General features: G+C 73.7%; 39 protein-coding genes and 1 rRNA gene. 28 read left to right on the plus strand and 12 right to left on the minus strand.

The window, feature by feature from the left end; translation table 11 throughout:
* Nucleotides 1-92, plus strand: a 5S ribosomal RNA gene (rrf, locus tag AB0P35_RS17245); the annotation flags it as partial.
* A gap of 62 nt (nucleotides 93-154) precedes the next feature.
* Nucleotides 155-1,012, plus strand: a complete 858-nt coding sequence (locus AB0P35_RS17250) for a phosphatase PAP2 family protein (protein WP_363511455.1) — start codon at nucleotides 155-157, stop codon at nucleotides 1,010-1,012.
* A 139-nt stretch (nucleotides 1,013-1,151) separates the two neighbouring features.
* On the opposite strand, the gene AB0P35_RS17255 is transcribed toward AB0P35_RS17250, so the two are convergent.
* Together AB0P35_RS17255 and AB0P35_RS17260 are read right to left on the minus strand one after the other, a co-directional pair.
* Nucleotides 1,152-1,715, minus strand: coding sequence for an acetate uptake transporter (locus tag AB0P35_RS17255; protein WP_363511457.1), 564 nt, complete (start codon nucleotides 1,713-1,715; stop codon nucleotides 1,152-1,154).
* 380 nt (nucleotides 1,716-2,095) lie between these two features.
* A complete protein-coding gene (locus tag AB0P35_RS17260; RefSeq protein WP_363511459.1) occupies nucleotides 2,096-4,657 on the minus strand; it encodes a SpoIIE family protein phosphatase in 2,562 nt (853 codons plus the stop codon).
* Between the two features lie 413 nt (nucleotides 4,658-5,070).
* Between AB0P35_RS17260 and AB0P35_RS17265 the strand changes: the two genes are divergently transcribed.
* The 8 genes from AB0P35_RS17265 to AB0P35_RS17300 all read left to right on the plus strand — a co-directional run bounded on the left by AB0P35_RS17265 (nucleotide 5,071) and on the right by AB0P35_RS17300 (nucleotide 17,807).
* Nucleotides 5,071-9,711, plus strand: coding sequence for a HAMP domain-containing protein (locus tag AB0P35_RS17265; protein WP_363511605.1), 4,641 nt, complete (start codon nucleotides 5,071-5,073; stop codon nucleotides 9,709-9,711).
* Nucleotides 9,712-9,947: 236 nt separating this feature from the next.
* Nucleotides 9,948-10,583, plus strand: coding sequence for a response regulator (locus AB0P35_RS17270; RefSeq protein WP_363511607.1), 636 nt, complete (start codon nucleotides 9,948-9,950; stop codon nucleotides 10,581-10,583).
* Nucleotides 10,584-10,716: 133 nt separating this feature from the next.
* Nucleotides 10,717-13,371: a DNA translocase FtsK gene (locus AB0P35_RS17275; protein ID WP_363511461.1), complete on the plus strand. Its 2,655-nt coding sequence runs from the start codon at nucleotides 10,717-10,719 to the stop codon at nucleotides 13,369-13,371.
* A gap of 355 nt (nucleotides 13,372-13,726) precedes the next feature.
* Nucleotides 13,727-14,479 (plus strand): helix-turn-helix domain-containing protein, encoded by a 753-nt coding sequence (locus tag AB0P35_RS17280; RefSeq protein WP_257019025.1) that lies wholly within the window; start codon nucleotides 13,727-13,729, stop codon nucleotides 14,477-14,479.
* A gap of 73 nt (nucleotides 14,480-14,552) precedes the next feature.
* Nucleotides 14,553-16,013 (plus strand): 30S ribosomal protein S12 methylthiotransferase RimO, encoded by a 1,461-nt coding sequence (rimO, locus tag AB0P35_RS17285; RefSeq protein ID WP_363511463.1) that lies wholly within the window; start codon nucleotides 14,553-14,555, stop codon nucleotides 16,011-16,013.
* Nucleotides 16,010-16,669 (plus strand): CDP-diacylglycerol--glycerol-3-phosphate 3-phosphatidyltransferase, encoded by a 660-nt coding sequence (gene pgsA, locus AB0P35_RS17290; protein ID WP_095872939.1) that lies wholly within the window; start codon nucleotides 16,010-16,012, stop codon nucleotides 16,667-16,669. The genes rimO and pgsA overlap by 4 nt, the downstream gene beginning before the upstream one ends.
* Nucleotides 16,666-17,163: a CinA family protein gene (locus AB0P35_RS17295; protein ID WP_363511465.1), complete on the plus strand. Its 498-nt coding sequence runs from the start codon at nucleotides 16,666-16,668 to the stop codon at nucleotides 17,161-17,163. The genes pgsA and AB0P35_RS17295 overlap by 4 nt, the downstream gene beginning before the upstream one ends.
* Before the next feature lie 272 nt (nucleotides 17,164-17,435).
* Nucleotides 17,436-17,807 (plus strand): helix-turn-helix transcriptional regulator, encoded by a 372-nt coding sequence (locus AB0P35_RS17300; RefSeq protein WP_030272544.1) that lies wholly within the window; start codon nucleotides 17,436-17,438, stop codon nucleotides 17,805-17,807.
* Between the two features lie 352 nt (nucleotides 17,808-18,159).
* Here the strand turns inward: AB0P35_RS17300 and AB0P35_RS17305 are convergent, their stop codons facing one another.
* The gene (locus AB0P35_RS17305; protein WP_363511467.1) at nucleotides 18,160-22,821 is read right to left on the minus strand and encodes an ATP-dependent helicase; all 4,662 of its coding nucleotides are present in this window, start codon (nucleotides 22,819-22,821) and stop codon (nucleotides 18,160-18,162) included.
* A gap of 207 nt (nucleotides 22,822-23,028) precedes the next feature.
* Between AB0P35_RS17305 and AB0P35_RS17310 the strand changes: the two genes are divergently transcribed.
* The 6 genes from AB0P35_RS17310 to rny all read left to right on the plus strand — a co-directional run bounded on the left by AB0P35_RS17310 (nucleotide 23,029) and on the right by rny (nucleotide 30,014).
* Nucleotides 23,029-24,531 (plus strand): S8 family serine peptidase, encoded by a 1,503-nt coding sequence (locus AB0P35_RS17310; RefSeq protein ID WP_363511469.1) that lies wholly within the window; start codon nucleotides 23,029-23,031, stop codon nucleotides 24,529-24,531.
* Nucleotides 24,532-24,610: 79 nt separating this feature from the next.
* Complete coding sequence (locus tag AB0P35_RS17315; protein ID WP_095872934.1) at nucleotides 24,611-24,805, plus strand: DUF3046 domain-containing protein; 195 nt, start codon at nucleotides 24,611-24,613, stop codon at nucleotides 24,803-24,805.
* 112 nt (nucleotides 24,806-24,917) lie between these two features.
* Complete coding sequence (locus tag AB0P35_RS17320) at nucleotides 24,918-26,195, plus strand: AI-2E family transporter (protein ID WP_363511471.1); 1,278 nt, start codon at nucleotides 24,918-24,920, stop codon at nucleotides 26,193-26,195.
* A 148-nt stretch (nucleotides 26,196-26,343) separates the two neighbouring features.
* Nucleotides 26,344-27,444 carry a recombinase RecA gene (gene recA / locus AB0P35_RS17325; protein WP_363511473.1) on the plus strand — a complete coding sequence of 367 codons (1,101 nt, stop codon included), beginning with the start codon at nucleotides 26,344-26,346 and terminating at the stop codon, nucleotides 27,442-27,444.
* A gap of 7 nt (nucleotides 27,445-27,451) precedes the next feature.
* Nucleotides 27,452-28,345, plus strand: coding sequence for a RecX family transcriptional regulator (locus tag AB0P35_RS17330; protein ID WP_363511475.1), 894 nt, complete (start codon nucleotides 27,452-27,454; stop codon nucleotides 28,343-28,345).
* A 214-nt stretch (nucleotides 28,346-28,559) separates the two neighbouring features.
* Nucleotides 28,560-30,014, plus strand: a complete 1,455-nt coding sequence (rny, locus tag AB0P35_RS17335) for a ribonuclease Y (RefSeq protein WP_363511477.1) — start codon at nucleotides 28,560-28,562, stop codon at nucleotides 30,012-30,014.
* 55 nt (nucleotides 30,015-30,069) lie between these two features.
* Here rny and AB0P35_RS17340 read toward each other — a convergent pair whose 3' ends face one another.
* From AB0P35_RS17340 to AB0P35_RS17360, 5 genes are all read right to left on the minus strand, one after another.
* Nucleotides 30,070-31,839: an FAD-dependent monooxygenase gene (locus tag AB0P35_RS17340; RefSeq protein WP_363511479.1), complete on the minus strand. Its 1,770-nt coding sequence runs from the start codon at nucleotides 31,837-31,839 to the stop codon at nucleotides 30,070-30,072.
* A 95-nt stretch (nucleotides 31,840-31,934) separates the two neighbouring features.
* On the minus strand, nucleotides 31,935-32,768 hold the full coding sequence (locus AB0P35_RS17345; RefSeq protein WP_095872928.1) for an amino acid ABC transporter permease: 834 nt from the start codon (nucleotides 32,766-32,768) through the stop codon (nucleotides 31,935-31,937).
* On the minus strand, nucleotides 32,765-33,415 hold the full coding sequence (locus AB0P35_RS17350) for an amino acid ABC transporter permease (protein ID WP_095872927.1): 651 nt from the start codon (nucleotides 33,413-33,415) through the stop codon (nucleotides 32,765-32,767). Before AB0P35_RS17350 ends, AB0P35_RS17345 begins: the two co-directional genes overlap by 4 nt.
* 47 nt (nucleotides 33,416-33,462) lie before the next feature.
* Nucleotides 33,463-34,368: a glutamate ABC transporter substrate-binding protein gene (locus AB0P35_RS17355; protein ID WP_363511481.1), complete on the minus strand. Its 906-nt coding sequence runs from the start codon at nucleotides 34,366-34,368 to the stop codon at nucleotides 33,463-33,465.
* 128 nt (nucleotides 34,369-34,496) lie between these two features.
* Complete coding sequence (locus AB0P35_RS17360) at nucleotides 34,497-35,270, minus strand: amino acid ABC transporter ATP-binding protein (RefSeq protein WP_095872925.1); 774 nt, start codon at nucleotides 35,268-35,270, stop codon at nucleotides 34,497-34,499.
* A gap of 477 nt (nucleotides 35,271-35,747) precedes the next feature.
* Here AB0P35_RS17360 and AB0P35_RS17365 point away from each other — a divergent pair, with 477 nt between their 5' ends.
* Nucleotides 35,748-36,515: a response regulator transcription factor gene (locus AB0P35_RS17365; RefSeq protein WP_095872924.1), complete on the plus strand. Its 768-nt coding sequence runs from the start codon at nucleotides 35,748-35,750 to the stop codon at nucleotides 36,513-36,515.
* Nucleotides 36,516-36,522: 7 nt separating this feature from the next.
* Nucleotides 36,523-37,953 carry a HAMP domain-containing sensor histidine kinase gene (locus tag AB0P35_RS17370; protein WP_363511484.1) on the plus strand — a complete coding sequence of 477 codons (1,431 nt, stop codon included), beginning with the start codon at nucleotides 36,523-36,525 and terminating at the stop codon, nucleotides 37,951-37,953.
* A gap of 27 nt (nucleotides 37,954-37,980) precedes the next feature.
* Here AB0P35_RS17370 and AB0P35_RS17375 read toward each other — a convergent pair whose 3' ends face one another.
* Complete coding sequence (locus tag AB0P35_RS17375; RefSeq protein ID WP_363511486.1) at nucleotides 37,981-39,006, minus strand: TAXI family TRAP transporter solute-binding subunit; 1,026 nt, start codon at nucleotides 39,004-39,006, stop codon at nucleotides 37,981-37,983.
* A 73-nt stretch (nucleotides 39,007-39,079) separates the two neighbouring features.
* Here AB0P35_RS17375 and miaB point away from each other — a divergent pair, with 73 nt between their 5' ends.
* Nucleotides 39,080-40,567, plus strand: a complete 1,488-nt coding sequence (gene miaB / locus AB0P35_RS17380; RefSeq protein WP_363511488.1) for a tRNA (N6-isopentenyl adenosine(37)-C2)-methylthiotransferase MiaB — start codon at nucleotides 39,080-39,082, stop codon at nucleotides 40,565-40,567.
* Between the two features lie 123 nt (nucleotides 40,568-40,690).
* Complete coding sequence (locus AB0P35_RS17385) at nucleotides 40,691-41,389, plus strand: class III extradiol dioxygenase subunit B-like domain-containing protein (RefSeq protein ID WP_363511490.1); 699 nt, start codon at nucleotides 40,691-40,693, stop codon at nucleotides 41,387-41,389.
* Nucleotides 41,390-41,423: 34 nt separating this feature from the next.
* Here AB0P35_RS17385 and AB0P35_RS17390 read toward each other — a convergent pair whose 3' ends face one another.
* Nucleotides 41,424-41,654 (minus strand): antitoxin, encoded by a 231-nt coding sequence (locus AB0P35_RS17390; protein ID WP_095872920.1) that lies wholly within the window; start codon nucleotides 41,652-41,654, stop codon nucleotides 41,424-41,426.
* Nucleotides 41,655-41,817: 163 nt separating this feature from the next.
* Here AB0P35_RS17390 and miaA point away from each other — a divergent pair, with 163 nt between their 5' ends.
* From miaA to hflX, 5 genes are all read left to right on the plus strand, one after another.
* A complete protein-coding gene (gene miaA / locus AB0P35_RS17395) occupies nucleotides 41,818-42,750 on the plus strand; it encodes a tRNA (adenosine(37)-N6)-dimethylallyltransferase MiaA (RefSeq protein WP_363511493.1) in 933 nt (310 codons plus the stop codon).
* Between the two features lie 321 nt (nucleotides 42,751-43,071).
* Nucleotides 43,072-43,542: a hypothetical protein gene (locus AB0P35_RS17400; RefSeq protein ID WP_095872918.1), complete on the plus strand. Its 471-nt coding sequence runs from the start codon at nucleotides 43,072-43,074 to the stop codon at nucleotides 43,540-43,542.
* Nucleotides 43,543-43,559: 17 nt separating this feature from the next.
* Nucleotides 43,560-44,489, plus strand: a complete 930-nt coding sequence (gene dapF / locus AB0P35_RS17405; RefSeq protein WP_363511495.1) for a diaminopimelate epimerase — start codon at nucleotides 43,560-43,562, stop codon at nucleotides 44,487-44,489.
* Nucleotides 44,490-44,853: 364 nt separating this feature from the next.
* A complete protein-coding gene (locus AB0P35_RS17410) occupies nucleotides 44,854-47,097 on the plus strand; it encodes an HD domain-containing protein (protein ID WP_363511608.1) in 2,244 nt (747 codons plus the stop codon).
* Nucleotides 47,098-47,189: 92 nt separating this feature from the next.
* Entirely contained in the window at nucleotides 47,190-48,692 is a 1,503-nt protein-coding gene (gene hflX / locus AB0P35_RS17415) for a GTPase HflX (protein ID WP_095872915.1), read from the plus strand.
* 84 nt (nucleotides 48,693-48,776) lie between these two features.
* Here hflX and AB0P35_RS17420 read toward each other — a convergent pair whose 3' ends face one another.
* A complete protein-coding gene (locus tag AB0P35_RS17420; protein ID WP_363511498.1) occupies nucleotides 48,777-49,919 on the minus strand; it encodes a hypothetical protein in 1,143 nt (380 codons plus the stop codon).
* Nucleotides 49,920-49,947: 28 nt separating this feature from the next.
* The gene (locus AB0P35_RS17425) at nucleotides 49,948-51,093 is read right to left on the minus strand and encodes a hypothetical protein (RefSeq protein ID WP_363511500.1); all 1,146 of its coding nucleotides are present in this window, start codon (nucleotides 51,091-51,093) and stop codon (nucleotides 49,948-49,950) included.
* A gap of 309 nt (nucleotides 51,094-51,402) precedes the next feature.
* Between AB0P35_RS17425 and AB0P35_RS17430 the strand changes: the two genes are divergently transcribed.
* The 3 genes from AB0P35_RS17430 to AB0P35_RS17440 all read left to right on the plus strand — a co-directional run bounded on the left by AB0P35_RS17430 (nucleotide 51,403) and on the right by AB0P35_RS17440 (nucleotide 57,608).
* Nucleotides 51,403-53,253 carry an IucA/IucC family protein gene (locus tag AB0P35_RS17430; protein ID WP_363511502.1) on the plus strand — a complete coding sequence of 617 codons (1,851 nt, stop codon included), beginning with the start codon at nucleotides 51,403-51,405 and terminating at the stop codon, nucleotides 53,251-53,253.
* Nucleotides 53,250-55,244 (plus strand): GNAT family N-acetyltransferase, encoded by a 1,995-nt coding sequence (locus tag AB0P35_RS17435; protein WP_363511504.1) that lies wholly within the window; start codon nucleotides 53,250-53,252, stop codon nucleotides 55,242-55,244. The genes AB0P35_RS17430 and AB0P35_RS17435 overlap by 4 nt, the downstream gene beginning before the upstream one ends.
* Before the next feature lie 279 nt (nucleotides 55,245-55,523).
* Nucleotides 55,524-57,608, plus strand: a complete 2,085-nt coding sequence (locus AB0P35_RS17440) for an ATP-dependent DNA helicase (protein WP_363511506.1) — start codon at nucleotides 55,524-55,526, stop codon at nucleotides 57,606-57,608.
* Nucleotides 57,609-57,671 lie beyond the last annotated feature (63 nt).

Here is a 57,671-nt window from a genome sequence, read left to right on the forward strand (position 1 = left end):
CGCCCGGTTACATTCCGAACCCGGAAGCTAAGCCTCGTAGCGCCGATGGTACTGCAGGGGGGACCCTGTGGGAGAGTAGGACGCCGCCGAACAATCTTTCAAAGAGAAGCCCCCTCCCCTTCGGGAGGGGGCTTCTCTGCGTTAATCTTCGCCAATGCAGAACCTGACGCTCACCTGGCAGGCCTCGGCCGGCGCGTCCGCGGCGCTGTACGCCTCGGCCTTCGCCGCCGGGCGGGCCCGTCGCCGGACACCGGCCGCGCTGCTGCGGGAGGCCGGGACACTGCTTGCGCTGTTCACGCTGTGGCAGGTGGTCGGGCATCTGTCGGTGATGAGTACGGACCACGCGCTGGACCGGGCGGAGTGGATCCATCGCACCGAGCTGGCGTTCGGTCTGCCCGACGAGGCGGCCTGGCAGCGGGCGGTGGTGCCGCACCCGTGGCTCGTCCAGGGGGCGAACTACTACTACGCCACCATGCATTTCGGGGTGATGCTGGTCCTGCTGCTGTGGCTGTTCCTGAAGCACCGGGAGAACTACGCCTGGGTGCGGACGACGGTCGTGGCGACGACCGCGGCCTGCCTGCTGATCCAGTTCATCCCGGTCGCCCCGCCGCGGATGCTGCCCGGGAACGGGTTCGTCGATCTCGCCGTCCAGTACGGGCAGTCGGTGTACGGCGGCGCGGTCGCCGGCGTGGTCCCGGACCAGTTGTCGGCGATGCCCTCGGTCCATGTGGCCTGGTGCGTGATCGTGGCGGTGGCCGTGGTCGTGGTGGGGCGGAGCCGGTGGCGCTGGCTGGTGGTGCTGCACCCGGTGCTGACGGTGGTGGTGGTCGTGGTGACCGCGAACCACTTCTGGGCGGACGGCCTGGTCGCGGTGGCGCTGCTGCTGGTGGTCTACCTGGTGCAGCACGCGACGGCGGGCTGGCGGGGCCAGTCGGGGGTGCCGGGTGTGGTGCGGGTGCCGGTGGAGGGCGAGCGCCCGGAGCCGGAACGGCAGAGCCCCGCCGTCCGCTGAGGGACGGCAGGGCCGCGTCGTGCGAGGTCCGGACGGTGCCGAACGGTGCCGAACGGTGTCGGGGCTGCCGGACGGTGTCCGGACACGGCGGTGGGCCGGGCCCCGTGGGGGAGAGGTCCGGCCCACCCGTTCCGGGGGGTTACTTGACCGGCAGGGCGGCGCGGCCCCAGCCACTGTTGGTCAGCGCCGCGGTCGCCCAGTACCAGGCCGCGAGGCCGGAGACGGCGGCGACCCAGCCGGCGAGCTTGCCGAGACCGGAGCTGCTGCCGAACGAGGCGATCGCGCTGAGCAGCAGGGAGACGGTGAGCAGGCCGTAGACGGCGCGTCCGAGCCAGCCCCCGCTGTTCCAGCTGGCGAGGGTGAGGGTGAGCGCCAGCAGCGCCCAGAGCAGCAGGAAGAGCCCTGCGGCGTTCTTGCCGGCGCCCTCCGCCGTCGACCAGGTCGCCCAGAAGGCGCCGAGGCCGGTGAAGGCGGTGCCGGTGAAGCCCTCACCGACGTGGAGCTGCCACAGGCCTGCGACGAACAGCGCGATGCCGCCGACCAGGTGGGTGAGCGACACGGCGTCCTTGACCCCGGCACCGCTGAGGATGCCGGTGGAGAGCAGGCCGTATGCCAGAAGGGTCAGTCCGAGGGCCAGGTATCCGAGAGGACCCGCGTCGGCTCCTGCGGGTCGGGCGTCCGCCCCGGTAGCGACGTTGCTCACCGGAGGCTCCTTTCACTGCGTGCCGGGATGGCGGCGTGTTCTGTGGGGGCGCACCACGGCATGGGGGAGCGCGGTGCGTGACGGTGCACGGAGGTGCACGAAGAGGTGCGGTGCGGTGCACGGAAAGGTGCGTGAGGTGCTGCGCGATGCCGGACCGCGGGCGCACGGACGTGTGCGTGCGGGCGGTTCCCGGCTGATGAGGACCGGCGGTGCGGCCGTCGGTCGATGCCCCTCCGGGGTGATCCCCCGGTGATGACTGTGTACCCGGTCCTGGCGCCTTGTACCCTTGTGAATCGCACAATTTGTGCAGTCGTCAGCTGTGTGGTGGGGCTTGCCGACCGTGCGGTGAACGGGTTTGAACTCGCCGGTGCCCCGCGGAGTCAGGCGTGGCGCTGTTCGGGCACCCTCAGGGTGAGGATCGCCATGTCGTCCGAGGGCGGCTCCGGCGCGAACCGTTCGACGGCGCGCTGGACGCGGGCCGCGACCGCTCCGGCGGTCAACCCGGTGCAGCCGGTGAGGACTTCGGCGAGGCCGTCGTCGCCGAGCATCCGCCGGCCCTCGCGGCGTTCGGTGACGCCGTCCGTGACGCAGAGCAGCACCTCGCCGGGGGCGAGGATCAACTCCTCGGCGGTGAGGTCGAGTTCGTCCATGACGCCGAGCAGGGGCTGCGGCGAGGCGGCCTGGTCGACCTGCCCGTCGGTGCGCAGCCGCAGCGGCAGCGGGTGGCCGGCGCAGACCAGGGAGAGCGCGGTGGAGCCGTCCGGGCGGGGCGTCAACTCCCCGTACAGCAGGGTGAGGAAGCGGCTGCGGGTGCCCTCGCCGAGGATCGCGGAGTTGAGCCGGGCGAGGACCTGGGGTGCGTCGAGGCCCTCACGGGCGAGCAGGCGCAGCGAGTTGCGGGCGAGGCCGGTGACGGACGCGGCCTCCGGCCCGGTGCCGCAGACGTCGCCGATGGCGAAGCCGTAGGTGCCCTCGCGGATCGGGAAGATGTCGTAGAAGTCGCCGCCGACCTCGTTGCCCTCGCCGGCGGCCTGGTAGAAGACCTCGACCTCGACGCCGGGGATCTTCGGGAGCTCGGGCGGCAGCAGGGCGCGCTGGAAGGCCTGGCTGGTGGCCGTGCGCTCGGAGTAGAGACGGGAGTTGTCGAGGGCGAGCGCGGCGCGGCGGGAGAGGTCCTCGGCGAGTTCGAGGATCTCCTGGCGGAAGCGCACCCCGGTGCCGACGCCGAGGACGAGCAGGCCGATGACCCGGTTGCGGGCGGCGAGCGGTAGGACGACGGTCTCGCCGAGCAGGCCGGCGAGGGCGGGAGCGTCGGAGAGGCCGAGGCCGCGGGCGGTGTCGGCCGGGGCCTTCCAGAAGCGGGCGCCGGCGGCGGGCACGGCCTCCGGGGGCGGGGTCTTGTCGAGGATGTCGCGCAGCGGGTCGATGCGGTCCTCGTCCTCGTGCAGGAGGAAGGCGAGGTCGGCGCCGCCGTTCTGCTCGCCGGTGGTGTAGACGGCGCACCAGGCGGCGAGCTTGGGGACGGCCATCTGGGCCATCAGGGCGAGGGTCTGCTCGTGCTCCAGGGTGCCGGCGAGCAGGTCGGAGGCCTCGACGAGGAAGGAGAGCGAGCCGCGGCGCAGCTGTTCGAGTTCGGTGAGGCGGGCGCTCTCCAGGGCGAGCGCGATCCGGTCGGCGGCGAACTGGAGGCGCAGCGCGTCCTCGTTGTCGTAGCGGGCGGGGGCGCCGGCGGCGACGCCGAGCGAGCCGGTGAGGCGGCCCTCGACCTTGAGCGGCACGGTGATGAGGGAGCGCAGGCCGCTGCCGTTTAGGAGGGGCGCGGCGGAGGGCCGGACGGAGAGGTCCTCGTGGACGGCGGGGAGCCTGGCGGAGTCGAAGCGGCCGGCGCCGCCCTCGATCGGCAGCCGGGCGTAGCGGCGGCCGGAGCCGGGCAGGCCGGTCGCGGCGCGGACCTCGAACTCGGTGTCGTCGTCGGTGGTGAGCAGCAGGTAGGCGGCGTCGGCGTCGAGGAGGTCGCGGGCGCGGTCGACGATCCGCTGGAGGAGTCCGTCCAGGTCGCCGAGGTCGCCGGCGGTGAGCGGGCCGACGAGCAGGTCGAGGGGTTCGATCACGGCGGGCGTCTCGGCGGTGGTGCCGGGGCTGCGCAGGACGGCGCGGTCGCCCTCCTGGACGAGCAGGCAGAGGGTGGACGGCACGCCCTGGGCGTCGCGGAGTCGGACCTGGACGCCGTAGACCTCGACGATCCGGCCGTCGCCGGCGCGGACCCCGAAGCTGCCCTCCCAGCGGGCGAGCCGGAGGGTCTCGGCGAGGCCGAGGCCGATGCCGGGGGACTGCGGCCAGGCGGCGAGGTCGGCCCAGGGGCGGCCGAGGGTCTGGTCGGCGCCGCACCGGAAGAGCGCCTCGGCGTCCGGGTTCCAGCCGCGGACGGTGCCCTCGTCGTCGAGTTGGACGACGGCGACGCGTACCGGCCCGTCGGTGCCCGGGAGTTCGCCGCCGGGCAGGCTCGGCACCGCGTACCGGGTGCCGTGGACGTGCTCGGGCAGGGCGAGGCGGAACCAGACGGTCTTGCGGCCGGCCGCGTACTCGACGCCCCAACAGGACGAGAGGGCGGAGCACATGAGCAGGCCCCGGCCGCCCTCGCCGTCCGGGTCGGCGTACCGGTCGGAGGCGGTGGGGACGTTGGCGAAGGCGGGCAGACCGCGTTCGGGGTGCTGGTCGGTGACCTCGATGCGGACGGTGGCGTCCTCGCGGACGCAGCCGACCTCGGCGGCGGTGCCGGCGTGCACCACGGCGTTGGTGACGAGTTCGCTGACGAGGACGACGGCGTCGTCGACGACCTCGGGCAGGCCCCAACCGAGCAGCGCATCGCGGACGAAGCCGCGTGCGGCGGCGGCCGATCGGCCGGCCGGTTCGAAGGTGGCGGCTGCGCGCGCGGTGACCACGTGCCCACGTCTCCTCTGCTCTGGTGTCCGACTGTTCGGGATACCGGGAGGTTCGCCACGGGGCCCGGTGCAGCGTTCCACCCTACTTTCCGCTTCGTTCCCCGCGGGGCCCGGGCGCCGAAACAGGTCCCTGAGGGTGATTCTGCCCACGGATTCGGTGCGGGTGCGGTGAACCCTGTGCAACCGGACGGACACCGGGCGCAGGTGCTGACAGACTGGGGGGTCCGCAGCACGGGGCCGGCGAGTACGGTCGGGAGGGGTGCCGGTGGCCTGGTCGGCTGCCGGATCCGCCCGAGCGGTACTGGAACGGTACCGGACAGTCACGATGTTGGAGGGCCCCGTTGAGTTCGGCCACCAAGGACGCCATCGCCACGACCGGGGACACGGACCGCGCCGGCCACCGGGCCCGCGGTGTGCCCGGTCGGCGGTCGGGGCACGCCCGCGGCGCCGAGCCGGCCGATCTGCGCAAGCTGCTGGCGGCGTTGACCGCGATGCGCGACGGCAACTTCCGGCGGCGGCTCACCTTCCCGGGGGACGGGCCGCTGGCGGAGATCGCCGCGGTGTTCAACGAGGTCGCGGAGCGCAATCAGCACCTCACGGGTGAACTGGCGCGGGTGCGGCGGGCGGTCGGCCGGGAGGGCCGGCTCTCCGAACGGCTGGAGACGGGTGTCGGCGAGGGCGCCTGGATGGCCGCCATCGACAACTGCAACGCGCTGATCGACGACCTGGCCCGGCCGATGGCCGAGGTCGGCCGGGTGCTGACGTCCATCGCGGAGGGCGACCTCGACCAGCGGATGGAGCTGCGCTCGGTGCACACCAGCGGGGCGAGCTACCCGCTGCGCGGCGAGTTCCTGAAGGTGGGCCGCACCGTCAACGGGCTGGTGGACCAGCTGTCGGAGTTCACCGACGAGGTGACCCGGGTGGCGATCGAGGTGGGCACCGACGGCAAGCTGGGCGGCCAGGCCCGGGTGCGCAGCGTCTCGGGCAGCTGGAAGGACCTGGCCGACTCGGTCAACACCATGGCCGGCCGGCTGACGGCCCAGGTGCGCAACATCGCCGAGGTGACGACGGCGGTGGCCAAGGGCGACCTGTCGCGGAAGGTCACGGTGGACGTGGCCGGCGAGATGCTGGAGCTGAAGAACACCGTCAACACGATGGTGGACCAGCTGAACTCGTTCGCCGCCCAGGTGACGACGGTGGCGCGCGACGTGGGCACCGAGGGTCGGCTCGGCGGTCAGGCGCAGGTGCCGGGTGTGGCCGGCGTGTGGCGCGACCTCACCGACTCGGTGAACTTCATGGCGAACAACCTGACGGCCCAGGTGCGCAACATCGCCGAGGTGACGACGGCGGTCGCCAAGGGCGACCTGTCGCGCAAGATCGAGGTCGATGCGCGGGGCGAGATCCTGGAGCTGAAGAACACCATCAACACGATGGTCGACCAGCTGTCCGGGTTCGCCGAGCAGGTGACCCGGGTGGCCCGCGCGGTGGGCACCGAGGGCCTCCTCGGCGGCCAGGCGCAGGTGCCGGGTGTGGCCGGGGTCTGGAAGGACCTGACCGAGAACGTCAACTCGATGGCGAACAACCTGACCAGTCAGGTGCGCAACATCGCCCAGGTGACGACCGCGGTCGCCAGGGGCGACCTCTCGCAGAAGATCCAGGTGGACGCGCGGGGCGAGATCCTCGAGCTGAAGAACACCATCAACACCATGGTCGACCAGCTCGGCGCGTTCGCCGACGAGGTCACCCGGGTCGCCAGGGACGTGGGCACCGAGGGCATCCTCGGCGGCCAGGCGAGCGTGCCGGGGGTGTCCGGCACCTGGAAGGACCTGACCAACAGCGTCAACCTGATGGCCAACAACCTGACCAGCCAGGTGCGCAACATCGCCGAGGTGACCACGGCGGTGGCCCGCGGCGACGTCTCCAAGAAGATCACCGTCGACGCGAAGGGCGAGATCCGCGAGCTGGTGACGACCGTCAACACGATGGTCGACCAGCTGTCCGCCTTCGCCGACGAGGTGACCCGCGTCGCCCGCGAGGTGGGCACCGAGGGCATCCTCGGCGGCCAGGCCCGGGTGCGCGGGGTGTCCGGCATCTGGCGGGACCTCACCGACAACGTCAACTTCATGGCGTCCAACCTGACCAGCCAGGTGCGCACGATCGCCGAGGTCGCCTCCGCGGTGGCCCGCGGCGACCTCTCCAAGAAGATCACCATCGAGGCGCAGGGCGAGGTCAAGGCGCTCGCCAGCACCCTCAACACGATGGTCGACCAGCTGTCGGCGTTCGCCGTCGAGGTGACCCGGGTGGCCCGCGAGGTGGGCACCGACGGCACCCTGGGCGGCCAGGCCTCGGTACCGGGCGTGGCCGGCATCTGGAAGGACCTCACCGACAACGTCAACCTGATGGCCAACAACCTCACCGGCCAGGTGCGCAACATCGCCCTGGTCATCACGGCGGTGGCCCGCGGCGACCTGTCGCAGAAGATCGACGTCGACGTGCGCGGCGAGATCCTGGAGCTCAAGACCAGCATCAACACGATGGTCGACCAGCTCGGCGCGTTCGCCGACGAGGTCACCCGCGTCGCCCGCGAGGTGGGCACCGACGGCCGGCTCGGCGGCCAGGCCCGGGTGCCGGGCGTCGCCGGCCGCTGGCAGGACCTCACCGAGTCGGTGAACGAGCTGGCGAACAACCTGACCAGGCAGGTGCGCGCGATCGCCCAGGTCGCCACCGCGGTGACCCGCGGCGACCTCTCCCCGCGGATCGACGTGGACGCGTCCGGCGAGCTCGACGAGCTCAAGGACAACATCAACCAGATGATCGCCAACCTGCGCGAGACCACCCGGACCAACAAGGACCAGGACTGGCTGAAGACCAACCTGGCCCGGATGTCCGGTCTGCTGCAGGGCCGCCGCGACCTGGAGGCGGTCGCCTCGCTCATCATGACGGAGCTCACCCCGGTCGTCTCCGCCCAGCACGGCGCCTTCTTCCTCGCCCAGCCGTCCGGCCGGACGGCCGAGCTGGTCACCGAGGACGACGACGAGAACGACACCGTGCTGCGCCTGATCGGCAGCTACGGCTACCAGCGCCGCACCATGCCGACCACCTTCCGGCCCGGCGAGGGCCTGGTCGGGCAGGTCGCGGTCGAGCGCCGCTCGATCGTGATCAGCCACACCCCGCCCGGCTACCTGAAGATCGCCTCCGGTCTCGGCGAGGCCTCCCCGGCGCACGTCGTCGTCCTGCCGGTGCTGTTCGAGGGCAGGCTGCTCGGTGTCATCGAGCTGGCCTCGTTCAGCGCGTTCACCTCCGTCGCCCTGGACTTCCTCAACCAGATCGCCGACCTGATCGGCGTCACCGTCAACACCATCAGCGTCAACACCAAGACCGAGGGCCTGCTCCTGGAGTCGCAGCGGCTCACCGCGGAACTCTCCATGCGGTCCGCCGAGTTGGAGGCCCGCCAGGAGGAGCTGGAGCGCACCAACGAAGAGCTCCAGGAGAAGGCCGAGCAGCTCGCCCAGCAGAACCGCGACATCGAGATCAAGAACAGCGAGATCGAGGAGGCCCGGCAGATCCTGGAGGAGCGCGCCGAACAGCTCGCCCTCGCCTCCCGCTACAAGAGCGAGTTCCTCGCCAACATGTCGCACGAGCTGCGCACCCCGCTCAACTCACTGCTGATCCTCGCCAAGCTGCTCTCCGACAACAACGAGGGCAACCTGTCGCCCAAGCAGGTCGAGTTTGCCGAAACGATCCACGGCGCAGGATCCGACCTCCTGCAGCTGATCAACGACATCCTCGACCTGTCCAAGGTCGAGGCCGGCAAGATGGACGTCCGCCCGGCCCGGATCGCCCTCGTCCAGCTGGTCGACTACGTCGAGGCGGCCTTCCGCCCGCTCGCCGAGGACAAGAGCCTGGACTTCGCCGTCCGGGTCTCCGACGACCTGCCGGTCACCCTGCACACCGACGAGCAGCGCCTCCAGCAGGTCCTGCGCAACCTGCTCTCCAACGCGGTCAAGTTCACCGACGCCGGCGCCGTCGACCTGCTGATCCGGCCGGTCACCAACGGTGAGGTGCCGCAGCACGTCCGCGAGCAGCTGCTGGAGGCCGACGCGATCGGCGACCCGGACGAGGAGCTGATCGCCTTCTCGGTCTCCGACACCGGTATCGGCATCCCCGGAAACAAGCTCCGCGAGATCTTCGAGCCGTTCCGGCAGGCCGACGGCGGCACCAGCCGCAAGTACGGCGGCACCGGCCTCGGCCTGTCGATCAGCCGCGAGATCGCCCGGCTGCTCGGCGGCGAGATCCACGCCGAGAGCGAACTCGGCCGCGGCTCCACCTTCACCCTGTACCTGCCGCTGCGCGCCGACGGACCCGACGCCGCCGCCCCGCAGGACCGGGCGACCGGCCAGGCGGTGCGCGGCGCGGTCGGCGTCACCCCGGTCGGCATGCCGGTGCCGGTGGGGGAGAACCCGGCGGAGCACTGGGCGCAGGAGGTGCGCGAACTGGCCGAGGAGCGCCGTCGGGGCGCCGCCGAGCGCCGCCGCGCCGTGGAGGGCCGCACCCCCCGCCGGGCCCTGGAGAGCCGCCCCACGGCGGAGCCGGCCGCAGCCGAGCGCGAGCAGTTCCCGCGCCAGCCCGAGCGGGCCGCCGACCGCCCCGGCGCCGCCGCCCAGTTCCAGGGCCGCTTCGAGGGCCAGCGGGTGCTGATCGTCGACGACGACATCCGCAACGTCTTCGCCCTCACCAGCGTGCTGGAGGAGTACGGGCTGACGGTGCTGTACGCCGAGAACGGCCGCGAGGGCATCGAGGTGCTGGAGCAGCACGAGGACGTCGCCCTGGTGCTGATGGACATCATGATGCCGGAGATGGACGGCTACGCGACCACCGAGGCGATCCGGCGGATGCCCCAGTTCGCGGGCCTGCCGATCATCGCGCTGACCGCCAAGGCCATGAAGGGGGACCGCGAGAAGAGCCTGGAGGCGGGCGCCAACGACCACGTCACCAAGCCCGTCGAGACCGACCATCTGCTGGCGGTCATGCGCCAGTGGCTGCCGGTCGGGTAGCCGCCAGGTCCGCAGGTCGGTCCGCACTGGCGGGTCCGACCGGGAACCCGGTAGTGTGCCGCAATCGTTGCGAACGGTGACCGAACGGTGACGCGGCGTCCTGGATCGGCGGCTCCGGCGGCCCGAGTTGCCGGGAGCGATGTGACGGGCGAGGGGGTACGGCTAGCATGACCGGGTCAGTAATGGGCGGCACGCGGGTGCCGGCCCTGGGCAGGCAACCGGCAGGAGGGCGGGTCCTGGTGCAGAAGGCGAAGATCCTTCTGGTCGACGATCGGCCGGAGAACCTGCTCGCGCTGGAGGCCATCCTCTCCGCGCTGGACCAGACCCTGGTCCGGGCCTCGTCCGGCGAGGAGGCGCTCAAGGCGCTGCTCACCGACGACTTCGCCGTGATCCTGCTCGACGTCCAGATGCCCGGCATGGACGGCTTCGAGACCGCCGCGCACATCAAGCGCCGCGAGCGGACCCGCGACATCCCGATCATCTTCCTGACCGCGATCAACCACGGGCCGCACCACACCTTCCGCGGCTACGCGGCCGGCGCGGTGGACTACATCTCCAAGCCCTTCGACCCGTGGGTGCTGCGCGCCAAGGTCTCCGTCTTCGTCGACCTCTACATGAAGAACTGCCAGCTCAAGGAGCAGGCCGCGCTGCTCCGCCTGCAGCTGGAGGCCGGCGAGGCCCCGGCTCTCGGCGGCGCCCTGCTCGGCGAGCTCTCCGCCCGGCTGGCGACGGTGGAGGAGCAGGCCGAGGCGCTCACCAAGCAGCTGGACGGCTCCTCCGAGACGGCCGCCGCAGCGGGCGCCGCCCACCTGGAGCGCAAGCTCGCCGGTCTGCGCCGCGCCCTCGACGCGCTGCGCCCCGGCGCGTCCTGACGGCACGCCGACCGCGGGGCGGCACCACCCGCCCGGCCGAGCGGCCCACGGTGACAACACGTCGGCGACACGCCCCCGCGCTCGCCCTCGGTCACATGTGCAGGGCTGCCGGCCGCCGGTAGGCTGCTGTGCCATGGCCACACGTACGCCCGGAAGCCAGGCACGCAACCCGAAGCCCGGGCCGGCCAAGAAGGCGCCGGCCAAGCGGGCCGCCGCCACGCCCGCGGCCCCGCGCAAGGCCGCCGCGAAGAAGGCGCCCGCCAGGAAGGCCGCGGCGCCCGCCCCGCCGCCGCCCCGCCCGATACTCTTCCGCGCCGTCCGGGCCGTCTGGCTCGGCATCGCGCACTCCGTCGGCGCGCTCTTCCGCGGCTTCGGCCACGGCGCCCGCAACCTCGACCCGGCGCACCGCAAGGACGGCGTGGCCCTGCTGCTGCTCGCCCTCGCCCTGGTCACCGCGGCCGGCACCTGGTTCAGCCCGCAGGGCTGGCTCGGCGAGGCGGCCACGAACGTCGTCTCCGGCCTGTTCGGCCGGCTCGACGTGCTGGTGCCCTTCCTGCTCGGCGCCGTGTCCGTGCGGCTGATGCGGCACCCGGAGGGGCCGGAGGCCAGCGGCCGGATCCTGATCGGGCTGTCCGCGCTGGTGGTCGGCGTCCTCGGCCTGGTCCACATCGGCTGCGGAGCGCCCGTCATGTCCAGCGGGGCGTCCCGGATACGGGCCGCCGGCGGCGTCGTCGGCTGGGCCGCCTCCACCCCGATGATGGCCGCCGCCGGCCCGCCGCTCGCGGTGCCGCTGCTGCTCCTCATCGCCTTCTTCGGCCTGCTGGTCGTCACCGCCACCCCGGTCAACAAGATCCCCGAGCGGCTGCGCGGGCTCGGCGAGCGGCTCGGCGTGGTCGAGCCGGCCTTCGCCGGCGGCCCCGCCGCGGACGGCTCCGCGGGCAGTGTCCGCGAGCACTCCACCGCGCCGCCCGAGGACGCCGACCCCGACGCGCTGCCCTTCACCATCGACGACGAGGCCGCCCCGGCCCGCCGCCGGCGCCGCCGCAAGCAGGTCGACGACCCGGAACTCGCCTCCGCCGTCCCCGACATGTTCGTCAAGGACCCGTACGAGACCCGCGACCTCGCCGCCGGCGTCGCCGCGGACCTCGACGGCGCCCTGCTGTACGGCGTCCCCGGCTCGCCCGCGGTCGCCAGCATGCTCCACCAGGTCAAGGACAACACCGCGCCCCCGGAGGAGCCCGCGGTGCCCGCAGCCCGCTCGGAGGGCGCGCCCGAGGGCCACGGCCCGGCGCCGGTGCGGATGGAGCAGCTCACCCTCGCCGGGGACATCCCCTACGCGCTGCCGCCGCTCGACCTGCTGGAGCACGGCGCCCCGGCGAAGGCCCGATCCCGTCTCAACGACGAGGTGGTCGCCCAGCTCACCGGCGTCTTCTCGGAGTTCAAGGTGGACGCCCGGGTCACCGGCTTCACCCGCGGCCCGACAGTCACCCGCTACGAGGTCGAGCTCGGCCCCGCCGTGAAGGTCGAGCGGATCACCGCGCTGGCCAAGAACATCGCCTACGCCGTCGCCAGCCCGGACGTGCGGATCATCTCGCCGATCCCCGGCAAGTCCGCGGTCGGCGTGGAGATCCCCAACCGGGACCGCGAGATGGTCAACCTCGGCGACCTGCTGCGTTCGCGCGCCGCCGCCGACGACGACCACCCGATGGTCGTCGGCATGGGCAAGGACGTCGAGGGCCACACCGTGATGGCCAACCTCGCGAAGATGCCGCACATCCTCGTCGCCGGCGCCACCGGCGCGGGCAAGTCCTCGTGCATCAACTGCCTGATCACCTCCGTCCTCGCCCGGGCCACCCCGGACGAGGTGCGGATGGTGCTGGTCGACCCCAAGCGCGTCGAGCTGACCGCGTACGAGGGCATCCCGCACCTGATCACGCCGATCATCACCAACCCGAAGAAGGCCGCCGAGGCCCTCCAGTGGGTGGTGCGCGAGATGGACATGCGCTACGACGACCTGGCGGCCTTCGGCTTCCGGCACGTCGACGACTTCAACGCCGCCGTGCGCTCCGGCAGGCTCAAGCCGCCGCTCGGCAGCGAGCGCGAGCTGACGCCCTATCCGTACCTGCTGGTCATCGTCGACGAGCTGGCCGACCTGATGATGGTCGCGCCGCGGGACGTCGAGGACTCGGTCGTCCGGATCACCCAGCTGGCCCGCGCGGCCGGCATCCACCTGGTGCTCGCCACCCAGCGGCCCTCGGTGGACGTGGTGACCGGCCTGATCAAGGCCAACGTGCCGTCCCGGCTGGCCTTCGCCACCTCGGCGATGGCCGACTCCCGGGTCATCCTCGACCAGCCCGGCGCGGAGAAGCTGATCGGCAAGGGCGACGCGCTCTTCCTGCCGATGGGCGCCTCCAAGCCGGTCCGCATGCAGGGCGCGTTCGTCACCGAGGCGGAGATCGCCAAGGTCGTCCAGCACTGCAAGGACCAGATGGGTGCCGTCTACCGGGACGACGTCACGGTCGGCGGCGGCCCGAAGAAGGAGATCGACGAGGAGATCGGCGACGACCTCGACCTGCTGATCCAGGCCGCCGAGCTGGTCGTCTCGACCCAGTTCGGCTCGACCTCGATGCTCCAGCGCAAACTGCGGGTCGGCTTCGCCAAGGCCGGACGGCTGATGGACCTGATGGAGTCCCGGGGCATCGTCGGCCCCAGCGAGGGCTCCAAGGCGCGGGACGTGCTGGTGAAGCCGGACGAGTTGGACGGTGTCCTGCTGACACTCCGTGGATGAGCCGCTTCTCACTCGTTCGGAGGAATGTGATAAGTAGGGGGAACCGCGCCGAGCAGTCGGCGCGTCCCTATCGGGGCGGGGACGAATTGTGCGCCCGGCCTGCGCTGACCTGCCGTCAGACGCGGCCGGCGAGCCGCCCACGTTCGGGCCTATTCCGCTTGAGATTCGTTCCACCCCCGCCCCTAGACTGTTTTCTCAGCAGGTGGCCAACGCTCGAAAGGCGCGTCCAGTGACCATCGGCAAGTCCCCCGACCGTGGCAGCCGCCGGCCCTCCGCCCGCACGTCCCGGAACGAACCGGGGCAGCCGGCGCCGGCGGCCGACCAGCCTGCCGAAGACCTCCCGAGCATCGGTCGTGTGCTCACCACCGCCCGTATCGACGCCGGCCTGACCGTCGATCAGGTGAGCACGAGCACCCGCGTCCGCGTCCCGATCGTGCACGCCATCGAGCAGGACGACTTCTCCCGCTGCGGCGGCGACTTCTACGCCCGCGGCCACATCCGCGCCCTGGCCCGCGCCGTCGGCGTCGACGGCGACGATCTGGTCGCCCGCTACGACGCGGCGCACGGCGGGTCCCCGGCCGACCGCCGCCCGACCCAGCTGCTCGACACCACCCCGATCAAGGTCAACGACCACCGCCGGCCGAACTGGACCACCCCGATGGTGGTCGCCATCGTCGCCGTGGTCGCCCTGATCGGCTTCAACCTGTTCGGCGGGCACTCCAACACCCCGGCGACCGGTGCCGCCAGCTCCCCGCTGGCCAGCGCCGCCGGCTCCGCCCCGGCCAGCGCCTCCGCCCAGCCCCCGGCGCCCGCGCCGAGCCTCGCCCCGATCGCCGCGGCCCCGGCCGACAAGGTCACCGTGAAGCTCGTCGCCGAGAAGGCCACCAGCTGGGTCTCCGCCAAGGACGGCAAGGGCAAGGCGCTGTTCTCCAACAACCTGGAGACCGGCCAGGCCCAGACCTTCACCGACCCCAAGCAGATCAGCCTGGTGCTCGGCAACGCCGGCGCCGTGCACGTGTACGTCAACGGCAAGGACCTCGGTCCGGCCGGCGCCGACGGCCAGGTGGTGCACGTCACGTACACCCCGGGAGACCCGCAGGCAGGCTGAGTCGGGGCCTTCGATCGGCATACACGGCCTCCGGGGCGAACGGCACCGGGGGCCGCGCGTTAATCTTGGCGTCATGCCTGAACGCCGTACTGTCGCCCTTGTCACGCTCGGATGCGCCCGCAACGAGGTGGACTCCGAGGAACTCGCCGGGCGACTGGAGGCCGACGGCTGGCAGCTGGTCGACGACGCCGCCGACGCCGACGTCGCCGTGGTCAACACCTGCGGGTTCGTCGAGGCCGCCAAGAAGGACTCCGTCGACGCCCTGCTGGAGGCCAACGACCTCAAGGGCCACGGCCGCACCCAGGCCGTCGTCGCGGTCGGCTGCATGGCCGAGCGCTACGGCAAGGAGCTCGCCGAGGCGCTGCCCGAGGCGGACGGCGTGCTCGGCTTCGACGACTACACCGACATCTCCGGCCGGCTGCAGACCATCCTCGCCGGCGGCCACGTCGAGGCGCACACCCCGCGCGACCGCCGCAAGCTGCTGCCGCTCTCCCCGGTCGAGCGGCAGGCCGCCGCCCCCGAGGTCGCACTGCCCGGCCACGGCGCCCCCGAGGACCTCCCCGAGGGCCTCGCCCCGGCCTCCGGCCCCCGCACCCTGCGCAAGCGGCTCGACGACAGCCCGGTCGCCTCGATCAAGCTGGCCTCCGGCTGCGACCGCCGATGTTCGTTCTGCGCCATCCCGGCCTTCCGCGGCTCGTTCATCTCGCGCCGCCCCTCCGACGTGCTGAACGAGGCCCGCTGGCTGGCCGGCGAGGGTGTCCGGGAGATCGTCCTGGTCAGCGAGAACAACACCTCGTACGGCAAGGACCTCGGCGACATCCGGCTGCTGGAGACCCTGCTCGCCGAGATCGCCGAGATCGACGGGATCGAGCGGATCCGGGTCAGCTACCTGCAGCCCGCCGAGATGCGACCCGGCCTGATCGAGGCCATGACCTCGATCGACAAGGTCGTGCCCTACTTCGACCTGTCCTTCCAGCACTCCGCGCCGACGGTGCTGCGGCGGATGCGCCGCTTCGGCTCCACCGACCAGTTCCTGGACCTGCTGGGCGGCATCCGGGCCAAGGCCCCGCAGGCCGGCGCCCGCTCCAACTTCATCGTCGGCTTCCCCGGCGAGACCGAGGAGGACTTCGCCGAGCTGGAACGCTTCGTCTCCGGCGCCCGCCTCGACGCGATCGGCGTCTTCGGCTACTCCGACGAGGACGGCACCGAGGCCGCGACCCTCGACGACAAGCTGCCCGAGGACGTCGTCGCCGACCGCCTCGCCCGGCTCTCCCGGCTGGCCGAGGAGCTCACCGCCCAGCGCGCCGAGGAGCGGATCGGCAGCGAGGTCCTGGTCCTCGTCGAGTCCGTCGAGGACGGCACCGTCGAGGGCCGCGCCGCCCACCAGGCCCCGGAGACGGACGGTCTCACCACCCTGCTCGGCGCGGACGACGCCGAGATCGGCCGGTTCTACCGGGCCGTGGTGGTCGCCACCGAGGGCGTCGACCTGGTCGCCGAGGTCGTCGGCGACGCAGCCCCAGGAGCGGACGCATGACCAAGGGGCCCGGCGCCCCGACCGCGGCCCCGCCCGGCCGCCCCGGGGCCGCGCCGTCGCCGCAGCAGCCGGGCGTCTGGAACATCGCCAACATCCTGACGATGCTCCGCCTGCTGCTGGTGCCGGTCTTCGTGCTGCTGCTCTTCGCGGACGGCGGCCACGACCCCAAGTGGCGCTCGGTCGCCTGGGCCTCCTTCGCCATCGCCATGATCACGGACGTCTTCGACGGCGAGCTCGCCCGCCGCAAGGGCCTGATCACCGACTTCGGCAAGATCGCCGACCCGATCGCCGACAAGGCGATCATGGGCGCCGCGCTGATCGGCCTCTCGATCCTCGGCGACCTGCCCTGGTGGATCACCGTGGTCATCCTCGCCCGCGAACTCGGCATCACCCTGATGCGGTTCTGGGTCATCCGGTACGCGGTCATCCCGGCCAGCCGCGGCGGCAAGCTCAAGACCCTCACCCAGGGCATCGCCGTCGGCATGTACGTGCTGGTGCTGACCGGCCCGCTGGCCACCGCCCGCGCCGTGGTCATGGGCGCCGCCGTGCTGCTCACCGTCGGCACCGGCCTCGACTACGTCGGCCAGGCGATCCGGCTGCGCCGCGAGGGCCTCGCCCGGCAGCGGGCCGCCGAGCAGGAGGCCGCCGGCCGATGAGCACGCCGGGGGAAGGCCTCGCCGAGCGGGTGCACGCCGCGCTGCGCGGCAGCGGCGCCACCGTCGCGGTCGCCGAGTCGCTGACGGGCGGTCTGCTGGCGGCCGCTCTGGTCGACGTCCCGGGCGCCTCCGCCACCTTCCGAGGCTCCGTCACCGCGTACGCGACCGACGTGAAGGCCTCCGTGCTGGGCGTGGACGAGGGCCTGCTGGCCGTCCACGGCCCCGTGCACCCCGTGGTGGCCCGCCAGATGGCCGAGGGCGTACGGACGCTGCTCGGCGCGACCTACGGGCTCGCCACCACCGGCGTGGCCGGACCGGAGCCGCAGGACGGGATGCCCGTGGGCACCGTGCACATCGGTTTCGCCGGCCCTTCGGGAACACGGGCCGACTCCCGGGTGTTGTCAGGGCAACGTGCAATCATCCGTCGCACGACCGTGGCGGCCGCTCTGGAGCTGCTGCTCGAGCGCCTAGCGAGTGACGGTCCGTCGCGCTGAGCTTTCCCGAAATCTCCGAATCGGCCGCCCGAGCTGGAGGATCGTGTTACAGCACAGGCCCTGGGCGGGCAGAACAGAGCCAACCGCGTCGCCGCGCGGCGACGCCACGGACCCGGAGGACGCGCAGCGGCCGCCCGGGCGGGTCACAGAACGGGAGGGGACAAGCCTTGCAGCCCAGAGTGAACACGACCACGGTCCCCGCACGCGATGCGGACAAGGCGGTACGGTGGGGTCGTGACATCTCGATCCGCAGTCCGAGGAGGGAGGCACCGATGATCCTGCTCCGTCGCCTGCTGGGCGATGTGCTGCGTCGGCAGCGCCAGCGCCAGGGCCGCACACTCCGCGAGGTGTCGGCAGCCGCCAGGGTTTCGCTCGGCTACCTCTCCGAGGTGGAGCGGGGGCAGAAGGAGGCTTCCTCCGAGCTGCTCTCCGCCATCTGCGACGCGCTCGATGTCCGGATGTCCGAGGTCATGCGCGAGGTCAGCGACGAGCTGTCGCTCGCCGAACTTGCGGCGATGGCCACCCTCTCGGAGGGTGATCTGCTGAGGCCGGTCCTCGAACCGGTTCCGCTGCCGGCCCCCGGTGTCGATCGGGCCGGCACGACCGTGCCCAAGGCGGCAGCCATGGACGTGGTCGCGGCCTGACCGGACCTCGCCCTCCCCGACCAGGGGAGCGAGTGAAGGAGGCCCCGGTGCGCAGAGTCGTGACGGCACGAGCCCGAATGCTCGTCAGTGCGGCCGGGTCGGCCCACCTCAGGTGGGTCGGCCCGGCCGTTCTGCTGTGTGCGGCGACAGGATGGTGGCTGCTCGGCCCCGGCACGGGCGGCGACGGCGCGGTGCTCGGCATACTCGCCGCCGGCGGCTGGGGGCTCGGGCTGCTGCCCGTCCACACCGACCGCCGGCTCACCGGCCCGGCCCGCCGCTCGCGCCCGGCCCCGGCGTCGGGCGCCCGGCAAGATCCGAACGGGGCAAGATCCGAAGGAGAGGGCCTGACGCGTCAGCCGCGCTCCTGGGGGCGGAGGCGGTAGCCGCGGGGAGTGGGATGAAAGCCCGCGGCCTCCAGCACCCGGCCGAGCGGTGAGGTGAGGGCGGCCTCCCCGTTGGCCCGCTCCACGGTGACACTGCCGAGCGCCCCGTCGCGGGCCGCGCCGCCCAGCGCCTGCGCGGCCACCGCCAGGACCTCGCCGTCGGCCCAGGACAGCAGTGACTTGCCGCCGCGCTCCACGTACATCACCAGCTCGCCGTCGACCAGGACGACCAGGGCGCCCGCCTTGCGGCCCGGCCGGTGGGCGCTGCTCTTCGCCGCCGAGGCGCCCGGCGGATCGGGCCACTCCAGGGCGGCGCCGTAGGCGTTGGCCGGGTCGGCGGCGGCCAGCACCAGAGCCTCGGGCTGCTCGGCGGTGCCGGGCCCGCCGGCAGTCCAGCCCTGGGCGCCGGCCCGCTCCAGCCGCCCGTTGACCGAGCGCAGCCGGTCCGCGGCGCCGTCCATGGCGAACTGGGCGCCGCCCAGGCCCTCGACGAAGTAGCCGCGGCGGGCCTTGCCGCGCTCCTCGAAGGCGGAGAGCACCCGGTAGACGCCCGCGAAACCGCCGGGGACCCGCTCGGCGGCGACGGTGCCGCGGGTGAGGATGCCGTGCCGGTCGAGCAGGCTCTGGGCCCGGGCGGCGGCCCGGGCGGTCGCCTCGGCGGCGGGATCGGGCAGCAGCGACCAGCGGCCGGCCGCGGTGGGCGGGCCCGGGCGGCGGGCGCCGTAGGCCCGGCCGGCGCCGCCGAAGCGGCCGCGCGGGGTCGCGCGCGGCGCGCGGTGGGCGGTCGACCCGGCGGTGCGGCCGGAGCCGAGCAGGGCGCGCAGCGGGGCCAGCGAGTCGTTGGTGACGTACCCGGCCCAGACGAGGTCCCAGAGGGCGTCCACGAGGGCCGTCTCGGGAGTGTCCGGCTGCCGGTCGGCGAGCTGGCGGAAGAGCAGCCCGTACCCGCCTGCGAGGGCCTCCAGCAGCTCCGTGTGGACGGGGGTGAGGGCGGGCGGCACCGGCTCGGGACGCAGCAGGTCGGCGTTCTCGGCGAGGTGCAGGCTGATCCAGCCGTCCTTGCCCGGCAGGGCGCCGGCGCCGGCCCAGCCGATCTCGCCGGAGACCATCAGCTCGTTGAGCATCTCCGGTGCGTAGCCGTTCAGCCGGGCCGGGAGGACGAGCTTCTCCAGCGCGGAGGCGGGCAGGGCGGTGCCCTGCAGCTGCTCGACCACCCGGTACAGGCCGTCGAGGCCGCGCAGCCGGTGGCCGGCCAGGTGCTGCCACTGGGGGAGGAAGGCGGCGAGGGCGCGCGGCGGTACCGGTTCGACCTCCTGGCGGAGGGCGGCGAGCGAGCGGCGGCGGAGCCGGCGCAGCACTTCGGCGTCGCACCACTCGACGGTGGCGGTGTGGCCCTCGACCGGCCGGAACTCGCCCTGGACGAGCCGGCCTGCGGCGGTGAGCCGGTGCAGGGTGCCGGTGACCACGGCGGTGCCGAGGCCGAAGCGGGCGGCGGCCTCGGCGGCGGTGAACGGGCCGTGGGTGCGGGCGTAGCGGCCGAGCAGGTCGCCGAGCGGGTCCTTGACCGGCTCGGTGAAGGCCTCGGGCACGCCGACCGGCAACGGGGTGCCGAGGGCGTCGCGCAGCCGGCCGGCGTCCTCGATGGCGGCCCAGCGGAGCTCGCCGCCGACCCGGACCTGGACGGCGCGGCGGGCGGCCTCCAGCTCCAGGGCCCAGAGCGGTTCGGCGCCGCGGGCGGTGAGTTCGGCCTCGGAGAGCGGGCCGAGCATCCGCAGCGCGTCGGCGACGCCCTCGGCGTCCTTGATCCGCCGCTCGGGGGTGAGGCGCTGCAGCTCCGTCTCGAGCTGGGCGAGGACCTCCGGGTCGAGGAGTTCGCGCAGCTCGGCCTGGCCGAGGAGCTCGGAGAGCAGCCGGGAGTCGAGGGAGAGCGCGGCGGCGCGGCGCTCGGCGAGCGGGGAGTCCCCCTCGTACAGGAACTGGGCGACGTAGCCGAAGAGCAGCGAGCGGGCGAAGGGGGAGGGCTCCGGGGTGGTGACCTCGACCAGGCGGACGGCGCGGGACTCCAGGTCGCCCATCAGCTCGACCAGGCCAGGTACGTCGAAGACGTCCTGCAGGCACTCGCGGACGGCCTCCAGCACGATCGGGAAGGAGCCGTACTCGGAGGCGACCTCCAGCAGTTGGGAGGCGCGCTGGCGCTGCTGCCAGAGCGGGGTGCGGCGGCCGGGGCTGCGGCGGGGCAGCAGCAGGGCGCGGCCGGCGCACTCGCGGAAGCGGGAGGCGAACAGCGCGGAGCCGCCGATCTGGTCGGTGACCAGCTGCTCGATCTCGGTGCTGTCGAAGAGCGTGGCGTCGGCGCCGACCGGGGCCTCGTCGGCGGGCGCCCGGTCGGGGCTGGGGAAGTCGAGCAGGTCGGCGTCGGGCAGCCGCAGCACGATGCCGTCGTCGGCGTGCATGACCTGCGGGTCGAGGCCGTGCTTCTCGCGCAGCCGGGCGCCGAGGGCGAGTGCCCAGGGGGCGTGCACCTGGGCGCCGAAGGGGGAGTGGACGACGATCCGCCAGTCGCCGAGTTCGTCGCGGAAGCGCTCGACCACGATGGTGCGGTCGTCCGGCAGGTGGCCGCAGGCGGCGCGCTGCTCGGCGAGGTAGGTGAGCAGGTTGCCGGCCGCCCAGTCGTCCAGGCCGGCGGCCTTCAGCCGCTCGGTGGCGCGCTCGGGGGCGAGCGCGCCGATCTCGCGGACGAAGGCGCCGACGGCGCGGCCGAGTTCGAGCGGGCGGCCGAGGGTGTCGCCCTTCCAGAACGGCAGCCGGCCGGGCACGCCGGGGGCGGGGGTGACGAGGACCTTGTCGTGGGTGATGTCCTCGATCCGCCAGGAGGTGGTGCCGAGGGTGAAGACGTCGCCGACCCGGGACTCGTAGACCATCTCCTCGTCGAGCTCCCCGACCCGGCCGCCGCCCTTCTTGCCCGTCTTCGAATCGGCGCCGGTGGTGCCGGCGATGAAGACGCCGAACAGGCCGCGGTCGGGAATGGTGCCGCCGGAGGTGACGGCGAGCCGCTGGGCGCCGGGCCGGCCGGCGACGGTGCCGGCCACGCGGTCCCACACCAGGCGGGGGCGCAGCTCGGCGAAGGCGTCGGACGGGTACCGCCCGGCGAGCATGTCGAGCACGCCGTCGAAGGCGGACTGCGGCAGCGAGGCGAAGGGGGCGGCCCGGCGGACGACGCCGAGCAGCTCGTCGACGTCCCAGGTGTCGAGGGCCGCCATCGCGACCAGCTGCTGGGCGAGGACGTCCAGCGGGTTGCGGGGGACGCGCAGCGCCTCGATCGAGCCGGCGCGCATCCGCTCGGTGACGACGGCGGACTGCACCAGGTCGCCGCGGTACTTGGGGAAGACGACGCCGGTGGAGACGGCGCCGACCTGGTGGCCGGCCCGGCCGACGCGCTGCAGCCCGGAGGCGACCGAGGGCGGCGACTCGACCTGGACGACCAGCTCGACGGCGCCCATGTCGATGCCGAGCTCCAGGCTGGAGGTGGCGACCACGGCGGGCAGCCGCCCGGCCTTCAGGTCCTCCTCGACCTGGGAGCGCTGCTCCTTGGAGACCGAGCCGTGGTGCGCGCGGGCGAGCAGCGGCGGGGCGCCGCCGGCGGCGCCGGAGCCGCCCATCAGCTGGGCGGGGGCGTGCGCCTCCGGCAGCGGCTCGCCGGTGGCGCGCTCGTGGGCGATCTCGTTCAGCCGGTTGCAGAGCCGCTCGGCGAGCCGGCGGGAGTTGGCGAAGACGATGGTCGAGCGGTGCGCCTGGACGAGGTCGACGATCCGCTCCTCGACGTGCGGCCAGATCGAGGCTTGCCGTGACGGTTCGTCGTCGCCCCCGGCGGCGGGCAGGTCGTCGAGGTCGGCGACGGGGACGACCACGGACAGGTCGAACTCCTTGGCGGCGGGCGGCTGGACGACCACGGCGCCGCGCTGCGGGCTGAGGAAGCGGGCGACCTCCTCGACCGGCCGGACGGTGGCCGACAGCCCGATCCGGCGGGCGGGCGCGTCGAGCAGCGCGTCCAGCCGCTCCAGGCTGAGCGCCAGGTGGGCGCCGCGCTTGGTGCCGGCGACCGCGTGCACCTCGTCGAGGATCACCGTGTCGATGCCGCGCAGCGCGTCCCGGGCGGCCGAGGTGAGCAGCAGGAACAGCGACTCGGGGGTGGTGATGAGGATGTCCGGCGGGTGGGTGGCGAAGCGGCGCCGGTCGGCGGCGGGGGTGTCGCCGGAGCGGATGCCGACCTCGATCTCCGGCTCGGGCAGGCCGAGCCGGACGGAGGCCTGGCGCAGGCCGGTGAGCGGGGCGCGCAGATTGCGCTCGACGTCCACCGCGAGGGCCTTCAGCGGCGAGATGTAGAGCACCCGGCAGCGGCGCTTCGGGTCGGCCGGCGGCGGGGTGACGGCGAGCCGGTCCAGCGCGGAGAGGAACGCGGCCAGGGTCTTGCCGGAGCCGGTGGGGGCGACGACCAGGACGTCCGTCCGCCGGCCGATCGCCGCCCACGCCTCGGCCTGGGCGGCGGTGGGCGCGCTGAAGGCCCCGGTGAACCAGGCCCTGGTCGCCGGGGCGAATCCGGCGAGGGCGTCCGCGGTGCTGTGCTGCGCCATGCCCCCATGGTGCCCGGTGGCACTGACAGGGCGGGTCCACCGACAGACCGTCCGTCTGCCGCAGCCCGGCGGGCAGAATCCGACATTCCACTCATATGGTGATGATTCAGTCACATTTCTGTGTCTCGCAGCCGTCGGGCCCCCGCCCCGCGGCCGAGACATCCCCGGGCCGCCCGCGCCCGGTCGGGACGGAGAGCGGAGGTCGCCATGGAACCGGGCACCCCGGCCACCGGCCGCACGGCCCGCGGACGCCGCCGGTTCCTCCAGCTGCTGCTGGCCATGCTGCTCGTCGCCCTGGTCGTCGGCGGCGCCGTCCCGTACGTCTCCGGCTCCGGCCGCGCGTACCTCAGCTACCTGGTGCTCGCCGAGCGGGAGGACGCCGAGGGCGCCTCGCTCGCCGCCGACGAGGCCAGGGCGGCCGGCGGCCGGGTCGTCCAGGACTACCCGCAGATCGGCGCCGTACTCGCCTACGCCAAGGGCGGCTTCGCCCAACGGCTGCGCGACCGGCCCGGGATAGCCGCCGTCGGGGCCACCCGCACCGCCACCGTGCCGAGCCCGCCCGGCCCGCTGAGCGGCGCCGACTTCCGTCGCAGCGAGGAGAGCGCCTCCGCCGACAGCACCCAGGGCAGCCTCTCCGACCCCGCCGAGCAGGACGACTGGAACCTCGCCATGATCGGCGCCGCCGACCCGGCGACCGACTCCGCCGCCCTGCTCCGCACCCCCGCCGCCGACCGCGCCGGGGCCGCGGCCGCGCCGACCGCCGCCGCGCTGCGCGGAGTGCTCGTCGCGGTGCTCGACTCCGGCGTCGACGACACCCATCCGGACCTGCGCGACGCGGTGGACCCGCGCGCCTCGGTCTCCTGCGCCGACGGCCGGCCGGACGCCCGGTACGGCGCCTGGCGGCCCGACGAGGGCGTCTCCGAGAGCGGCCACGGCACGCACGTCGCCGGCATCGTCGGCGCCACCCGCGACGGCCGCGGCGTCACCGGGGTCGCCCCCGGCGTCCGGATCGCCGCCGTACGGCTGCTCGGCCCGCTCGGCCAGTACTACGCCGAGAACATCGTCTGCGGCATGCTCTGGGCCGCCGACCACGGAGCCCGCGCGATCAACGACAGCTACTTCGCGGACCCCTGGAAGTACAACTGCCCCGAGGACCCGGACCAGGCCGCGCTCACCGAGGCCGTCGCCCGGGCCGTCGCCTACGCGCAGCGGCGCGGCTCCGTCGTCGTGGCCTCGGCCGGCAACGACAGTCAGGACCTCACCGCCGACCGGGTCGACCAGCGCAGCCCCAACGACCGCACCTCGGGGCCGGCGCAGGACCGCTACCTCGGCACCGAGTGCATCCGGCTGCCCGGCGAACTGCCCGGCGTGGTCACCGTCAGCGCCGTCGACCGCGCAGGGGTGCCGGCCGGCTACACCAACTACGGCGGCGTCACCATCGCCGCGCCGGGCGGCGACCCCGACGGCGGCGTGGACGGCGCGGTCGTCTCCGACTGGCCGGGCGACCGCTACGCCGCGCTGGCCGGCACCTCGATGGCCGCCGCGCACGTCACCGGCGCCGTCGCGGTGGTCGTCGCCGAGCACCCCGACTGGGGAGCCGAGCAGATCACCGCGGAACTGGAGACGGCCGCCGCCGCCAACTGCCCGACCGGCCCCGACACCTGCGGGGACCGGCGGTTCTACGGCGCCGGGCTGCTCGCACTGCCGTAGCGCAGACCCCGGGCCGGCGGCCGTGCACGCACCCGCCGGCGCGACGGGTGCGGAGCGGGGCTCGGGGATACTGGTGGGCATGAGGCTGACGGAGTTCTGGCACCGGATGAACGAGCACTTCGGCGAGGCGTACGCGGAGTCGTTCGCACAGGACCACGTCATGAGCGGGCTCGGCCACCGGACGGTGCGCCAGGCGCTGGACGGCGGCTGGGAGGCCAAGGACGTCTGGCGTGCGGTCTGCGCCGATCAAGGGGTCCCCGCCCGGCTGCGCTGATCCGCCGCCACCGGCTGCATCGGTCCGCCGCATCGGCCGGGTCGGCCCGCCGCACCGGGCGCGGCCCGGAAACCTCGGGATCGGCTCCCGTCCGATGGGCGAGACTGGGCGGGTGGACAGCAGCCCAGAACCCAGCAGCCAGGTGCCCGGGGCCCCGGAGGGACGGCCCGCCCGCGACGAACGGTACGGCCGCAGACCCCAACTGCGCGGCGGTGCGATGCCCCGCTGGCTGCCCAGGGCGATGGTGTTCGCGCTGGTCCTGGTCGGCCTCTTCCAGCTCGCCAACTGGGCCTTCCACCAGCTGATCAACCTCTTCGTCATGCTGCTGGTGGCCTTCTTCCTCTCGCTGGCCATGGAACCGGCGGTCGACCGGATGGCGGCCCGCGGGGTGCGCCGCGGGCTCGGCACCTTCCTGGTGTTCATCGCCGCGGTGGTCGCGATCGGCGGCTTCCTCGCGGCGCTCGGCATCCTGCTGGTCGACCAGGTCACCCGGGTCGCCGGCGAACTGCCGCACCTGCTGGAGAACCTGATCGACTGGATCAACCGGACCTTCCACCAGGACTTCTCGCTGGACGAACTGCAGCGGCGGGTGCTCAAGGACTCCGGCACCGTCGAGAAGTACGCCCAGCAGGCCGCCGGGAACATCTGGGGCGTCTCCAGCACCGTGATCGGCGGACTCTTCCAGATCTTCACCGTCGGCCTGTTCAGCTTCTACTTCACCGCCGACGGGCCGCGGGTGCGGCGCACCGTCTGCTCGCTGCTGCCGCCGGCCAAGCAGGGCGAGGTGCTGCGCGCGTGGGAGATCGCGCTCGCCAAGACCGGCGGCTACCTCTACTCGCGGGCGCTGCTCGCGCTGATCTCCACCCTGGCGCACTGGCTGGTCTTCCAGATCATCGACCTGCCGTACGCGGCCGCGCTGGGCATCTGGGTCGGCGTGATGTCGCAGTTCGTGCCGACCATCGGCACCTACATCGCGGGCGCGCTGCCGGTGCTGGTCGCACTGACCGGGCAGCCGGTGGACGCGGTGTGGGTGCTCGGCTTCGTCATCGTCTACCAGCAGGTCGAGAACTACCTGCTGCACCCGCGGATCACCGCGAAGACGGTGGACGTCCACCCGGCGGTGGCGTTCGGCTCGGTGATCGCCGGGGCGGCGCTGCTCGGCGCGGTGGGCGCGCTGATCGCCATCCCGGCCGCGGCCACCCTGCAGGGCTTCGTCGGCACGTACGTCCGCCGGTACGAGGTCGCCACCGATCCGCGGATCGACCGCGGCGAGGAGCGCAAGGAGCGGCGGGAGCGCAGAAGGCAGGCCGCGCGCCGGCTGCGGCGCATGATGCGGGCCGGATCCTCGGACGATTCCGCAGGTCGGGGCGGGGACGGCGGAGAGGAGTAGGAGTCGGCGCGGGATTCGAACGAATGTTCTCTATACTCGTCGACGGCGAGTTTTCCACAGGCGAAGCCCGATCCGGGTCGATTGTCGGTGGGACGCGCTAGCGTCGAGGACGATGAAGCGCACAGCACAGAACCCGAGGGTGGAAGCCATGGCAGGTACGGACCGCGAGAAGGCCCTTGAGACCGCACTCGCCCAGATCGAGCGGCAGTTCGGCAAGGGCTCGGTGATGCGCCTCGGCGAGAAGGCCAACGAGCCCATCGACGTGATCCCGACCGGCTCCACGGCGCTGGACGTCGCCCTCGGTGTCGGCGGTATCCCGCGCGGCCGCGTGGTCGAGATCTACGGCCCGGAGTCCTCCGGCAAGACGACCCTGACGCTGCACCTCGCCGCGAACGCGCAGCGGGCCGGCGGCACCGTCGCCTTCGTCGACGCCGAGCACGCGCTCGACCCGGAGTACGCGAAGAAGCTCGGTGTCGACACCGACGCGCTGCTGGTCAGCCAGCCGGACACCGGCGAGCAGGCGCTGGAGATCACCGACATGCTGATCCGCTCCGGCGCGATCGACCTGGTGATCATCGACTCGGTCGCCGCGCTCGTCCCGCGCGCCGAGATCGAGGGCGAGATGGGCGACTCGCACGTCGGTCTGCAGGCCCGGCTGATGAGCCAGGCGCTGCGCAAGATCGCCGGCGCGCTGAGCCAGTCGAACACCACCGCCGTCTTCATCAACCAGCTGCGCGAGAAGATCGGCGTCATGTTCGGCTCCCCGGAGACCACGACCGGTGGCCGGGCGCTGAAGTTCTACGCCTCCGTCCGTCTGGACATCCGCCGGATCGAGACCCTGAAGGACGGCACCGAGGCGGTCGGCAACCGCACCCGCGTCAAGGTCGTCAAGAACAAGGTCGCGGCCCCGTTCAAGCAGGCCGAGTTCGACATCCTCTACGGCGTCGGCATCAGCCGCGAGGGCGGCCTGATCGACATGGGCGTCGAGCACGGCTTCATCCGCAAGTCCGGCGCCTGGTACACCTACGAGGGCGACCAGCTCGGCCAGGGCAAGGAGAACGCCCGCAACTTCCTGCGGGACAACCCGCAGCTCGCCGACGAGATCGAGCGGAAGATCAAGGGCAAGCTCGGCATCGGCCCCAAGACCGAGCAGCCCGCCGACGCCGCCGCAGCCCCCGCCGCCGAGGCCCCGGCCCCGGCAGCCACCAAGACCGCCGCCAAGAAGACGGCGGCCGCCGCCAAGGCCTGATCCGCCGATGCACAGCCACGACCGCCCATCGGGCTCGGCCGCACCCGCAGCCGAGCCCGATGACGCCGGCCCGCCCGACTGGTTCGCCGCCGTCGCCCTCCCCGAGGACGAACCGGAGGCGTACGAGCCGCCCGGGCCCGACGAGCCGTACGACTCCGCCGCGCCCGGCCTCACCGAGGTGCCCGGTCTGCGGGCCGCCTCCGCGCTGCCCGCCGGTCGGCGGCGGCGGCGCACCGCGCTCACCCCGGAGGAGGGCGAACCGCCCGCCGCCGAGTCGGCCCGGCCGGCGCGGCCGACCCGGAGCGAGCGGGCCGAGCGCGCCGAGCGGCGCGACCCGGCCGACCGTCGCGGCGGACGCCGCCGGCGTGCCGAGCGCGGCGAGGACGCCCCGACCCGGCGCGCGGAGGAGCAGACCGACCCCGCGGGCCGCGCCCGAGACATCTGCCTGCGCCTGCTCACCGGCAGCCCCCGCAGTCGCAAGCAGCTCGCCGACGCCCTGCGCAAACGGGAGATCCCCGAGGACGTCGCCGATGAGGTGCTCTCCCGCTTCGAGGAGGTCGGGCTGATCGACGACGCCGCCTTCGCGGCCGCCTGGGTCGACGCCCGGCACGGCCGCCGCGGCCTCGCCCGCCGCGCCCTCGCCCAGGAGCTGCGCACCCGCGGCATCTCCGCCGACCTCGCCGAGGAGGCCCTGGCCCGGGTCGACTCCGACGACGAGGCCGAGGCCGCCCGCGCGCTCGTCGACCGCAGGCTCCGCACCACCCGCGGTCTGGAGCCGCAGGCCCGCACCCGCCGACTGGTCGCCATGCTCGCCCGCCGCGGCTACTCCGAGGGCCTCGCCTTCCGCGTCGTCCGGGAGGCGCTGGGGGAGGAGAGTGAAGGCATCGGCGAGGATTGGTGACGGATCATCAGTCATCGGCATCAACTCTCGATCGCATCTTGACCGTTTCGTAACCTGCGCTTAGCCTCGCAAGCAGTGAGGGATCACTTCGATCGCGCTACGGGCAGCCGTGCGCAGGATCGGTCGGAGTCGGTTCCGCGTATCACCCCCGGTCCCCGGCAGTTCCCTCACCGCCGCATCGACAGAGCGCGCAGCGACGGGGAGTGAGAGCGGGATGAGGATCGCGATGGGCACCGGATCGGTCGCCTCGCTGTTGCTGACCGCCCTCCTCTGCCTCGTCCTGGCCCTCACCTGGCTGATGATCCGCCGGCTGCAGGCCGCCCAGCGCCGCGCGGTCGGCGAGGCCGAGCGTGCCCGCGGCTGGGCCGAGACCCAGGCCACCCAGCTGCGTGCCGAACTCGACCGCCGCGAGGAGCGCTTGGCCGAGGAGCTGCGCCGGCTGCGCGCCCAGGAGGACGAACTCGACCGCCGCGCCGCCGCACTGGACGGCACCCGGGCCGACCTCGCCGAGCTGGAGGCCGAACGCCGCCGCGCCCTGGAGACCGCCGCCGGGCTGAGCGCCGCCCGGGCCCGCGAGGAGCTCTCCCGCGAGGTCGAGGCCGAAGCCCGCCGGGACGCGGCCGTCACCGTCCGGGAGATCGAGCGCCGGGCGAAGACCGAGGGCGACCAGCGGGCCCGCGAGATCATCGCCGGCTCGATCCAGCGCCTGGCCGCCGAGCAGACCGCCGACACCGTGGTGGCCGCCTTCAAACTGCCGAACGAGGACATGAAGGGCCGGGTGATCGGCCGCGAGGGCCGCAACATCCGGGCCTTCGAGGCGGTCACCGGTGTGAACCTGATCGTCGACGACACCCCGGAACTCGTCCAGCTCTCCTGCTTCGACCCCGTCCGCAGGGAGGCCGCCCGGCTGACCCTGGAGGCGCTCACCGCCGACGGCCGGATCAACCCGCTGCGGATCGAGGAGGTCCACGAGCGCAGCCGCGCCGAGGTCGAGCGGCTCTGCGTGCGGGCCGGCGAGGACGCCCTGCTCGCCGTCCAGCTCGACGGCATGGACCCGGCCCTCGTCCGCACCCTCGGCACCCTGCGCTACCGCACCTCGTACGGGCAGAACGTGCTCGGGCACCTGGTGGAGTCGGCGCACATCGCCGGCATGATGGCGGCCGAACTCGGCGTAGACCCGGACCTGGTGAAGCGCTCCGCGCTGCTGCACGACATCGGCAAGGCGCTCAGCCACGAGCTGCCCGGCAGCCATGCCGCGATCGGGGCCGAGTTCGCCCGCCGGCACGGCGAGTCCGTGGAGGTGGTGCACGCGATCGAGGCGCACCACGGCGAGATCGAGCCGAAGACGGTGGAGGCGGTGCTCACCCAGGCCGCCGACGCCTGCTCCGGCGGCCGGCCCGGTGCGCGCCGCGAGTCGCTGGAGGCCTACGTCCGGCGGCTGGAGCGGCTGGAGGAGATCGCCCGCTCGCACGACGGCGTCTCCAAGGTCTTCGCGATGCAGGCCGGGCGCGAGGTGCGGGTGATGGTCCAGCCCGAGAAGGTGGACGACCTGCGGGCCAAGACCATCGCCCGGGAGGTCGCCCGCCAGGTCCGCGAGGAGCTCACCTACCCCGGGCAGATACGGATCACCGTGGTCCGCGAGAGCCGGGCCACCGAGTTCGCCCGCTGAGCCCACGCGCCGGGCACGGCAGCGGCGGCAGGGGCCGGACCCGGGTGACGGTGGGTCAGCGCCGCCCGGCGCCGTTCGGGGTCGCAGTCTCCCGGTCGCCCTGTCCGCCGGCATCGTCGGCCGCGTGTTCCGCCGCCGGCCCGGAGTTCCGGCCGTCGCCCGCGGACAACCGGGCGGGACCGCCGCGCGCGCCGTCGGCGAGGCGGCGCAGCTCCTCGGCGCGGCAGCCCTGGGTGCTGCCGACCAGGTGCCCGTCCGGGCGGATCAGCAGAACGGTGTGCGGCTCGGCGCCCGGGTACTCCTCGGTGACCAGCACCTCGGCCGGGACGGGCAGTGCGGCGGCCACCTCGGTGAGCCGCGGCATCATCCCCGCGCCCAGCCAGTGCCGGGACGACCAGACGGCCGTCCCCGGGGCGACCAGCACGAGCAGGAAGCCCAGCCCGAGCCGGGAGCGGAGCCGGTCCGCGGTGCCCTCGGTGGTGACCACCGGCACGTCCGGGACCTGCACGCCGGGGGCGGTCGCGGGCAGGCTCTCGGTGAGCGAGGTGCCGCGGCCCGCCGCGCGCTGAACGGGCACCTGACCCGGCACCCCGGACGGGGCGGCCGGGTAGGCCGGGGCACCGCCGAACCGGCCGGTGCCGAGCTGGCCGTCCACCAGCAGCGGGACGTGCTTGCGGAAGGAGCCGGTGAACAGCGAGCGCCTGGTCTGCTGCCAGCCGCGCAGCGGGCGCAGCAGCGGCATCGCCTGGTCGACGGCGCGCAGCCGGGCGCCCACCGCGCCGCGCCGTTCGGCCTCGTAGCCGTCCAGCAGGGCGCCGCCGGGCTGCGGGCCGCCGGCGTGAAGGTGCCAGGCCAGGGCGAGCCGCCAGGAGAGGTTGTCGGCGTCGCGGAGGCCGTCGACGAGGTTCTGCATGCCGAGGGCGCCGTGCAGGTGGGCGGCGTCGCCTGCGAGGAAGCAGCGGCCGGAGCGGAAGCGGGCGGCGAGCCGCTGCTGGGCGGTGTGGTCGGCGGCGGCGAGCAGATCGTACGGGGGGAGTTCGCCGCACCAGCCGGTGAGGGCGGACTTCACCCGGGTGAGCAGGGTGTCGCCGGTGACGATGCCGGGCCAGGTGGCGTGCGGGTCGACCGGTTCGGTGGGGGCGGGGCGGCCGGGCGGCAGCCGCCAGTCGAGGCGCCACAGGCCGTCGGGGAGGGGGCGGGCGGAGGCCTCGCGGTCGCCGCGCCACGGGGGCTCGCGGTGCAGCCGGGCCTCGCCGGCGAAGGGCAGGTCGACCCGGACGGTGGCGACCGCGTGCCGGTCGACCGCGGGCCGGCCCGGGAAGCGGATCTTCAGCAGCTTGCGGACGGTGGAGCGGGCACCGTCGCAGCCGACCAGGTGGCTGCCGCGCCACCAGGTGGAGGCGCCGTCCCGGGTACCGGCGGTGCGGACGCTGACGCCGTCCCGGTCCTGTTCGAGTTCGACGACCCGGGTGAGCGGTACCAGCTGGATCAGCGGGGTGGCGGTGACGGCGTCCCGCAGCCCGCGCTGCAGGCGGTGCTGCGCGAGGTGCAGCACCGGCTCCCCGTCGAGCGGGATGCGCAGCACCTCGGCACGGCGGCGCCAGACGGTGAAGGCGTCCCAGCGGGCGGCGTCGGAGGCTGCCCGGCTGTAGCCGAGGCGGCCGAGCAGGGCGGTGGTGTCGGGGCCGAGGACGACGGTACGGGGGCTCTCCGGGCAGAGGCCGGCGCCCTCGTCGAGGACGATGCTCGGCACCTCGTGCCGGGCCAGGGCCAGGGCGAGCGACAGCCCGACCGGCCCGGCCCCGACGACGATCACCGGGTCCACGCGGGGACCTCCGGGCGTGCGGGATCAGAATATGCCGCGCGGGTGGTCCCAGGTGGTGTCACGAACAGCAATGCAACAGATCACCAGGGTTGCCGTCAAGCAGCAGCAGGTGTGCGCCGGTTCGCGCCGCGGCGGCCGCGCGCCTCGAGCCACTTCGCGAGGGCGGTGAGCGCGAGGCACAGACCGATGTAGAGCGTGCTCATCACGATGATCATCGGGATGTACGGGTACCCGGGCGAGTTGCTGGCGATCAGCTTGCCGGCGTAGAGCAGCTCGGGGTAGGTGATGATGAAGCCGAGCGAGGTGTCCTTGAGGGTCACCACCAGCTGGCCGATGATGGCCGGGAGCATCGCCTTGACGGCCTGCGGCACCAGGATCATCCGCATCGTCTGGGTCTTGCGCAGGCCCAGCGCGTACGAGGCCTCGCCCTGCCCGCGGGGCACCGCGAGGATGCCGGTGCGGATGATCTCGGCCTGGACGGCCCCGTTGTAGAGGGTGAGTCCGAGGACGAGGGCCGCCATCGGCTCCGAGGCGAAGACCCCGTGGTACAGCGCGAAGATCATGATGAGCAGCGGCATGGCGCGGAAGAACTGCACCACGGCGGTGGAGACCGCGCGCACCGGCCGGTGGTCGGAGAGCCGACCGGCGGCCAGCAGCCCGCCCAGCACGATCGAGAACACGCCGGCCAGGGCGAAGGCCTTGAGGGTGGCCAGCATGCCGTCGAGGATGCGCTGCTGGACGGTCGCGTACAGGAACGGGTCCCACAGCTCGGCCGAGAACTGCCCGGCGTCGGCGAGTTTGACGTACGAGTACCAGAGCAGTCCGGCGATGCCGAGCAGCGAGGCGATGCCGAACAGGCGGTAGCGCAGGCGGGTCTTGGGGCCGGGGACGTCGTAGAGGACGGTCGCGGTGGCGGTGCGGGTGCTCATCGGACCACCGCCAGGCGGGTCTCCAGGAGACGGAACACTCCGCCGACGGTGAAGCTGACCAGAAGGTACGCCAGTGCCACCCAGAAGAAGATCCCGAAGATGGCGTACCCCTTGTCGGTGAGTGTCGCCTGCACGGTGTAGAGCTCGGAGTTGTTGAACGCACCGGCGATCGCCGAGTTCCTGGGCAGGGCGATGAAGACGCTGCTCATGGGCGGCAGCACGGTCCGGGCCGCCTGCGGGAACACGATGCTTCCGAGCGTCTGGCCGAAGGTCATGCCCAGACTCCGGGCCGCCTCCGCCTGGCCGAACGGCACGGTGTTGATGCCCGAGCGCAGCACCTCGCAGACGAACGCGCCGGTGTACGAGCTCAGCGCGATCACCGCGAAGGTGAAGTTGTCGAAGTGCGCGTCCAGTCGCGGCAGAGCGAAGAACGCCGCGAAGAACAGCAGGGTCAGCGGGGTGTTCCGGAAGGTGTTCACCCACACGGTGCCGAACACCCGCAGCGCCGGGACCGGGGAGACCCGGAAGGCCGCCAGCACGGTGCCGAGCAGCAGCGCGAAGAGTGCGCTCACCGCGCTCAGCTCGATCGTCTGCAGAAAACCGTCGCGGAAGAGCGCGAAGTTGTCGCCCTCGAACAGTATGCCCACGCCGGCGGCCCTCCTCTCAGTATCGGTTCAGTCGGTCAGCGCCCGACTCAGTAGCGCTCCAGCGCCGGGACGGCCGGGGCGGCCGCGCCCGACAGACCGAGGGTCGCGTCGTAGGCCTTCTTCCAGTCGCCGTTGTCCTGGTGGGCCTTCAGCGCGTTGTTGATGGCGTCCCGCAGCACCTTGTCGTCGTGGTTCAGGCCCACGCCGTACTTCTCGGTGGAGAAGGTCTTGCCGACGACCTTGAGCTTGCCGGCGTTCTTGGCGCCGAAGCCCTTGAGGATCGCGTCGTCGGTGGTCACCGCGTCGACCTCGCCGGTCAGCACCTTCTCCACGCACTGGGCGTAGGTGTCGTACTGGACGACCTTCTTGCCCTCGCCGACGTACGTCTCGATCTGCTTCACCGAGGTGGAGCCGGTGACCGAGCAGATGTTCTTGCCCTTGACCGACTCCGGGCCGGTGATGTCGGTGTTGTCCTTCTTCACCAGCAGGTCCTGGCCGGCGATGTAGTACGGGCCGGCGAAGGACACGTCGGCCTTGCGCTTGTCGTTGATGCTGTAGGTGCCGACGTAGTAGTCGAGGCCACCGCTCTTGATCTCCGTCTCGCGGTTGGCCGACACGACGGTCTTCCAGGTGATCTGGTCGGGCGAGAACCCGAGGTCGGCGGCGATCATCTTGGCGATCTCGATGTCGAAGCCGTTGCGGGTGTTGGTGGTCAGGTCCTCGAAGCCGAGGTACGGCTGGTCCGCCTTGGCGCCGATGGTGAGCTTGCCCTTGGCCTTGGCCGCCTTCCAGACCGGCGAACCCTCCAGGTTGACGGACTTGTTGACGGTGTAGGTGGGCAGGGTCGGCGCGGCGGCGTCGGAGCCGGCCGGCGTGCCCTCCTTGCCGCAGGCGGCGACGGCGGTCAGCGCGAGCACCGACAGGGCGGCGGCGATGGTGCGACGAGTCCTCATGAGGGTTGGCTCTCCTCGGTAATGGCCACCGGTGGACCGGGGCGCTGGGGCTGGACCTTCCGTGACTGCGGCCGGGCACCCCGTCGGGCCCGGCCGCGATGATCGGCGCCCGGCGGGCGCCTCGGCGTTCAGTGGCTCAGGATCTTGGACAGGAAGTCCTTCGCGCGATCCGTCCGCGGCGCGGTGAAGAACGCGTCCGGGGTGTTCTCCTCGACGATCCGGCCGTCCGCCATGAACAGCACCCGGTTGGCCGCGGACCGGGCGAAGCCCATCTCGTGCGTGACCACGACCATCGTCATGCCGTCGGCGGCGAGTTGGCGCATGACCTCCAGCACCTCGGTGACCATCTCCGGGTCGAGCGCGGAGGTCGGCTCGTCGAAGAGCATCACCTTGGGCCGCATCGCCAGCGCCCGGGCGATCGCCACGCGCTGCTGCTGGCCGCCGGAGAGCTGCGCCGGGTACTTGTCGGCCTGGGCGCCGACGCCGACCCGCTCCAGCAGGTCGCGGGCGGTGGCCTCGGCCGTGGCGCGCGGTACCTTGCGCACCTTCACCTGGGCGAGGACGACGTTCTCCAGCACCGTCTTGTGCGCGAACAGGTTGAAGCTCTGGAACACCATGCCGACCTCGGCGCGCAGCCGGGCCAGCTCCTTGCCCTCCGCGGGCAGCGGCTGGCCGTCGACGGTGATGGTGCCGGAGTCGATCGTCTCCAGCCGGTTGATCGTCCGGCACAGCGTGGACTTGCCGGAGCCGGACGGGCCGATCAGGACGACGACCTCACCCTGACGGATGCTCAGGTCGATGTCCTGCAGGACGTGGAGGGCGCCGAAGTGCTTGTTGACCCCGGACAGCACCACCAGCGGAGCGGTTGCGGCCGCGGCATCGGTGACAGCGGTCTCGGTCATCGCGCGGTAGCTCCTCGTCTCTGACCCAGGGTGAATGCCCTTGGGTGGCAGTGCTGATGGTGCGAAGTGGTGCCAAGTCGGTACCGGAGGCCGGAGCCGGCGGAGCCCGCAGCCCCCGGTGGGCCGACCATAGGAGTCCCGACGATGCCATGTCAGTCGATCTGAGCGGAACTTGAGGATCACGATCAGGCCACGCACCGCCGCCGGGGGGTCACCCTGCGCGCCCGCGGCCCCGGGAACGCCGGGTCGGCGGGCGCGGATATCGGCTCGGTAACGGCCCGCGGCCGCCGCCCCGCCGATCGGCCGGGTGCGGTGCGATGGGGCGGGACGCCGTGGTCGCGTCCGGGCCGGCGGTGTCGCCGCACCCGGGGCGGACGGCACAATACTCCGAACCGCGTGGCCGTACCGGTCGGGCCGCCCGCCCGGCACACTGGCCGGACAGGCCACAGCGGCAACGGGAGAAAAAGGAGGTACCGGATGCGACTGCTGCTCGTCGAGGACGACGACCGGGTCGCCGCCGCGCTCACCGCTGTCCTGGGCCGGCACGGCTTCCAGGTCAAGCACGCGCGCAGCGGGCACGAGGCGCTGGACGCCCTCGTACCCGACGGCAACGAACCGTTCCGTGTGGTGCTGCTCGACCTCGGGCTGCCGGACCGGGACGGCTTCGAGGTGTGCAGCCGGATCAGGGCCGGCAGCGGCATTCCGGTGATCATGGTCACCGCGCGGGCCGACATCCGCTCCCGGATCCACGGGCTCAACCTCGGCGCCGACGACTACATCACCAAGCCCTACGACATGGGCGAACTGCTCGCCCGCATCCACGCCGTCTCCCGCCGCGGCCTGCCCGCCACCACCGCAGGGCCGGCCGAGCAGTCCGGTGGACCGCTCGCCTCCCGCGGCATCGTCATCGACCGCGAGCGCCGCCGCGTCAGCGTGCACGGCCGCGACGTGCCGCTCACCCGCAAGGAGTTCGACCTGCTGGCCCTGCTCGCGCAGAGCCCCGGCGTCGTCTACCGCCGCGAGCAGATCTTCAGCGAGGTCTGGCGCAGCGGCTGGGAGGGCAACGGCCGCACCCTGGAGGTGCACATCGGCTCGCTGCGCACCAAGCTCGGCCTGCCCGGCCTGGTCGAGGCCGTCCGCGGGGTCGGCTACCGGCTGATCGCCGAGCAGCCCGCCGACGGCACCGACGCCGCCCCGACCGCCTCCACCGAGGGCTCGGCCGACACCGACGCCGCGGAGCGCTGAGCCCGACGTGCAGAACCGCCTGCTCGGCATCCTGCTCTCGCTGATGGCCTGCGTGCTGGCCGCCCTCGGGCTGCCGCTCGCCGCCGCCGTCGCCGCGGCCGAGCAGAGCCGGGTGGTGGTCGACCGGATCGACGACGCCGCCCGCTTCGCCCAGGACCTGCCCACCCAGGGCCGGGCGGGCACCGACACCGCCGTCAAGGGCGGCACCGTGCCCGACGCCGGCGACACCACGCGGCTGCGCAGCCTGGCCCTGGAGGCCGCCCGCTACCACGACCTGTACGGCGCCCGGGTCGGCATCTTCCAGCGGGACGGCAGCGCCGTCGCCGTCGCCCCGGAGAGCTGGACGGTGCCCGCCGGCGGGGCGGGTGCGCAGGCCTTCCAGGAGGCGCTGGACGGGCGGCGCAGCCACAACCCCCCGCAGGTCTGGCCGTGGACCCCGGACCGCACCATCACCGTCGCCCTGCCGGTGGTCCGCGACGGCGACGTGGTCGCCGTGGTGATCACCGAGTCCCCGACCGGCCCGATGCGCGCCCGCGTCCTGCACAGCTGGCTGTGGATCGGCGCCGGCGAGGCGCTCGCCATGATCGTCGCCGTGCTGCTCGCACTGAGGCTCACCGGCTGGGTGCTGCGGCCCGTCCGCACCCTCGACCGGGCGACCCACGACATCGCCACCGGCCGCCTCAACGCCCGGGTCGCCGCCAGCGGCGGCCCGCCGGAGCTGCGCCGGCTCGCCCGGTCCTTCAACGACATGGCCGACCACGTGGTGCTCGCCATCGACCAGCAGCGGGCCTTCGTCGCCGACGCCTCCCACCAGCTGCGCAACCCGCTCGCGGCGCTGCTGCTGCGGGTCGAGCTGCTCGGCCTGGAGCTGCCCGAAGGGCACCAGGACGAGGTCGGCGCCGTCCGCGAGGAGGGCATCCGGCTGGCCCGGGTGCTGGACGACCTGCTGGGCCTGGCCACCGCCGAACACGCCCGCCCCGAGCCCGAGCCGGTCGACCTCACCGCCCTGGTGCTCGCCCGGGTCGACGCCTGGCGCGCGGTCGCCGACCAGCGCGGCATCGACCTGGCCTGGGACGGGCCCCCGGTCGCCTACGGCCTGGCCGACCCGATCGGCTTCGGCAGCGCGCTGGACGCGGTGCTCGACAACGCGCTGAAGTTCACGCCCACCGGCCGCCGGGTCGCCGTCGACACCGTGCTGCGCAAGCGCGAGGTCAGCGTCGCGGTGACCGACTCCGGCCCCGGCCTCACCGACGAGGAGCTCGCCCGGATCGGCGACCGCTTCTGGCGCAGCCCCCGCCACCAGAACGTGGACGGCTCGGGGCTCGGCCTGTCCATCGCCCGCACCCTGCTGCTCGCCGGCGGCGGCTCGCTGGACTTCGCCCGCGCCGAGCCCGGCGGGCTCACCGTGGTGCTGACCGTCCCGCGCCGCCGCGACTGACGGCCGGCCCGCCCCGTCGCGGCCGATTCAGGGCTTGATCGAGGTGTAGTACCGCCGGGCACCCTCGTGCAGCGGCAGCGGGTCGGTGTAGACGGCGGTGCGCAGGTCGACCAGCTGCGCGGCGTGCACCTGGGAGCCGATGGTGTCCCGGCTGTCGATCACCGCCCGGGTCACCCCCTGCACCAGGTCGGGGTCGACGTCGTCCCGGGTGACCAGCAGGTTGGGCACCGCCACGGTGGGCACCGCGGTGCCCGGCGGCTCCGCCTTCGGGTAGGCGTCCTTCGGGATGGTCGCCGCCCGGTACGCGTCGGTGCCGCCGCCCTCCTGCTGGTGCAGCGCCTCGGCGAGGTCGGCCAGCGGCACGATCCGGATCCGGAAGCGCTCCGACAGGTCGGTGAGCGCCGTGGTCGGCAGCCCGCCGGACCAGAAGAACGCGTCGATCTGCCCGTCCCGCAGCTGGTCGGCGGCGTCGCCCACGCCCAGCAGCCGGGGCTTGACGTCCTTGTCGATGTTGAGGCCGGCCGCGGCCAGCAGCTTGCGGGTGACCAGGTTCACGCCGGACTTCTCCTGGCCCACCCCGACCCGCAGCCCCCGCAGGTCGGCCGTCCGCCGCACCGGCGAGTCGGCCGGCACCACCAGCTGCAGGTAGTCGTCGTACAGCCGGGCGATCGCCCGCAGCCGCCACTTGGACGGGCTGTTGAAGCCCGCCACCGAGTCCGCCGTCGCGATCGCGAAGTCGTCCTCCCCGGCCGCCACCCGCTCCAGGTTGTCCACCGAGCCCTGCGAGTTGTCCAGGCGCATCCGCACCCCCGGCATCGCCGTGGACACGTAGCCGCGCAGCAGCTGCCCGTAGCGGTCGTAGACGCCGCGCTGCACACCGGTCGAGAACCCGATCTCGCCCTTCGGGTAGTCGGGCCCCGAACGGGAGGACAGCCACCATCCGGTCAGGGCGCCCGCCACGAGCAGCAGCGCCAGGCCGATCGGCACCGGCCGGCGGCGGGCGGAGCGGCGCACGGCGGCACCGAACCGGGCGGGTATCGAGGACTGGGCCATGCCAGGGATACTGCCAGGCCCGGCGGCCCGGCGGGAGGGCCGTCCCACTGCCCGTACCCTTGCTGTCGTGGGTATGGAGGAGAGCTTGCGAACTTACAAGGTCGTCACGTACGGCTGCCAGATGAACGTCCACGACTCCGAGCGGCTGTCCGGCCTGCTGGAAGAGGCCGGCTACGCGAAGGCCGGCCAGGACGCCGATCCGGACCTGGTGGTCTTCAACACCTGCGCGGTCCGCGAGAACGCCGACAACAAGCTGTACGGCAACCTGGGCCGGCTGGCACCGGTCAAGCAGCAGCACCGAGGCATGCAGATCGCCGTCGGCGGCTGCCTCGCCCAGAAGGACCGCGACACCATCGTCCGCAAGGCGCCCTGGGTCGACGTCGTTTTCGGCACCCACAACATCGGCCACCTCCCCGCCCTCCTCGAGCGGGCCCGGGTCGAGGAGCAGGCCCAGGTCGAGATCCTCGAGTCGCTGGAGACCTTCCCCTCCACCCTGCCCACCCGCCGCGAGTCCGCCTACGCCGCGTGGGTCGCGATCTCGGTCGGCTGCAACAACACCTGCACCTTCTGCATCGTCCCCGCGCTGCGCGGCAAGGAGGAGGACCGCCGCCCCGGCGACATCCTCGCCGAGGTCGAGGCGCTGGTCGCCGAGGGCGTCGTCGAGGTCACCCTGCTCGGCCAGAACGTCAACTCCTACGGTTCCGACCTGGGCGACCGCGAGGCCTTCTCCAAGCTGCTGCGCGCCTGCGGCGGGATCGAGGGCCTGGAGCGGGTCCGCTTCACCTCGCCCCATCCGCGGGACTTCACCGACGACGTGATCGCCGCGATGGCCGAGACCCCGAACGTGATGCACCAGCTGCACATGCCGCTGCAGTCCGGCTCGGACACCGTGCTCAAGGCGATGCGGCGCTCCTACCGGCAGGCCCGCTACCTCGACATCATCCGCAAGGTCCGCGAGGCCATGCCGGACGCGGCGATCTCCACCGACATCATCGTGGGCTTCCCCGGCGAGACCGACGAGGACTTCGAGCAGACCCTGCACGTCGTCCGCGAGGCCCGCTTCGCCAACGCCTTCACCTTCCAGTACTCCAAGCGGCCCGGTACCCCGGCCGCCGAGATGGCCGACCAGATCCCGAAGGCGGTCGTCCAGGAGCGCTACGACCGGCTGATCGCCCTCCAGGAGGAGATCTCCTGGGAGGAGAACAAGAAGCAGGTCGGCCGGAAGCTGGAGATCCTCGTCGCCGAGGGCGAGGGCAAGAAGGACGACCGGACGGACCGGCTCTCCGGCCGCGCCCCGGACAACCGACTGGTGCACTTCACCCGGCCCGCGGAGGGCGTCCGCCCCGGCGACATGGTCACCGTCGAGATCACCTACGCCGCCCCGCACCACCTCCTCGCGGAGGGCACCCCGATCGCCGTCCGGCGGACCCGCGCCGGCGACGCCTGGGAGAAGCGGCAGGCCGCCCCGGTGGCCAAGCCGGCCGGCGTGATGCTCGGCATCCCCACCATCGGCGCCCCGGCACCCGCCCCGGCGGCCGCACCGGGCTGCGGCTGCGACTGACGGTCCGGGAGACCCCGAGAGGGGCGACCCGTACGCGTGGGGGCACCTCGTGGGTGCCCCCACGCACCCGTGTTCGGGCTCGGCCCGACCTGCGCCGGCGGCTTGCCGACTAGAGTGATCGGCATGCTGGTTGCCGCCGCCGTGTGCCCCTGTCCGCCGTTGATCGTTCCGGAGGTGGCGGCCGGTGCCGCGCCCGAGCTGGACGGGCTGCGGGCCGCCTGTGCCGAGGCGGTGGGGGAGCTGCTCGGGTCGGGCGCGGAGCTGATCGTCCTGGTCGGGACGGGCCCGAAGGCGGAGGTCTGGACGGAGGGCGGCGCCGGATCGCTGCGCCGCTACGGGGTGGACCTCGCGGTGCGGCTGCCGGCCCCCGAGGTGTCCGGCCCCGAACTCGCCCCCTCGCTCACCGTCGGGGCCTGGCTGCTGGCCGAGGCGGGCGCCGACCTGCCCGCGCACGCCTGCGCCGTCCGCCCCGACACCGCCTCCGACCGCCTGGCCGGTCTGGGCAAGGGCCTGGCCGACCTCGCGGACCGGGTGGGCCTGCTCGTGCTGGGCGGCGGCAGCGCCTGCCGTTCGGTGAAGGCCCCGGGCTACTGGGACGAGCGGTCGGAGGCGTACGACGCAGCGGCGGCCGCCGCCCTGGCCACGGCCGACACCGCCGCGCTGGCCGCCCTCGACCCGCAGCTCTCGGCCGAGCTGCAGGCCGACGGGCGGGCGCCGTGGCAGGTGCTGGCCGGAGCCGCGGAGGGTGCGGGCCTGAGCGGCCGGCTGCTCCACGACGAGGCCCCGTACGGCGTCGGCTACCTGGTGGCCTCCTGGCGCTGAGCCCGGGCCCCGGCCGGCACCCGCGCCGGCCGGTTCAGGAGGCCCCGCCCTCGCCCGGCTTGGTGGCGAAGTCGTTCACCAGGTGCTTGGCCTTGGCCGTGCCGTGCTCGATCTTCTCGTGGTACTTGTGCTTGGTCGCCTTGTCGACGGCCTCGCCGGTCTTGTCGACGGCGTTGTCGATCTTCTCCTCGTGCCGGCCGGTGAGTTCGCTCGCCTTGACCTTGAGCTCGTCGGCCTTGACCTTGAGGCTGTCCTTCAGTCCCATGGCTGGTCTCCTCGTCCGGTGGGAGGGCCGGACCCCGCGGGCCGGTGTCCCATCTCCTCCAACGCTCGGATGTGCCCCGATGTTCTCCGCGGCAAACCGGGCGTAATCGGACAAAACGATACGGCTGTGCGACGTCCGCCGCAGGGTTTGGGAGACTGGGCGGGTGAGCAGCTCCAGCCCCGTCCCCTCCCGCGTCGTCTCCGTGGTCGGCGCCACCGCCGCCGGCAAGTCGGACCTCGCCGTGGCCCTCGCCCAGGCCCTCGGCGGCGAGGTGGTCAACACCGACTCGATGCAGCTCTACCGGGGCATGGACATCGGCACCGCCAAACTCACCGAGGCCGAGCGCGGCGGCGTTCCGCACCACCTGCTGGACATCTGGGACGTCACCGAGGCCGCCAGCGTCGCCGAGTACCAGCGGCTGGCCCGCGCCGAGATCGACCGGCTGCTCGCGGCAGGCCGCACGCCCGTCCTGGTCGGCGGCTCCGGCCTGTACGTGCGGGCCGCCGTGGACGAGATGGAGTTCCCCGGCACCGATCCGTCCGTGCGCGTCCGACTCGAGACCGAGCTGGCCGAAAACGGCTCCGGGGCGCTGCACCGCCGGCTCGCCGAGCTGGACCCGGCCGCCGCCGCCGCGATCCTCGCCAGCAACGGCCGGCGGATCGTCCGCGCGCTGGAGGTCATCGAGATCACCGGCCGGCCGTTCACCGCCAACCTGCCCGGCCACACCGCGGTCTACGACACCGTGCAGATCGGCGTCCGGGTGCCCCGCCCCGAACTGGACGAACGGATCGAGCTGCGGGTCGACCGCATGTGGCAGGCCGGACTCCTCGACGAGGTAAGGGAGTTGGAGAAGACGGGGCTGCGCGGCGGCAAGACCGCCTCGCGGGCACTGGGCTACCAGCAGGTGCTCGCCTTCTTCGCCGGCGAGTGCACCGAGGACGAGGCCCGCGCCGAGACCGTCCGCGCCACCCGGCGGTTCGCCCGCCGACAGGAGTCCTGGTTCCGCCGCGACGACCGCATCCACTGGCTGGACCGCCCGGCCGGCGCCGACCCCGTCGACCTGCTGGCCCGCTCGCTGGAGCTGGTCGGCGCCTGACCCGAGGCCGTGTCCGGCGGCCCCCCTCGTGCCGCCGTCCGGTGACCCCGCGGCGGCGACGCGGCGGCATCCCCGCAGGGCTCCGAAGGGCAGAAACCGGCCATGTCGTTCGTGCAGCTGCGCACGCAGCGGCAGGTGCACGACGAACCGGCGGTTACAGCCGGATCACGTCATGGCCACGGATCACCCGGAGACCCCGTGCGACGCCCTGTCGGCAACCTTGGACATGCCATCATCGTCGGTACCAGGGGTCGGCCTGCGCGGGCCGGCTTCACCGTTCACGAGTCCGTGAACTCGTGTCGATCCGTCAGGGGAGGCCGCGTGTCGACGGGTACCGGCCCCGAAACCGAGGAGCTCAGGCCCAGCACCGGGCAGGTGCTGCCGGAGCTCGTGGTGCCCACCTCCTACGCGATCGCGCTGCCCGCCATCGAGGACCTCGCCGCCCCCGGCGTGGTGCACGAGCGCGAGATCAGACCGCGCCGCAGACTGCGCTGGTGGCAACTGCTGCCGATCGTGCTGATGGCCACCTTCGGCTCCCTGATGTTCGCCTTCCCGCTGGCCTTCTCCGGCGACGCCGCCTCCTCGATGATCGGCATGCTCGGCCTGCTGCTCACCGCGGCCTCCGGCGGCTGGGGCGCGATGGCCGCCCGGCGGGCCGGCTACAAGTGGCCGGGGCTGCCCCGGCGCGGCAGCGGCACCCGGGCGAGCTGGCGGGCGATCGTCGCCTACACGCTGATCGCGGGCACGGCCGTCGCGCTGGCCCTCTGGCGGGTCGTCCACCTGCGCGGCTGATCAGTACCATCGGCTGTGTGAGCGCACCCACCACTCCCGCACCCGCCGTTCCCGCACCCGCCACGCCCGGCCTCCCCTTCCTCAAGGGCCACGGCACGCAGAACGACTTCGTGATCGTCCCCGACCCGGACGGCCGCCTCGACCTCGGCCCGGCAGCCGTGGCCCGGCTGTGCGACCGGCGCGCGGGCATCGGTGCGGACGGTGTGCTGCGGGTGGTGCGATCGGCCGCCGACCCGGCCGCCGCCCACCTGGCCGGCGAGGCCGAGTGGTTCATGGACTACCGCAACTCCGACGGCTCGATCGCCGAGATGTGCGGCAACGGCGTGCGGGTGTTCGCCCACTACCTGGTCCGGTCCGGGCTGGCGAAGCCGGGCCCGATCGCGATCGCCACCCGCGCCGGTGTCCGGCAGGCACGGGTCGCCGACACCCCCGAGGACGCGCCCGGCGAGGTCACCGTCGACATGGGCCGCGCCCTGCTCCCCGGCCCGGACGGCATCGAGGTCTCGGTCGGCGCGAAGACCTGGCCCGCCCGCAACGTCAACATGGGCAACCCGCACGCGGTCGCCTTCGTCGACGGCCTGGACGACGCCGGAGACCTCTTCTCCGCGCCGCGCACCGCCCCCGAGGGCGTCTACCCGGACGGCGTGAACGTCGAGTTCGTGGTCGACCGCGGCCCGAGGCACGTGGCGATGCGGGTGCACGAGCGCGGCTCCGGCGAGACCCGCTCCTGCGGCACCGGCGCCTGCGCGGTGGCGGTCGCCACCGCCCGCCGCGACGGGCTCGACCCGGCGGCCACCGGCGAGGCCGTCCGCCACACCGTGGACGTGCCCGGCGGCCGCCTGGTGATCGAGGAGTTCCCGGACGGCCGGGTGGAGATGACCGGCCCCGCCGAGATCGTCGCCTCCGGCACCCTCGACCCCGCCTGGCTGGCCCGCGCCGAGGCCTGATCCGGCGCCCCGGCCCCGACGGTCCGACGTCCCGTCGGGGCGCTCCGGCCGACGGTTCGTCCGTGGACGAATCGGACCGGCGGCCCGTCAGCTCCCGCCGGAGCGCGGTGTTTTCCCGTTTCGGTCGCGGGCGAATCCGCCCGATCGGGTGATCCTGGTCACGGACCGGGGGCATTGCGTCGCGGATCGTGTTGTCCTCGGTAGCATGGACCACCGGGTCGGGAGGCCGCTCCGGTGATCGCTGCCGGAGGTGCGGATGGCCATCGAAGCAGGACCGATCGAGACCGCTCAGCCCGGCGCCGCCCCCAGGCGGCCGCTCGGCAGGCTGAGCCGTGGCGCCCTCACCCGTGCGGGCCGCGCCGCCATGCTCGCCACCGGCCGCGCCCCCGTCCCGGACGCGATCGAGCCGATCGTGCAGGCACACCGGCGCCACCACCCGCAGGCCGATCTCGCCCTGCTCGCCCGCGCCTACCGGCTCGCCGAGGAGGGCCATCGCGGCCAGGTCCGCAAGAGCGGCGAGCCGTACATCACGCACCCGCTCGCCGTCACCATGATCCTCGCCCAACTCGGAGCGGAGACCACCACCCTGGTGGCCTCGCTGCTGCACGACACCGTCGAGGACACCGAGGTGACGCTCGATCAGGTCGCCGCGGACTTCGGCCCCGAGGTGGCCTATCTGGTCGACGGCGTCACCAAGCTGGAGAAGGTCGACTTCGGCGCCGCCGCCGAGGCCGAGACCTTCCGCAAGATGCTCGTCGCCACCGGCGACGACGTCCGGGTGATGGTGATCAAGCTCGCCGACCGGCTGCACAACATGCGCACCATCCGGCACATGAAGCCCGCCAGCCGAGTACGGATCGCCAAGGTCACCCGGGACGTGCTCATCCCGCTCGCCGAACGCCTCGGCATCCAGGTGCTCAAGACCGAGCTCGAAGACATCGTCTTCGCCACCCTCCACCCGGAGGAGTACGCCCGGACGCGGGCCGTGGTCGCCGCCCACGAGGCCCGGCCGGAGGAGCTGCTGCAGCCCTTCGCCGAGACACTCGCCCGCCAGCTCGCCGAGGCCGGCGTCGCCGCCGAGGTCACCGTCCGCCCCCAGCACTGCGTCTCGGTGCACCGGGTGATGCTCAAGCGGGCCGCCGCGGCCGGAGCGGACGGGCGGCCGCAGGCGCTGCAGCCCGCCGACTTCGGCCGGCTGCTCGTGGTCGTCGAGGAGAACGCGGACTGCTACGCCGTCCTCGGCGAGCTGCACACCTGCTGGACGCCGCTGCCCGGCGAGTTCAAGGACTTCGTGGCGGCCCCCAAGTTCAACCTCTACCAGTCGCTGCACACCGCGGTGCAGCTGCCCGGCGGCGAGGTGGCCGAGGTACTGGTCCGCACCCGGCAGATGCACCGGGTGGCCGAGTTCGGCGTGGTCGCGCTCGGCGACCCGCACCAGCCGGCCGACCGGCCCGCCTCCGCCGGCCCGGCCGGCGACGAACTCGACCGCACCGACCCGGCGAGACCGGGTTGGCTCAGCCGGCTGCTCGCTTGGCAGCAGGAGACCCCGGACCCGGACGCGTTCTGGTCGACCCTGCGGGACACCCTCGCCGACGACGGCGAGATCACCGTCGTCACCGAGGACGGCGACACCCTCCACCTGCCGGTCGGCGCCACGGGCGTGGACGCCGCCTACCTGCTCGGCGAGGAGACCGGCCACCGATGTATCGGCGCCCGGGTCAACGGCCGGCTCGCCACCCTCTCCACCGTGCTGCGCGACGGCGACATGGTGGCGGTGCTGACCGCCCCGACCGGCGAGCCGCCCGGCCCCGCCGCCGCCTGGCTGGAGCACGCCCGCACCCCCGCCGCCAGGCTCGCCATCGAACGCTGGCTGGCCCGCCCGGACGCCGCCCCGGCGGTGGAGACCGGCCCCGCCGACGGCCACCCGGCGCCCCCACCGCAACCCCAGCCGCAGCCGGCCGCCGTCCGCGGCCGCACTCCGGTCGCCGTGGCCGGCCGGCCCGGCACACCCGTCCGGCTCGCCCGCTGCTGCACCCCGGTACCCCCGGACGCGGTGACCGGCTTCCCGATCCGCGGCGGCGCGGTCGCCGTGCACCGCACCGGCTGCCCGGTCGGCGAGCGGATGCGCGAGGACGGCCGCGGCCCGCTCGGGCTCACCTGGATCCCCGGCGCCGTCCCGTCGAACGGCTACCGGGTCGCCCTGCAGGCCGAGGCGCTGAACCGCCCCCGGCTGCTCGCCGACCTCACCGCCGCCATCTCCGGCGAGGGCGTCGGCATCTTCTCCGCCGACGTCGAACCCCCGCGCGACCTGCGGGTCCGGCACAGCTACACGGTCGAACTGCCCGGCGCCGAGACACTGCCCGCGGTGATGCGCGCGATGCTCCGCGTCCCCGGCGTGTACGACGTCTACCGGCTCGGCGCCCCGCGCGAGGAGGGCCACGACGGCGCCGGCACCGACCCGCACACCGGCGCCGCGGAGGTCGCCGCGGGGCGAAATGGGGGTGACCCGGCCGAGGGGGGCGTGCGACCATCGTGGGGAATGCACGGCCGGTCCGCGGCGTTCACCGGAGGCAGTAGCCCCGGTGCCGTCGGCGGTCCGCAGGGGTAGCTCGTCCCGCGCGACGGTAGAAGGCGCGGCAGCCGGGCAGACTCCTCGACGCAGTCCGTCTGTGCCGGCCTCCCGACAGCGCAAAGGATGAGATGACCTCCACGTTCGACAGCCGCACCCAGACGAGCGAGTCCGCCCGCCGGCTCGCCGACCTCAGGGCCGGTGCCCTGATGGACGAGGACCTCGCGGCGATCGACGAGGACCTCGACCACTTCGACGGGGAACAGTACGACCGATCCGAGCGCGCGGCCCTGCGCCGTGTGGCCGGCCTGTCGACCGAGCTCCAGGACGTCACCGAAGTCGAGTACCGCCAGCTCCGCCTGGAGCGCGTGGTGCTCGTCGGCGTGTGGACGGACGGCACGGCCGAGGAGGCCGAGAACTCGCTGGCCGAGCTCGCCGCACTCGCCGAGACGGCCGGCTCCGAGGTGCTGGACGGTGTGATCCAGCGCCGCGACAAGCCCGACGCCGCCACCTACATCGGTTCCGGCAAGGCCCAGGAGCTGCGCGACATCGTCGCCTCCACCGGCGCCGACACCGTCGTCTGCGACGGTGAGCTCACCCCCGGCCAGCTGATCCACCTCGAGGACGTCGTCAAGGTCAAGGTCGTCGACCGGACGGCCCTGATCCTCGACATCTTCGCCCAGCACGCCAAGTCCCGTGAGGGCAAGGCCCAGGTCTCCCTGGCGCAGATGCAGTACATGCTGCCGCGCCTGCGAGGCTGGGGTCAGTCGCTCTCCCGGCAGATGGGTGGCGGTGGCTCCGGTTCCTCGGGCGGCGGCATGGCCACCCGCGGTCCCGGTGAGACCAAGATCGAGACGGACCGGCGCCGGATCCGCGAGAAGATGGCGAAGCTCCGCAAGGAGATCGCCGACATGAAGAAGGGCCGCGACACCAAGCGCCAGGAGCGCAAGCGCCACCAGGTGCCGTCCGTGGCCATCGCCGGCTACACCAACGCCGGCAAGTCCTCCCTGCTCAACCGGCTCACCGGCGCCGGCGTCCTGGTGGAGAACTCCCTGTTCGCCACCCTGGACCCGACCGTCCGGCGGGCCCAGACCCCGAGCGGCCGGCTGTACACGCTCGCCGACACCGTCGGCTTCGTCCGCCACCTGCCGCACCACCTGGTCGAGGCGTTCCGCTCCACCATGGAGGAGGTCGCCGACGCCGACCTCATCCTGCACGTGGTGGACGGCTCACACCCCGAGCCGGAGACCCAGCTCGCCGCCGTCCGCGAGGTGATCGTCTCGGTCGAGGCGCAGGACGTGCCCGAGATCGTGGTGATCAACAAGGCCGACGCGGCCGACCCGGCCGTCCTGCAGCGCCTGCTGCGCCGCGAGCCGCACGCCCTCGTGGTGTCGGCCCGCAACGGCCAGGGCATCGAGGAGCTGCTGCAGCTCATCGACGACGAGCTGCCCCGCCCGGCCGTCGAGGTGCAGGTCCTCGTCCCCTACACCCGCGGCGACCTGGTCTCCCGGGTGCACGCGGAGGGCGAGCTGATCTCCACCGACCACACCGGCGACGGCACGCTGCTGCACGCCAAGGTGCCGGCCGTGCTGGCCTCCGAGCTGGAGCGCTACGCCGTGGTGGCCCAGGCCTGACGGCACCGCACAGCGACGCGGCGGGCCCCGCTCCCCTGCCGGGAGCGGGGCCCGCCGCGTCCTGCCGTCAGCGCTTCAAGGTGCTCATCGCTTCATGGTGCTCATGTAGTCGAACATCGCCTTGGCCTGCGCACCGAGCGTCGGGCCGGCCATCCAGGCCGCCGGACGCGGGCCGATCGAGTTGTTGCTGATCAGGTACGGCTTGCCGCCGCGCACCACGAACCAGCCGCCGCCGCTGGAGCCGCCGGTCATGGTGCAGCCGATCACGTACATGGTCGGCCGCTCGGCGTCGAAGGAGAGCCGGGCCGGCTTCACCCGGGAGTCGCAGTACTCCAGCTCCCGGCCGTCGAACGGCGCGCCCTGCGGGTAGCCGTACGCGGAGACGCCGGCTATCTGGGCGCGCGGCGCGTCGAACCAGACCGGCACCGAGCTGCCGACCGCCTCCTCCAGCGAGCGGCCGTCCGAGGAGTCCTCGTTGTGCACCCGGAGGATGCCGAAGTCGTACTGGCTGGCCGCGCTGCCGCGCTCGCCGCCCTCCTCCGCCCACTGCGGGGAGACCACCGCGTAGTCCGCCGTCCAGGCACCGTACGGCGCGACCTGCTCGAAGGTCGCGCTGCGGCCCTTCGACGCGACACCGGACCGGTTGTACGAGGGCACGAAGGCCATCTTCTTGAACCAGGTACCGCCCTTGCCCTCGTGCAGGCAGTGCGCGGCCGTCCACACCAGGTTGGACTTGCCGGGGTGGGCCGGGTCGCTGATCACGGTGCCCGAGCAGACCGCGCTGGTCTCCGCGTCCACCTGCATGAAGATCTTGCCGAGTACCGCGGAGGCGGGGGAGTAGGGGTGCGGCTGCGGCCTGGCGTCGATCTTCGCCGGCGGCTGCGGGTCGTTCTCCGGCGCGGTCTTCTCGGACTGCAGGGCGGCGTCCTGCGCCTCCATGCCCTGCGCCTTGTCCATCCGGGCCTGGTCCCAGAAGCCCTTGAGCTTCTCCGCGGTGAAGCCGTGCGCCTTGGCCCACTTCGCCCAGTCGTCCGTGGTCCAGTTCTTCAGGTTCTTCAACGCCTCGCCCAGGTCGAGTCCGGGCTTGGCGCTGCCGGCGGCCGCGGCGGAGGCCGGCGGGGCCGCGTCGGCGCCCGCCCCGCCCTCGGGGTCGCAGGCGGTCGCGGTGAGGGTGAGCAGGGCGGCCGCCGCGGCGGTGGCTGCGGTCCTGCGGAAGGTGGAAGCCATGTGTGTCCCCGTTTGCTGTCGTCGGTGCTTACTTCTGGGCGATCCAGGCGAGTGCCTGCTGGGCGACGCCCTCCAGGTAGGGGCCGCTCAGCGTGGTGTGCGCGGCCGTGCCGATCGAGGTGTTGCTCACCAGCGCGAGCCGGCCGTCCGGCATGGGGGCGAACCAGCCGCCGCCGCTGGCGCCGGCGGTCATGGTGCAGCCGATGGTGAGCATCGCCGGCCGCGCCGCGTCGAAGGACAGCCGGGCCGGCCGCCCGCCGTCGCACCGGTCGAGCTCCTGGCCGTTGAACGGCTTGACCGCCGGATAGCCCCACGCGGAGATCCGCAGCTGCTCGCGCGGCGCGCCGAACCACACCGGCATCGCGGTGCCGATCGCCTCCTCCAGCGACTTCGAGCCGTCCTGCGGGTTGTGCACCCGCAGCACCGCGAAGTCGTACTGGTTGGCGGCGTCCCCGCTGTGCCCGCCCTCGACCGGCCAGAGCGGCGAGGTCACCACCTTGTCCGCCCACCACTGCCCGAGCGGGGCGACCTCGCCCAGCGACGCCTTGCGCCCGCCGCTCGCCGCCCCCGAACTGTTGTAGGCCGGCACGAAGATGATGTTCTTGAACCAGTCGCCGCCCTTGCCCTGGTGCACGCAGTGCGCGGCCGTCCAGACCAGGTCGGACCGGCCCGGGTGCGCCGGATCGGCCACCACCGTCGCCGAGCACTGGCCGATCCCGCCGCCCGGCGCGTTGCTGAACACCTTCCCCGAGGCCGGGTACCGGGTGTACGGGCGCTCCACCGGGACGGCCGCGACCGGCGCCGGATCGGGCTCCGTCCCGTTGTCCCCGGCCGGCGGCGGCGCGGCGGGCGGGGCCGGCTGCTGCGGCGCCGCCGCGTCCATCCGGTCCGGGTTCCACAGGTCGCGCACCACCGGGTTGTGGAAGACGTGCTGGGACGCCCAGTTGTCCCAGTCCGAGAACTTCCAGCGGCGCAGCTCGTCCCAGCTCCGCGGCAGACCCGCCAGCAGCCCCGAGGGCAGGTCGGTGGGCAGCCGCAGCCGGCCCGCCCGCGCCGACGCGGCGCTCCCGGACGGCTCCGGCGTACCCCCGCCCTCCGGAGTGCAGGCCGCAACGGTGAGCAGCAGTGCCGCGGCGAGAGCCGTCAACGGCCCCGCACGCCCGATTCGTGCCATGGCTACGTCCCCCCTGACGTCGCTGCGGCCCGATCGCCGCCGGTGAAGTCTGACATCACCGGTCCCGCCGAAGTCGCCTGGGTGCGCGCAGGTTGACAAGAGGTCACCGAACCGTGACCCGGACGCACCGTCAGCACACACCACCCCCACGGGTGAGTGATCGGCGAGGATTCACCACAACGAGTGAGGTGATCTTGTGGTGGACCGGTCCAGGTAGGTAACCCTTACCTGTCGCCTTCCGGGTGCCGTCCCCCGCCGCACCCGTTCGACCACCCGCGCCCGCACACGGCGCGCACCCAAGGAGCAGCCTTGAGCACCGCCCTCACCGGAGCCCAGACCCCCGCCGCGCCGCCCGGACCAGCTGCCCGCCGAACGCCCACCGCACCCGCCCACGTCCCGGAGCCCGACGACCCGCTGCTCGACCCCGACCCGGCCACCGCCGCCGAACACGCCGCCACCGAGGCCGTCCTGCGCTGCTGGGCCCGCGAGACCGGCGCCCGCCCCGACGCCGCCGGCCGCCTCACCGTGCCCGTCCTCGGCGGCGCCGCCCGGCTCACCGCCCCCGTCCGCTACTGGTCCCCGTGCGGCCGGCACCGCTTCGGCCCCGCCGCCGTCACCACCGGGCCCGGCGGCCCCGCAGCCCCCGTCGACGCCGTCACCGCCACCGCCCTGCTCGCCCGCACCGCCGACGGAATCGACGGCATCGACGGCATCGACGCGGGCCGCCGGACCGCCGAGTCCGGCCGGATCGCCGACCTCGCCGCCCGGGTCGCCGACTCCGCCGCCCGCACCGCCGAGATCCTCGCCCACCGCCGCACCGCCGCCGACCCCGCCGGCCACACCCCCTTCCTCCGCTCCGAACAGGCCCTGCTGCTCGGCCACCCGCTGCACCCCACCCCCAAGAGCCGCGACGGCCTCGGCCCCGCCGAGAGCCGCGCCTACTCGCCCGAACTCCACGGCTCCTTCCGCCTCCACTGGTACGCCGTCGACCGCTCCCTGCTCGCCGCCGACTCCGCCGCCGAACAGAGCGCCGACCGGATCACCGCCCGGCTGCTCGGCGACCCCGCCCTCCTCCCGCCCGGCACCGCCGCCCTCCCGCTCCACCCGTGGCAGGCCCGCGAACTCGCGCTGCGCCCCGCCGTCGCCGCCCTCCTCGACCAGGGGCTGCTGCACGACCTCGGCCGGCACGGCGACCCCTGGCACCCCACCTCCTCCGTCCGCACCGTCCTGCGCCCCGGCACCCCCTGGATGCTCAAGCTCTCGCTCGGCCTGCGGATCACCAACTCCCGCCGGGAGAACCTCCGTAAGGAACTCCACCGCGGCACCGAGGTCCACCGTCTCCTCGAAGCCGGCCTCGCCGCCGAGTGGCACGCCGCCCACCCCGGCTTCGACATCGTCCGCGACCCCGCCTGGATCGGCGTCGACCACCCGGCGCTCACCGACCCCGACGGCCTGTCCACCGTGCTGCGCCGCCAGCCCTTCGGCCCCGAGGACCGCGCCCACTGCCTCGCCGGGCTGCTCGCCGAGCAGCCCGCCGACCGGCTCGACTCGCAGCTCGGCCACCTCCTGGCGGCCCTCGCCGCCCGCACCGGCCGCCGCCGCGACACCGTCGCAGCCGAATGGTTCCTGCGCTACCTGGACGCCGTCGTGCTGCCCGTCCTCTGGCTCGACGGCACCGCCGGCATCGCCCTGGAGGCCCACCAGCAGAACAGCCTCGTCCTGCTCGACCCGGACGGCTGGCCGGTCGGCGGCCGCTACCGCGACAACCAGGGCTACTACTACCGGGACTCCGCCGCCGAACGGCTCACCGCCCGACTGCCCGGCCTCGGCGACGCCAGCGACACCTTCGTCCCCGACCGGGTCGCCGACGAGCGCTTCGCCTACTACCTCGGCATCAACCACGTCCTCGGCCTGATCGGCGCCCTCGGCGCGCAAGGCCTCGCCGACGAGGACGTCCTGCTCGCCGCGCTCCGCCGCTTCCTCGCCGGCCCGCGCGCCGCCGCCACCGGCTCCACCCTGCCCGGCCACCTGCTCACCGCACCCACCCTGCGCTGCAAGGCCAACCTGCTCACCCGGCTGCACGGCCTGGACGAACTCGTCGGACCGGTCGAGACCCAGTCCGTCTACGTCGACATTCCCAACCCGGTGGCCGCCGCATGACCCCGCCCGCCGACCGCCCCGGTGACCGCCTCGGCGAGGGCACAGGCGACCGCCCCGGCGCGGGCCTCGGCGAGGGCCTCCGAGACCGGGCCGACCTGCTGGACGGCCTCGCCGGCCGGGGCCCGATGGCCACCCCCGCCGGGGAGTTCCGGCTCCGCCCCGTCCGGCTGCCCGAGGACCTCCCGCTGATCACCGGCTGGATGAACGACCCCGCCGTCGACAGCTGGTGGAACCTCGCCGGCCCGCCCGCCGCCGTCGAGCAGCACCTGCGCGCCCAACTCGACGGCGACGGCCGCAGTCTGCCCTGCCTCGGCCTGCTCGACGGCACCCCGATGAGCTACTGGGAGGTCTACCGGGCCGACCTCGACCCGCTCGCCGCCCACTACCCGGCCGAGCCCCACGACACCGGCCTCCACCTGCTGCTCGGCCCGCCCGACGCCCGCGGCCGCGGCCTCGGCGCCGTCCTGCTCGCCGCCCTCGCCGACCACGTCCTCGCCCACCGCCCGGCCTGCCGCCGCGTCCTCGCCGAACCCGACCTCCGCAACACCGCCTGCCGGCGCGCCCTCGCCCGGGCCGGCTTCCGGCAGGCCGGCGAACTCGACCTCCCCGACAAACGGGCCGCCCTGATGGTCCGCACCCGCCCCCTCCCACTTCCGACACTCCGGGACGGCGGCGAACCGTACGACCTGCTCGGTGTCGGCATCGGCCCCTTCAACCTCTCCCTCGCCGCCCTCGCCCACGGCGCCGCCGACGGCGTCTCCGCGCTCTTCTGCGAGGCCGAACCCGAGTACCGCTGGCACCCCGGGATGCTCGTCGAGGGCGCCCGCATGCAGGTGCCCTTCCTCGCGGACCTGGTCTCCCTGGTCGACCCCACCAGCCCCTGGTCCTTCCTCAACTACCTCCGGCACCAGGAACGCCTCTACCCCTTCTACTTCGCCGAGCGCTTCCAGCTCTCCCGTCGCGAGTACGCGCACTACTGCCGCTGGGTCGCCCACCGGCTGCCCAACTGCCGCTTCGGCTCCCCCGTCACCACGCTGCGCTGGGACGGCACCGAGCAGCTCTTCCGTGCCGAGGCCGGCGGCGAGGAGATCCGCGCCCGCAACGTCGTCCTCGGCGTCGGCACCCGCCCGCACCGCCCCGCCGCCTTCGCCGACCTCGCCGGCCACCCCCGGGTCTGGCACTCGGCCGACTACCTCGAACGCCGCGACAGCCTCGACGGCGCCCGCGACATCACCGTCCTCGGCTCCGGCCAGTCCGGCGCCGAGGTCTTCCTCGACCTGCTGCGCCACCGCGCCGACGACGGCACCCGGCTGCGCTGGCTCAGCCGCACCCGCGCCCTCGCCCCCATGGAGTACTCCAAGCTCGGCCTGGAGCACTTCACTCCCGACTACACCCGCTACTTCCACAGCCTCCCGCGCGAGGTCCGGGACCGGCTGGTGCCCGCCCAGTGGCAGCTCCACAAGGCGGCCAGCGCCGAGACCCTCGCCGAGATCCACGACCTGCTCTACGAGCGCTCCATCGGCCGCCCGCCCGGCAGCGACCCGGTCGAGATCATGCCCGGCACCGCCGTCACCGCGGCCCGCACCGGCCCCTGCGGCGGCCTCGAACTCCACTGCCGGCACAGCGACTCCGGCGCCGAGCACATCCTGCACACCGACGCCGTGGTCCTCGCCACCGGCTACCGCGCCACCCGCCCGGAGGCCCTCGACCCGATCGCCGGACTCATCGACTGGGACGAACAGGGCCGCTACCGGGTCGACCTCGACCACCGCGTCGCCACCCGCCCCGAGCTCACCGGCGGCCTCTACGTGCAGAACGCCGAGCTCCACACCCACGGCGTCGGCACCCCCGACCTGGGCCTGGGCGCCCACCGCGCCGCCGTCATCCTCAACGCCGTCGCCGGCAAGGAGCTCCACCCGCTGCCCGACCGCACCGCCTGGACCAGCTTCGCCCCACCTCTTGCCCGCCCGCTCGCCTCCGGGCCCTCCTGACCCGGTGCCGACGCTCTCCTCCGGCCTGACGGCCGGGAGGTGCCCCCATGCTCCGTCGCTCCTCGTCGCTCCCTCCCTCGCCCTCCTTGCCCGGCGCCGGGCAGGAGGGGCCCACGCTTTCGGCACCGGCGGGCCCTTCGGCTCGGGGCGGGACCCCGCCCGCCCGGCGTGGGGCCCGCCCCGCCCGGCGCGCGGGGCGCCATGTCCGGCGGGCGGCCGGGCCGTACCCGCCGCAGCACGCACCGATTGTCGGCGCCGCGCAATAAGGTGGGCGGCGTCATGACGAACGACTCCGCATCCCTGCCCCTGCCGGGCGACGACACGCCCGCTCCCGTACCGCGCTCGCGCATCCCCGAGCTGCTGCACGCCGCCGTCACGGCCGTCGGCGGCATCGAGCGCCCCGGCCAGGTCAGGATGGCCGAGGCCGTCGCCGACGCGGTCGACGAGGGCGAGCACCTCCTCGTCCAGGCCGGCACCGGCACCGGCAAGTCCCTCGCCTACCTGGTGCCCGCCCTCGCGCACGGCGACCGCGTCGTCGTCGCCACCGCCACGCTCGCGCTGCAGCGCCAGCTCGTCGAGCGCGACCTGCCGCGCACCGTCGACGCCCTGCACCCCGTGCTGCGCCGCCGGCCGCTCTTCGCGATGCTCAAGGGCCGCTCCAACTACGTGTGCCTGCACCGGGTGCACGAGGGCACCCCGGTGGACGAGGGCGAGGGCCTGTTCGACGCCGCCGAGGTCCTCGGCGGGCCGAGCAGCAAGCTCGGGCAGGACATCGTGCGGCTGCGCGACTGGGCGGAGGAGACCGAGACCGGCGACCGCGACGACCTGTCGCCCGGCGTCTCCGACAAGGCCTGGGCGCAGCTGTCCGTCAGCTCCTCCGAGTGCCTAGGCGCCTCCAAGTGCCCCTACGGCCAGGAGTGCTTCGCGGAGGCCGCACGGGAGCGGGCCAAGCTGGCGGACGTCGTCGTCACCAACCACGCGATGCTGGCGATCGACGCCATCGAGGGCGCGCCGGTGCTGCCCGAGCACGGCCTGCTGATCGTCGACGAGGCGCACGAGCTGGTGAACCGGGTGACCGGCGCCGCCACCGCCGAGCTGACCGTGCACGCCGTGAACCGGGCGGTGCGGCGGGCGGCCAAGCTGGCCAACGAGAAGGCCGTGGACGCCCTGCAGGCCGCCGCGGAGAACTACCACGGGCTGATGGAGACCGCCCAGCCCGGCCGGGTCGAGGAGCTGCCCGAGTACCTCGCCTACGCCGTCGCCGGGATCCGGGACGCGGCCCGGCAGGTCATCACCTCGCTCGGTGAGACGCGGGACCGCTCGCTCTCCGACGAGGACGCCGTCCGCAAGCAGGCCATGGCCTCCGCCGAGTCGCTGCACGAGACGACCGACCGGCTGCTGCAGGACTCCGCCTACGACGTGGTGTGGATCGAGCGCAGCGACCGGTTCGGGGCCGGCGCCGCCTCGCTGCGGGTCGCCCCGCTGTCCGTCTCGGGCCTGCTGCGGGAGAACCTCTACCGGGACCGCTCGGTGGTGCTCACCTCGGCCACCCTCAAACTGGGCGGCGACTTCAACGGTGTCGCCGCCTCGGTCGGCCTGCCGGTGGAGGGTCGGCTGGCGGACGAGCGGGTCGAGGGCGAGGTGCTGCCCGAGGGCGGCGAGGACGCCCCGCCGCCGTGGCGCGGCATCGACGTCGGCTCGCCCTTCACCTACCCCAAGCAGGGCATTCTCTACGTCGCCAAGCACCTTCCGCCGCCCGGCCGGGAGCCGGACCGGCCGGCGATGCTGGACGAGCTCGCCGAGCTCATCGGCGCGGCCGGCGGGCGCACGCTCGGTCTGTTCTCCTCGATGCGGGCTGCGCAGGCCGCCGCCGAGGCCCTGCGCGAGCGGCTGGACAACCGCATCCTGCTGCAGGGCGAGGAGACCCTCGGCGAGCTGATCAAGGCGTTCGCCTCGGACGCCGAGAGCTGCCTGTTCGGCACCCTGTCGCTCTGGCAGGGCGTGGACGTGCCCGGTGCGGCCTGCCAGCTGGTCGTGATGGACCGCATTCCCTTCCCGCGGCCGGACGACCCGCTGATGAGCGCCCGCCAGAAGGCGGTGGAGGAGGCCGGCGGGAACGGCTTCATGGCGGTCGCCGCCACCCACGCCGCGCTGCTGATGGCGCAGGGCGCGGGCCGGCTGGTCCGCGCGGCGGACGACCGGGGGGTGGTCGCGGTGCTCGACCCGCGGCTGGCCACCGCCCGCTACGGCGGCTTCTTCCGCTCGTCCATGCCGAACTTCTGGTACACCACCGACCGCAACCAGGTCCGCCGCTCGCTCGCGGCGATCGACGCCTCGGCACCGCCGGTCAAGCCGGTCACGTAGGTCGGACAGGGGCCGGTCGCGCAGAAGCAACGACAGACGCAGAGGCAACGACAAGGGGGCGCG

Source organism: Kitasatospora sp. NPDC085879, from assembly GCF_040686255.1.
Taxonomy (GTDB): Bacteria; Actinomycetota; Actinomycetes; order Streptomycetales; family Streptomycetaceae; genus Kitasatospora.

Coding starts and splice junctions, on each gene's coding strand:
- AB0P35_RS17250 (WP_363511455.1), top strand. CDS start 155: ATGCAGAACCTGACGCTCACCTGGCAGGCCTCGGCCGGCGCGTCCGCG.
- AB0P35_RS17275 (WP_363511461.1), top strand. CDS start 10,717: ATGGCCACACGTACGCCCGGAAGCCAGGCACGCAACCCGAAGCCCGGG.
- rimO (WP_363511463.1), top strand. CDS start 14,553: ATGCCTGAACGCCGTACTGTCGCCCTTGTCACGCTCGGATGCGCCCGC.
- pgsA (WP_095872939.1), top strand. CDS start 16,010: ATGACCAAGGGGCCCGGCGCCCCGACCGCGGCCCCGCCCGGCCGCCCC.
- AB0P35_RS17295 (WP_363511465.1), top strand. CDS start 16,666: ATGAGCACGCCGGGGGAAGGCCTCGCCGAGCGGGTGCACGCCGCGCTG.
- AB0P35_RS17300 (WP_030272544.1), top strand. CDS start 17,436: ATGATCCTGCTCCGTCGCCTGCTGGGCGATGTGCTGCGTCGGCAGCGC.
- AB0P35_RS17305 (WP_363511467.1), bottom strand. CDS start 22,821: ATGGCGCAGCACAGCACCGCGGACGCCCTCGCCGGATTCGCCCCGGCG.
- AB0P35_RS17310 (WP_363511469.1), top strand. CDS start 23,029: ATGGAACCGGGCACCCCGGCCACCGGCCGCACGGCCCGCGGACGCCGC.
- AB0P35_RS17315 (WP_095872934.1), top strand. CDS start 24,611: ATGAGGCTGACGGAGTTCTGGCACCGGATGAACGAGCACTTCGGCGAG.
- recA (WP_363511473.1), top strand. CDS start 26,344: ATGGCAGGTACGGACCGCGAGAAGGCCCTTGAGACCGCACTCGCCCAG.
- AB0P35_RS17330 (WP_363511475.1), top strand. CDS start 27,452: ATGCACAGCCACGACCGCCCATCGGGCTCGGCCGCACCCGCAGCCGAG.
- rny (WP_363511477.1), top strand. CDS start 28,560: ATGAGGATCGCGATGGGCACCGGATCGGTCGCCTCGCTGTTGCTGACC.
- AB0P35_RS17345 (WP_095872928.1), bottom strand. CDS start 32,768: ATGAGCACCCGCACCGCCACCGCGACCGTCCTCTACGACGTCCCCGGC.
- AB0P35_RS17355 (WP_363511481.1), bottom strand. CDS start 34,368: ATGAGGACTCGTCGCACCATCGCCGCCGCCCTGTCGGTGCTCGCGCTG.
- AB0P35_RS17360 (WP_095872925.1), bottom strand. CDS start 35,270: ATGACCGAGACCGCTGTCACCGATGCCGCGGCCGCAACCGCTCCGCTG.
- AB0P35_RS17365 (WP_095872924.1), top strand. CDS start 35,748: ATGCGACTGCTGCTCGTCGAGGACGACGACCGGGTCGCCGCCGCGCTC.
- AB0P35_RS17375 (WP_363511486.1), bottom strand. CDS start 39,006: ATGGCCCAGTCCTCGATACCCGCCCGGTTCGGTGCCGCCGTGCGCCGC.
- miaB (WP_363511488.1), top strand. CDS start 39,080: ATGGAGGAGAGCTTGCGAACTTACAAGGTCGTCACGTACGGCTGCCAG.
- AB0P35_RS17385 (WP_363511490.1), top strand. CDS start 40,691: ATGCTGGTTGCCGCCGCCGTGTGCCCCTGTCCGCCGTTGATCGTTCCG.
- AB0P35_RS17390 (WP_095872920.1), bottom strand. CDS start 41,654: ATGGGACTGAAGGACAGCCTCAAGGTCAAGGCCGACGAGCTCAAGGTC.
- AB0P35_RS17410 (WP_363511608.1), top strand. CDS start 44,854: ATGCTCGCCACCGGCCGCGCCCCCGTCCCGGACGCGATCGAGCCGATC.
- hflX (WP_095872915.1), top strand. CDS start 47,190: ATGACCTCCACGTTCGACAGCCGCACCCAGACGAGCGAGTCCGCCCGC.
- AB0P35_RS17420 (WP_363511498.1), bottom strand. CDS start 49,919: ATGGCTTCCACCTTCCGCAGGACCGCAGCCACCGCCGCGGCGGCCGCC.
- AB0P35_RS17425 (WP_363511500.1), bottom strand. CDS start 51,093: ATGGCACGAATCGGGCGTGCGGGGCCGTTGACGGCTCTCGCCGCGGCA.
- AB0P35_RS17435 (WP_363511504.1), top strand. CDS start 53,250: ATGACCCCGCCCGCCGACCGCCCCGGTGACCGCCTCGGCGAGGGCACA.
- AB0P35_RS17440 (WP_363511506.1), top strand. CDS start 55,524: ATGACGAACGACTCCGCATCCCTGCCCCTGCCGGGCGACGACACGCCC.